Below are 57,671 nucleotides of genomic sequence, written 5' to 3'. Positions count from 1 at the left end.
ATTCCTTTCTCCTTCAAACCACGAATCAGTCGTTTTTCCGATTACACAGTCGTTTTTTTGATAGCTTCCAGATACTTCTCCAGTATCGGATCATCTGTACGTTCCATATATTGTTTCATCCGTTCTCTGTATGCCTGTTTCACACCTTCATACTCAGGGTCGTCAATCAGATTAACCAGCGCATCCGGATCGTGTTTCAGATCGTAAAGTTCCTCCACAACCCGATAATCATACAGCTGCACCCGTTTGGCGATCTCTTCGTCATGGGCCGCAGCCTCCTTCATCGCCTGATAAGTCCTTCCAGTCTTGGATTCATTCCAAAAAAGAGTTTCGCCGTCCGACCAGTCGTTGAACATATATCCGTAGTTTTCATCCTGAATCCCTCTCATGGGATAATAGTCATGGCGGGCCGTGGAGGTGATCTGTGTATACACATCCGTCCACCCGTCTTCCTCTTTTCCCTGAAGAATCCCTCTGTAGGATCTTCCATCCATCGGTTCCGATGTTTCAATTTCCAATAAATCCAGCATGGTCGGCATGAAATCAATGCCGGACACAAAATGTTTCCCGTCTCTGCTGCCCGCCTCAGTTTCTCCCGGCGCGTATACAATCATCGGCGTCCGGTTGCTGTTTAAATAGCAATTTGTTTTTGCAAACGGAAATGCCATCCCGTTATCGCTTAAAAATACGATCACCGTATTCTCTTCCATACCCGATTCCTGAAGCGCTTTCCACACCATTCCCATCGTCTCGTCACACCGGTGGACGCTGGTAAAATACTCCGCCGCTTCCTGTCTCACCTTTTCAATATCCGGCAGAAATCCCGGCACCGCCACTTCCTCAGGCTTATAATACCTGGAAGCATAGGTCTGGAAACCGTACTTTTTAAGCTCCTGCTCACTGCCTGCAAAGGGGCGGTGGGGATCATGGGAATTGGCCATATAGAAAAACGGCTTTCCCTGTTCCTTAGCCATGTCAAAAAATTCTTTTGCCTTCTTATAATAGATATAGGGCGCGCGTCCATACAGATGTTCCGCGTTAAAAACATCTCCCATATAATCCCATGCAAACTTTTCGGCAGGCGCGCAGTGCTTTTCCTTACCGCAGATTCCGTTCAGATACCCGTTTTCCCGCAGCACCTCCCCCAATGTTTTCACATCCGGCGAGATGGGATCAAATCCGGGAGCGCCGTTATTATGAGGATATCTTCCTGTCAGCAGGCATTCCCTGGACGGCATACAGATAGCCGCAGTCACGTGAGCCCGCTCCATACACATCCCTTTCGACGCCAGTCTGTCCAGATTGGGGGTAATATCATCCACCGGACATCCAAATGCGCCTACCGAGTTATAGTTTAAATCATCAGCAACCAAAAACAACAAATTCTTCTGCTCCATTTTATCTCTTCCTCTCTTATCTGATCTTTGGGATTCCTCTGGCAGATTCCGGATTCTCTTTCCATCGTTCCAGATCGTCGGCTTCTCCGGCCCGTTCCATAGCCATCATCCATCTCGTCATAAGAATCCGCTCCTTAACCGCCTTTTCTTCCTTCCCCGGATCAGCCATTTTATCGATGGCCGCCTTCAGCCGTCCTGCCTCCTCAGGGTAACGGCATCTTACATTATGGAGTTCCTCAGGATCTTCTTTCAGATCGAACATCATGTCAAAATTCTCATAACCGTGATAGGAGATATATTTAAACTTACCGAAACGGGCCATAGCTCCGTAATGGGGCAGTTTATTTTCATCCTGTTCCATAAACTGACTGTATACGATGCGGTTTTGATCCCCTTCTTCACTTCCGGTCAGGACTCCGGCCAGATCACGGCCATCCGCGTCCACGTCAAACCGGATACCGGCCAGGCCGCAGAGCGTGGGACCTAAATCCAAAATGCTGGTTGGCGTCCCGATCTTCTGCCCGGCCAGAATGCCGCTTCCTTCCATTATCATGGGGATTTTCGCAGATTTTTCAAAAAATGTCTGTTTTCCGAACATCTTATGAGCTCCCACCTGGTCGCCGTGGTCGGACAGATAGCCGAATACATAGTCTCCCTGCCGTTTCTTTACATAATTAAAAAATGCGTCCTTCACCATGCCGATCTGACTGTCCATCTGTTCGATCATCCCGCAGTATGCGGCCATGGCCTCTTTGGCCGTCCCGCCGTCCGTCCGGCGTTTTCTGGCTTCCAGCAAAGGATTCATAAGAAAACTCTCCGTGAAGCTGACAGGAAGTTCCACACGCTCTTTGTATTTTTGGTAAAGCTCTTTCGGAGCCACATATGGGAAATGGGGCGCATACGTTCCCACCACTATCAGCTGCGGTTTTTCATGAGGCTCTTCCAGATAACGGACCGCCGTATCCACCACCATCTGATCATAATGCTGAACCGGCGATTCCCCTCCTCCTATCACATCCAGGCACCACGGTTCTCCGAAGGTCTGGCAGAAAACGCCTCTTTCCTGCTTCAGTTTCTCCGTCGGCCTTGTGAAGCTGACCGGGGTAATGTCCCCGGCCAGCCGTTTGGTAAACCCGTGTCTCTGGTCATGTCCGATAAAATGCATCCTGCCGATCAGAACCGTCTCATATCCCGCTTCCACAAAGGGATGCAGAAACGTGGGCGTCATATCGGATAAGGTGTCGGAATTTGTATAAACTCCCGTTTTATCCGGCATTTTTGCAGCCAGCATGGACATTCTGGCAGGAACGCAGAGAGGGCAGGAAGTATAGCATTCCTCCAGGCTTGTGCCCGCCTCCCTCATCCTGTCCAGATTGGGCGTATCCACCTTTACCCTGCCCCATCCCGAGAAGACAGGGCTGTGCTGGTCGCTCATAAAAATGAGAATATCCGGCTGATTCATCATAACGTTCTCCTTTTCTTTTCCCGGCTTCATGCCTGTTTCTCCTGCCCTATGCCTGGGCCATCTGTCTCCTCATCTGCTTGGCCTCAGCGATTCTGGCCTTTTTCTTGGAGATTTTCTTAATCGCAGGTTCATTCATACGGTAAATCATCAATGCCAAAAACAGGAAATAAACGATAATCGTTTGGATGCTACTGTCCAACGCCAGCTTGGAAAGGCCCAGCGTAAGGATTTTAATGGACATAACCGACATCATAGTTCCAAGCACCGGATTGCTGAATCTGGCCAGCGTCATTCCCAGCATAACTGCAAACATGTTGCCCATAACCGTAGACCGGGAAGCCATTCCCAGAACCGGCTGCAGACTTCCTTTAAATACCGTATCAAACACTCCGGCTACGGCCACCAGGCCGCCCGCTAAGGTATAGCACCAAATACAATTTTTAAATATATTGATTCCTGAATTCATGGAAATTCTCTGGTTTCCCTGAATCGCCTTTCTGTCATAACCAAAAGGCGATAAAAGGAACAGATATCCGATAACCACAGTCACTCCCGCTACGGTTAAAACGATAAATCCAACATTGGAGAGGATTCCAAGTCCGGCAACGCCGAACATCTGAAGTCCCTTGGAATCAAAAGCGGAAAATGAGATGCATTCGTAGATTAATGCCATTCCCATACCTAAAACCATAGGAAGGATTCTGGTCTGAACGAATACCACGCCCACGATAAAACCGGCAACAATCCCGAATAAGATGCTGAAAAGCAGCACTCCCACGCCTCCCATTCCAAGATTTATCGCTATATTTCCTCCAAAAATAACCGCCAGAATCATCTGAGATCCCAACGAAAAGTCCATTCGTCCGGCAGGAAGGTTACAGCTGAGAGCCAGAGCGATACAAAACAGGGAGGCGAATGTGCGGGCCAGATTCTTTAAATCCGCCATGTTATTGATCACTCCCGCACCTGTGGCTATCCGGCAGATCACTTCCATAACCAGATAGACCAAAAGGGGCACTCCCAGGGAACAGACAACATTTTTTATTTTCAAATATTTCGTTTTTTTATCCATACGGCGCCTCCTACCACAGACAAATCTATTTGCTGAATCCGATATTTTCAAGACATTTTTCTAACGTAAGACTCTGTAAAGTTTCATGCATCTTCTCATTGGTCAGTTCCGGGTTGGTCTTTTTAATCATGCTGTCGATCATGTCATAGTTGAATACATAGGTTGACTCGTCCTGATCAATCTGTTCGATCACTGCCAGTTCTTCCGGACCGTCGCAGCCCCAGTTCAGCGCCTGGAATTTCTGTGCGGTTCCATCCGGTTTCAACACATCCATGTCGCCTAAAATTCCGTTCATCAGCACTGCGAATCCTTCGCCGGCAACAATCGTTGTGGATTTAACCACCACAAAATCAAGAGCTTTATGTCCGGTGCAGTCATCTGTATTCATTGCGGTATGTAAGGAATCGGATAATTCGCCAACGGAGGAAACCATGATGTTTTTGTTATGAGCACGCTCTGCCTCGTCGATAATCTGGGAAAGCTGGGTATAAGTATTACCTGCGCCCATGACGATATCATACTTTCCTGTTAAAAGTGCAGCAGAGATTCCCGTAATCACTTCTTCTTTGTTAATCTGGCCCGGATACAGGTAAACTTCGATTCCCTTATCATTTTCAGCTGTGGTCGGTTCGCCTGAAACCACCAGTTCTTCGATCGGTTTTGTAAATGTCAGTCCATAGGATTCCTGAATCGCTTCCATAATGGCTGTAGAATACAGGCGGTGGGCCACATTGTTTTTGCAGGCCAGAAGCGTTGGAATCAGGATTCCGTGTTCTTCTCCGTCAGAAAGGAATTTTTTAGCTGCAACTCCCATCTGCTCCGCGTTGGAAGACTGATTTGTTCCGAATCCGCCGCAGTAATATTCCAATTCGTCAATTCCTGACGTATCCGCCGTTCTCTGTACACAGTAATATAATCCCAGCTCTTCACACTTGTTGCCTGCCTGTTCAAAGTTGGTAGGAGAAAAGCTCAGAATGCCGGCAGCGCCTGAAATCGCCGCATTTTCAATGAAATTCAGCTCTGCTTCCGCCGAATCCAGGGCTTCGGAAATGATAAATTCCACGTTGTAATGAGGTGCGATATAATTCTTAAAATAGTCGATTCTCTCCAGGTTCTCATTGGACATATCGGAAAATGCCAGTCCGATTTTGATGGTATCGTGATCTTTCATGTGGTCATACGCTCCGCCTGCCTGGGAAGAACTTTCTTTTGATTCATCTCCTGCTGCCTTAGCCGTGCCTTCTGCAGCAGTGGTATTTCCCTGGCCGGAAGCCGGGGCATCCGCCTTATTTCCACATCCGGTCAGTGAAGCTGCGGCCAGCGCCGCCGTTAAAACCAACGCCAATACTCTTTTTTTCATTTTTTTACCCTCTCATTCTTTCATCATTTTATTCTAACTGTTCAAAGGTGTAGTTGCCATTTATATAAAATACGTTCTTTAAAACTGTTTTCTCGTCGGAAGCACATCCGGTCTTTCACTGTTCAGATAAACTAATATGAGAAACAGCACGCCTCGGATACCCTGTACCACGGAATTATCCACGCCCAGCATCAGCAGCCCCTTATTCAGAACCACCACGGTAATTGCTCCAAGCACGCCTGCATAACACTTGGACCTGTTTCCTCCGAATATGGACATGCCGCCCAGCACCGTCGCCAGCATAACATCCATTCCCATGCTGCCCGCCGTAGTGGTATTAATGGTGCCGACACGGATGATAGTATATACGGACGACAGCCCTACGCCGATTCCGGCGATTAAAAAGCTGAGACGAATGTATGTATTTTTCCGTATTCCGCTCTGTGCCGCACAGTTTTCATTGCCGCCGATAAAGCGGATGGCCCGTCCAAACGGCGTAAAGTTATAGATCACAATCGCAATCAGCAGATAAATGATTAACGTGGTAATTCGAAACGGTCCTTTCTCCAAAAAGGAGCAGGTTTTAAATGGTACCGTTATATCCACAGCTCCCACTAAAGATTCCTGAATTGCCTTATAGATCTGCGTCATTACAATCGCCGCCGTAGTCGTCTTGATATGAAGGCTGACCGACAGGGTGGAGTTCCATGCCATGAGCAGAAAGCAGACCAGCATGGTCACTGCGATCATAACCACGATATTTTCACTGGCCAGGTACAGCTTGGCCCCAATGGTAGCTCCCAGCGCGATAACCGCGCCAATGGAGATATCCAGATTGCCTGTGGTATAGATAAATGCGATTCCGATGGTAGCCGTTCCGGTTATCAGCGCCTGGTTGAAAATCCCCGTCATATTGGCCTTCGCAAAAAATCTTCCCCCTGTTCCGATTCCAAATATGATCAGCAAAAGGATCAGAATGATAAATGGAAACGCATCCAGGAAATGACGGCTGTTTTTTAAAGATTTCAATTTTTCTAACATATTCCCCTCCGTTTTCTATATCATATAGTTGATCAGCTCATGCTCGTTAAAGCCGTCCTGCCGCATAAATTCTCCGCTGATCCTGCCGTCCTTCATGATGATCAGCCTGTCGCTCATACCCATCAGCTCCGGCAGTTCTTCGCTGATCATGATGATGGATTTGCCGTTTTTCTTCATTTCATACATCAACTGGTACATGGCCGCTTTCACGCCCACGTCCACCCCTCTGGTGGGGCAGTCCAGGATCAGGATCTCCGCATCTCCGGCAATCCATTTGCCGAATACAACCTTTTGTTTATTGCCGCCTGAAAGGAAGCGCACCGGCTGGTGCATATCCGTACATTTGATGGAGAGGTTGTCGATCTGTTCCTGCACGTACCGTTTTTCTTTCTTAAAGTCGATAAACGGCTTTACCAGCAGGTTTTTCCAATATCCGGTGGACTGGATATTCTCTTTTACCGGAGCCATCAGTTCCAAAGATTCCGTATCACGGTTCTTGGACACATATCCCATCCCGCTTTTAAATGCTTCAATGCTGTCATGAATCACCGCATTTCTAGCAGGCAGAACCACTTCTCCGTCAATCACTTCCTCAAGACCGTACAGAGCCCGCCCCACGGTATGCATTCCGCAGTCGGACAGCCCTCCGATACCCAGAATCTCCCCTTTATGAAGTTCCAGGTTAAAGCACAGCAATTCTTCCAGCGTCGTGATGCAGTCTGCCTTTAAAACCACCTCTTCCTCATAAGGATCGTTATCAATTCTATAGTAATTTCCCTTGATCTCCCGTCCAACCATCAGCCGTTTGATCTTATTGTCCTCGAAATCCTCCTTGTTCAGATTATCAATGATCACCCCGTCTCTCAAAATCGTCAGGACGTCGCATTCGCTGGTCATCTCTTCCATATCATGAGAGATGATGATCACGGATTTCCCTTCATCCGCCATTTTGTGCATGATCCGGTAAAGCAGCTCCCGGCCCTTTTGCGACAAAGCAGTAGTCGTTTCATCCACAATCAGGATCTCAGGGTTCAGACACATAACCTTGGCCACCTCCACCAGCTTCCTCTCCTGCATATCCAGAAGCCTGGTGGGCAGCGCGGCATTAATCCAGGTAATCCCCACATCTTCCAGCGCTTTCTGAGCTTCTTTTACCATTGCCCGTTTATCCACAAAGGGCCCTTTCATAAATTTCTTCGCATTGCCAAGAAAAATGTTTTCCGCCACTGTAATGGATTCTATGGTGCCTGCCTCCTGAACGATCATACCGATTCCATGATCTGACGCTTCCAGCATGGTTTTCGGTTTCCAAGGCTTGCCTTTATAAAACATCTCTCCGTCGGTCGCCGGCTGCATGCCTGCGATAATTGATGAAACCGTGGATTTACCGCTTCCATTTTCCCCAATCAGCCCCCGGATCTCTCCTGTTTTCAGCTGAATGTCCACATGGTTCAGGGCTATCGTCGCACCGAAATTTTTACTCATGTCCTTGACTTCCAGCACCACTTCGCCTTTTTCCGCCATAAACGTTTCCCTCCTTCTGCTTCCGTCCCCGTCTGGTTCCGGCTCTGTTTCCTATGCTCTTTATTATAGAAGAAACTCATTCGCCGTTCTTTCAAAAAACCGTGAAAAGATGTCGATAATATGAGCAAAAAAAGAAGAACCGAAAAAAGCTTTCGCTTTTTCGATCCTTCTTTCGATTTTCCGTTTTCATTTCAATCCGGATGATAAATATGCGCCGTCCGGTTACGCATTGACACCGTACCGTTCATAGATCTCAGCCGGAGCGTCATTCTCATCAAATAATTCCTTCATCGCCTTTAAAAGCTCCGCCTTTTTCTCCGCGTCTTCAATCGGCGTCTGCTCCATTGGATCTGAGATCAGATCAAACATCAAATCCGCATTCTCCGACTGTTTTTTGGCGAACCTGCCTCCTGCGCTGCTCTCGATCCTTAGAACCGGCACCCCTTTGGTAAAGGAAAAACCGGAACAAAGGCTGGTGTTTTTCAATTCTTCAGCAGTAAACATGCTGTTCATATGGGTCGGCATCAGCGTGTATTCATAGCTCTTCACATTCAGATCCGCAGCAGCTCTCAAAAGCACATGAGAACCGTCTGTAATTCCCACAGGTCCGGCATGGTAGCCGAAGATCAGATGGCTGCGCACCGGCGCATCCTCCTTAATCACATCAGCTAACGGCTTTCCTAACATATCCCCGGGGCGTTCCAAACCGAAAAATTCCAGAATGGTGGGAGCCAGATCGATGCTCTGCACCAGAGCATTTCTCCGCTCATCTTTCACGCCGCTTCTGGGATCCCAGATGAAGAGAGGGGTATGAACCAGCTCTTCATAATCCGGCATGGAGCCTTTTCCCCACCAGTCATGCTCTCCTAAGAAAAAGCCGTGATCCGTATTGACCACCAGCATGGTATCTTTCCATAAATCCAGCTCATCCATCTTATCCAGAACCCGTCCCAGCTGGTAGTCGCAGTATGACATCAGGGCATAGTATTTGTTTCTCAGCGTGTCGATCTCTTTTTGGCTTTCATTGACCGGAGCGTACTGCGGCCAGTCGGGGCTGTCATAATCGTCCGGGCTTAAAAATCCTGCCATAAAGCTTTCCGGAGAAGTAAACGGCTCATGGGGGTCAAAGGTTTCCAGCTGTAAAAACCAGTTATCATATCCGCTGTTCTTTTCAATAAATTCCAACCCGTCGTCAAAGGTCTTATGCATCGGAAAATCTTCTTCCCCATGAATGCGCTGACGGTTATTCATATTCTGCCATCCGCCTCTCATGCGATTTACCCTCATAAATCCTTGGGCGCTGTCCGGGCTGTACTGGTTAGGGGCTAGTTCGTCCCCATGGGGTGTCAAATCCCCAATCCATGCGTCGCTTTCCTGGCCTCTGAAACATTCCCAAGTGGAATAGCGCCCGTGATAGGTGGCGCCTCCGTCCTGTATGTAGTGGTAATGGTCTGTGGCCAGGCGGGAATGAATGCCGTTCTTTTTTAGGATCTCCGGCATGGAATCGTCAAACGGCTCTACAGGCCCCCAGCTTCTGTGCAGGAAATTCAACCGGCCTGTATGCAGCTCCCTTCTGGCTGGCATGCAGGGCAAACTGCCCACATAGCATTTGTCAAACTGGACGGAATGAGCCGCCAGCCGTTCAAAGTTTGGCGTAGGAACCGGCCCGCCGTTTACCGACATCAGATCCCGTCTAAGGGAATCATACATCACCATAATCGCTTTCATCCTTATACCTCCTCTATTACAGCAGCACATGTGTAGGAACGTTTTCCCATCACATCTTTCTTTTCCCCGGTCAATGCAATTTCTTCCGTATAGTCAATCCGGTGAGCGCTGGTGCCCACCATAAGATCCATGGTTGTGGGCTCCACCACAAATTCCATATCTTCATTATAATACCCCAGCTGGCTTGTTTTCAACCGGAAGGTAACCTTTTTCTTTTCTCCCGGCTCCAGGCTCACCCTCTTAAATCCTGCAAGCTGCTTCACCGGGCGCACTACGTGTGCCTTCTTGGTGCGGTAATAGAGCTGAACCACTTCGTCGCCCTGGCGTTCTCCGGTATTCGCAACCGCACAGGAAACCACAATCGTTCCGTCGGTGGATACTTCCTTCGCCTCCACGGCAAAATCAGATAATTCAAACGTGGTATAGCTCAATCCATGGCCGAAGCAGAACAGGGGCTGGCTGGACTGATCCACATATCCTCCGGTAAAGATCTGGCTTCCCATCGGATTCTTTTCGGAAGCATATCCGCTTCCCATGCGGTGATTGTATGTGACAGGCGTCTGCCCCACGCTTCTTGGCACGGTTGTGGTCAGCTTTCCTCCAAAGTTTCCGGTTCCGTCCAGTACGTCTGCCATAACCTTGGCCGCATACTGTCCCGGCATCCAGGCCTGGATCATGGCGGCCGTATTCTCACATGCCCATGGAAGGGCAAAGATTCCGGGGCCGTAGAGAATCAGCACAATCGGTTTCCCCACAGCGCTGACCGCTTCTAAAAGCTTTTGCTGGACGCCGGGAAGTTCCAGGCTGCACCGGTCCTTTCCTTCGCCTCCGGTAACATTAACCCAGCCGCAGTTTCCGCCGCAGGCCATGACCACCACATCACTCTCTTCGGCCGCCTTTACGGCATCTGCAATTCCTGTCGTATCTTCGTCCGTGATGCCGCATCCCCGGGCATAGGAGACCTGGAAACGGTCTGCCAAAGTTTCTTTTAACGTTCTCGCCCCCATATCCCTGAGGACTTCATTCATATCGCCAATAGACTGTTTTTCTTCTTCTGTCAGCCCTCTTGAAAATGCCGTAAACGGAGTTTCCGTGGACTGTGGATTACCGATCTGTGCCTCATCCGCCATTCCTCCGATGCTGACCTGGTTTCCTGAGCTTCCGGCCGAAAGCATTTCCACATAAGCGGGATAAGTATAACCGCTGACCGGATATCTGAGGTTATCCGCATGTGGCCCCACCACTGCCAGCTTGGTTCCTTTTTTAAGAGGCAGCACGCCGTCATTTTTAAGCAGAACCAGAGATTTTGCTGCGATTTCTTCCGATAAGGCGTTCTTTTTCTCATTGTTCAGCGATTCTTCCACTTTATCCAGGTCTATGTAAGGATGATCGAAGAGGCCATATTCGAATTTCACCTTCAGGACGCGCCTTACCGATTCATCCAGCACCGATTCATCCAATTTTCCGGCCCGAACATAGTCAGGCAGCTTTCTGAACGCATTTCCCACCGGAATTTCCGTGTCTGTGCCCGCTTTCTTAGCCAGATATCCGGCTTCTTCATAGGATTCGGCCATCTTAAAATCTTTAAATATTTTCAAAACTCCCGCTCCGTCGGAAGTCAGGATTCCATCGAATTTCATGGTGTCTCTGAGCAGGTCGTGGGCGATCTTTTTATTGGCCGCCACGCACATTCCGTCGATCTCCGCATAGTTGGCCATCACGGAACTGACGTCTGCCTCCCGCATTGCCGCCTCAAAAGGAGTTGCAAACACTTCGTAAAGTTCCCGGTCCGGAATCCGGCAGACCGCCGTATTGAGCCCGCCCTGTGAATCGGAATATCCCAGAAAATGCTTCGCAATGCAGGCTACGCCGTTTTTCTTGTCCTTCTGCATTCCCTTTACATAGTGAATTCCCATCTGGCTGGTCAGGTAGGGATCTTCCCCGTAAGTCTCATAAACGCGTCCCCATCTGTGGTCACGGACCACGTCGATCACCGGGCTCATGGCTGAATTGATTCCCACCGCCTTGGATTCTTCCGAAATGATGCCGCTCATGGCCTCTGCCAGTTCCGGCTCCCATGTGCAGGATACATTGATCTGGGCGGGAAACAGGGTTCCTCCCTTGGCCGGATATCCGCAGAGATTTTCCGTCTGAAGGGCCACCGGAATTCCCAGCCTTGTCTCCTCCACAAAGTACTTCTGGAGCGTATTGGAAAGAACTGCGATCTTCATGGGATCGGCTACCCCCATTGTGGAATACTGAGTGATGCGGCCATGGCCATGAGGGAATTTCTTCTTTAGCAATTCTGTGGAAGGCATTCCGTTCTGCACCAGATCCATGGGAAGATCGCCGCAAAGCTGGGCCGCCTTTTCTTCCAAGGTCATTCTGCCAAGCAGATCCTCCACCCGCTCTTTTACTGATTTCGTACTGTCCTTATAAATTTCCATCTTATCCATCTCCTATTCTTTTATTTCTTTTTCCCTGACGCTTTCACGCAGTTTTGCAAGATACATATATAACATTCCCTGTTTCATTCCGCCCCGGATCTTTTCTTTTACATCGTCCTCAAATCCCGGCGGACAGTCATTTTTCACCTTAGCCCACAGCATCTCGTCCGTAAAACGTTTGTCATACCGATATGGAACCACATCAGACGTGCGCTGCAGCCAGCGCATCAGTTCCACCTGCATGGCTGCTGTTTGATTCCCATAGACCGGATTGCCGATCTGATTGGCTGTCTCGTAAGGATCTTCCCGTAAATCGTAAAATTCATCCTCACCCGTGATCCGGCTCACATATTTAAAATCCCGGCTCCTGATCATCACAGCTTTTGCGTGGGCGTCTCCATCGGTCTGCGCCATCATCTTAGGCCAATACACAAAATTCACATCCGGGCCTTCAGGGCCTGAGGAATGGTACTCGTCGCAGTGGCTTTCCTCCGGAAGCCTTCCGCCTTCACAGCATACAAACGAACGGTTTTCTTTTGTCCGGTCCGCCGCCACATCCTTTAAGCTCTTTCCGAAATGGGTTCTTCCCGGAACCACACCCGCATAATCCATGGCCGTGGCATAAAAGTCCACCAGTTCCGCCATGGAATCGGTAACTCCGGCATCTATCCCTTCCCCTTTCGGCGGTTTGATTAAAAGGGGTACCCTGGTTAAACAGTCCTCAAAGCTGGACTGAGCCTTTTCGGTGATCCCGTAATCCCCGGCAAAATCCCCGTGGTCGCTGAAGAAGAAGATGGCGCAGTCGTCATAGATCCCCGCTTCCCGAAGGCCGTCGCAAAGGCGCTTAAACTGGTCGTCTATCTTTGCGCACATGCCCAGATAGACCGCCCGCAGCTCATCCCAGTCTTCTTCCGTATAATCGTCCAGTTTCTGATAGTTTCTCAGAAGGGAAAGCATTTTTGATTTATCCCTGCACTCCTCCTCCCGGATTCTGGGCGGAAGTTTTTTTCTGTCGATCATGGAGTAATATGGTTCTTCCACCCCGTACGGCACATGCGGAAATAAAAGGCCTAAAAACAGACATATAGGCTGGTCCTTATCATAGTTTTTGATGAAATTGACTGCCCCGTCCACCGCTTCGTCATCCGCGTTATAATTTTTACCGTTCTCATCCAGGCCAAGCTTTCCGTCAAAATGGGAGTATTTATATTTTTCCTCTTCCTTTAAAGCCGCTTTATCCACAGGTCCCGGAGCTTTCGGCACGTCTCCGCCGTAAAAGATCTGATCCGCATTGGACTCGGCCCAGCCCTCCATCTGCCCGGCAAACAAATCATTTCTGGCATTCATCCAGACGTAATAGCCCGCATCCTTCAGTTCAGAAAACAAATTCTCTTCTCCGGGATGCAGCAGATAGCTCATCGTCCGGTGTCCGTGTACATGGGGATAAAGCCCTGTAAAAAAGCTGCACCGGCTCGGCACGCAAACCGGATTCTGGCAGTATGCATTGCGAAAGGACACCGCCTCCTTCTCTGCAAACTCATCTAAAAAAGGGGTATGAGCCGCAGGATTTCCCATATGTCCCATGGTATCCCACCGCATCTCATCCGGATTAAATATAATAATATGTGGTTTCTTTGTTCTTTGATTTCCCATCCTTCCATTCCTTTCTGTTCTCTTATCGCTTGTTGTCGGAAGCCTGATATCTTATCGCTACGGTTCAGCCTTCCGATGTATGTGCCCTCCGGAAGGCTGAACTGGAACTCCCGGCCGGCGCAGGTCTCAGGGTATGCTTGACTTTGGATATCCTGTTTGCTATACTTTATTTATTAAATTAATTTAATAAATAATTTTTGTACAATTTTCACTATTTATATGGGGGTATGTTATGGAAATTACACCAGGAAATAATCTTCTCAGAGTTAAAGTTTCCAATCAGGCGGCAATCCGCCGGATAATTTATGAATACGGTCCCATTACCCGTGCAGAAATAGCGGAAAAGCTCTCTCTGACGATTCCGACTATTGCCACCAATATTACCAGCATGATCGCATCCGGTTTTCTTGAAGAAGTTCCAGTACCCGAAGGCTCATCCATGAGCCTTGGACGGCGGGCCAATGCAGTCAATATTGTCAGCAGCTCCGGTTATTTCTTAGGCGTCGAATTCCGCAGACAGCTGCGCCATCTCTGCCTCACCGACTATCGTGGTGAAGTGATCTATTCAGAGGTTGATTCCACCGATTATCCCGATTATAATGACTGTATGGGCAATGCCTGCCGGATGATTAATAAGGTTCTCCGCTCAGATATCGTTCCTCCGGATATGATAGCAGGTATCGGAATCTGTCTGGCCGGAATTATCGATCCGGTGAACGGCACCTTGGGAGTGCACCGTCAAACCAATTGGTGCAATAAAAATATTCTGGAGGACGTAAAACGCCTGACTGACTATAAAGGTCCCGTCAGCGTTGAAAATAACGCGCTGGCACGCGCTTACGGAGCACAGCTGTTCCGAAAAGATCTGCTCCGCGATATCCCGTCCTTCATCTATCTGTATATCTTCAACGGAATTGCAAGCCCGCTGATCCTCAACCACTCCGCGATGTTAAGCAATCCGGTGGGGCCCGGTGAAGTGGGCTACATGATCATCGATCCGGGAAGACCGCGGAACGAACTGGGCAGCATGGGCACGTTACAAAGCCTGGCCGGCGAAATAGGCATTGCCAACCAGTGTTTTGAAGCCCTGAAACAAGGAAAGGCGCCGATTCTTAAATCCATCTGCGGCGGTGTTGTAAGGCCCACATTCTTGCAGATTCTAAAAGCCCAGGAAGCCGGAGATCCATTTTCCGATGAAATCCTTTTGAGCGCCGCATTTTATCTTGGAATTGCAGTCGCCAATGTGGACAACCTGATACGTCCCCATTCCATGCTGATTGAGGGGCGGATCTTTTCAAATGAGAAAAACAGAAATCATTTTCTCAATACCATCCGGGAAAACCAGTTCCGTTTAACCGATACAAAAACGCGGCTTATTTTCCTGGATTATGACGACTACAGCGGCGCCAAAGGAGCTGCGGCCGTAGCCATCCGGAATAACCTGGAACTCTATATCAAATAATCGATTATAATATGAAACAGCGAGGAGCCATTGCCATGCAAAAAAAATATTTCGTCAACCCTTTAGAATTTACCGCAGCCTTAACTACAGTCGTCGTATCCGCCGTGCTGGCCTGCAGCCTGATCTTCATCGGCCGCCCCGGGTCCGCCCTGTTATTCATCGTCATCGCCCTGTTATTTTTAAAAGTTTCCCTTACGGCCGGAGCCAAAGTCGCCATCGGCCCCGACGGCATAACCCGGTCGGTTTTAGGAAAGACGGTTCTCTCCTTTACCTGGGATGAGATCGCCGAAGTCGGCGTCGCCGGTTCACGAATCTTTAATAAAGGCAATAAAGAAAAAAGCGGCACTCTCTACATATATTTTTCCAAAACGCCCATGGACGATCAGGAACGGTTTCAAATGATGTTAAAATGGCCGCCAAAAGATAAAATCTATCTGGAACACGATAAATACCGCATGGATTTTATACAAGTTCTGTACGGCAAAACAATCCAAAAATACAATGCCGGCCGTTTAAAATAATGATTGAACGCCCGATTATAAAGGAAGCCCTCACTCTTATGTGAGGGCTTTTCCTATAGCCGCACCTCTCCCTGGATTCTCGCCGATTCATAGATTCCCTGTACAATAGCCAGGGTCTGCTTCGCATCCTCAGGCGTCCACGGCATCTGCCGCCCTTCCCTGAGAGCCTGATAGCACCGGCATATCTGGGTATAATGACAACTGCCCCAATAACTTTCTCCACTCCCGCTTCCATCCGCATCCGGCAATATCTCTTCCTTCTTCCCGTCGTTCCAGCGGATTTCCATCCGGTCATGCGTTAAAACAGCCGTCCCGTTTTCGCAGCTGATGCTCACGTTTATGGGGCTGTTGGTTGTGAAATAGTTACAGGCGTAAAAGGAATAGACCGCTCCGTTATCCAGCCAAATAGCCGCGTCCGCCTCATCTTCCACCTCGATCTCCGTCAGCACCCGCTTTGCAGTATGCCCCATGACCTTAACCGCCTCACAGCCAGTCATATAGCGCACCAGATCGATGGAATGGATGGCCTGGTCTATGATAACGCCTCCGCCCTCTGTCTCCCATCTGCCCTTCCAGTCGCATTCATAGTAACTGGGAGGCCGAAACCAGTTCAGGGTAGAAAAAGCGCCTTTCACCTTTCCAAGTTCCCCGTTTTGTATCAATTCCCGCGCTCTCTGAACGCCGTTTATGTAACGGTTCTGAAAAATAACTCCCAGCTGCATTCCGGTCTTTTTTTGAACCGCAATCAGCTCATCCGCTTCCGTCAGTGTGATGGTAATCGGCTTTTCCGTCAAAACGTTTACGCCGCATTCCATGGCCGCCATCCCATATCTGCCGTGAAGATGATGCGGGAGTAAAATGTGGATCAGATCCGGTTTGATCCGGTTTAAAATCTCTTTAAATTCCGGTATTCCCACCTGGTCTGAAACAGTACAGCCCGGGTGGCCCTCAGCCGCAGCCCGGGCGCGGGCCGGATCTTTATCCATGGCCAGAACCAATTCCATCTCCTGTGAAAGCTTTTTAAATGCGCCTTCATACACTGAGAAAATCCTGCCGCAGCCAATAACCGCAATTCTAAGCTTCTCCACCTGTCTGTTCCCCTTTTCTATAAAGATCTGCCATATCCTGAAGCCCTCTCAAATAATTAATGGCTCCCAGATAGCTGTTCTGGTCGAAATTACCGATTTCATATTCCACAATGGCCCATGCGTCATCCTTTAACTCATTTTTCAGTTCACGGATGAATTCCGGATACCCCATCTTGCCCGTACCAAGATCGATAAATCCTTTGTGAACCTGGTTAAATGTATCTTTTACCGGATCAGCAGCCGCCTTATAATCCCTCAAATGAATATAATCAAACCGGCCCGGATATGTTTTAATCAGCTCCAGCGGCTGATAGCCTGAAACTGCCGCCCAGCCGGTGTCCAGCGCGAACTTCAGATCCGGCGCATAGTCGGCCAGAGCAAACCAGATCAGCCCGTTGTCTGCAAACTCCCAGCTGTGGTTATGGTAATGAACCTGCACTCCATAAGTGTTCTTAATATCTTTAACGATGTCATTTAAAACAAAGGCCATCTGCTTAACCGTCTCCTTGTCATGAAGCTGCGGCATTGGCGCACCGGCTGCAATCGGCAGATCCCGTATCTCCTCCATGGGCACCATGCCGGTAGCAATGACATTTTTATTTTTAAGCGGTGCTACGAATTCCGCCACCGCTTCCAGCGCTTTCTTAGCGGCCTGAGGATTTTCCAGTAAATCCGTCAGTTTAAACTGATTGCAGTGCAGCCCGGCCAATTCCATCTGATTCTCTCTAAGAACCGTTTCCAGCTCTTCCCTGCGCTCCAAGCCGAAGAATCTCTGTCCCAGTTCGCATCCCTCTGCGCCTGTTTTAGCCAGTGTACCGATTATCTTCTGAGGATCACTGCCAACCTCTGCTCCATATAAAACGCAATGTGCTCCAAATCTCATGATATTCTCCTTTTCGTCCGATTAAAAATCCGAAATTCTGCTTCCTGTTAAAACAACTTTACGGTTTCTCCTGTATCTGCCGATCTTTGGGCCGCCTCCAGCACTTCCTGAATATAACGTCCCCGCTCAAAGGTCAGCTGTGTACTCCTCTTTTTCTGGATGGTATCCAGAAATTGACGGATTTCATAATAGAAATTAATGGCCATATGCTCTCTTGGAGCCGCCGCATCCGGTCCAAAACATTCTTCCGGTACCGGAACCACTTCAGGAGCCGACTTATATCCGCCGTCCTGATCCTTTAACTGCAGGGTCAGTTCGAATGGTCTGGCGCCGTTGAATATCATTTTTCCGCCTGCGCCGATGATTTCCAGCATGAAGACAGCGCCGATCCGGCTGGCGGTAAAGTTATAAAGAGTCCCCTTTTCCGTCCGGCAGGTCCAGCAGGCCACATCGTCATTGGTAACCTTACCCATAACTCCCGGATTTCTGATCTCTTCCCGCTCTTCAATCAGAATATCCTGCATACATTGAACTTCCCTGATCTTTCCGCAGGAATCGCGAAGCAGATAATCGCAGATATCTATCATATGGCTTCCAAAATCAGCCAAAGCGCCCGGGCCGGACAAATCCTTCTGCATCCTCCACTCCAGTTTGACATCAGGATTTGCAATGCGGTCCCCTCCCTGCTCTTCTCTTACAAAGAACACCTTGCCGATCTTTCCTTCCTCAATCAGCTGCTTCATATAGACAAATCCCGGGATATCCCGGTAGCAAAGTCCGATCATCGCCACCTTATCCGTCAGCTTTGCATATTTAACTGCCTCTTTGCATTCCTCTTCCGTAGGTGCAAATGGTTTCTCGCAAAGCACATGGCAGCCTGCCTTTAAAGCCGCAACCGCTAATTCCACATGGGTAGCATTGGGGGTACAGATGCTGACCGCATCGCAGTTTTCAAAAACTTCCTGCTCACTCTGACAGACTTTCGCATCCTTTAATTCAAACTTATCAATATAATTCTGAGCGCGCTCAGGAAGAATATCATAAACCGCGGTGATCACCGCATCTTCACAAAGCTTATAAGACCTGATGTGAAATCCTGCAATACCTATTGTGTTTCCTACTCCGATAATACCTATACGAATCATACTTATTCTCCTTTATTCTTTATACTTTATTCTTTATACTTTATTCTTCATTCTTTCAGGCGGCCCGCCGTGTATATGGCAGCTATTATTTATAAGTATTCGTAACGATTCAAAGGGGGCATCTTCTTGCATGCCCTACGGCCATACAAAAGCTGGGAGGTTCCTCCGATGTGAATATTGATACAAAAATCCGCTTACAAGCAAGCTTGACACTGATTTTTGTATCAACATTCCCGCCCTTTGAACAATTACAAATACTGGTTTAAAAACTCTCTGGATTTTAAAATCCCCTCTGCAACCGCTTCCAGGCTTCCTTCGTAATCTTTATCCTCATGTTCAATGCTGATGGTTCCGTTATAATTAATTTTCTTCAATTCCCCAAACATCCGGTTCCAGTCAATTTCTCCGCGTCCCGGTATCCGGTAATTCCACCAGCTGAAATCCGTCAGAATCCCAGTACGGCTCAGCTGTTTGCGGTCGATCGCGGTGTCCTTGGCATGGAAATGGAAGATGCGGTCTGCAAACTCCTGAACCGGTTCGTACGGATCCATCATTTCCCACACAAGATGGCTGGGATCATAGGCCAGGCCCACCATGCCACTGTCCAGCTTTTCGAAAATCCGATGCCACATCACCGGAGAGATGGCTATATTTCCCATCAGCGGACAATTCTCAAAACAGATCTTCACGTTCTTTTTTTCCGCCAGCTCCAAAACCGGATTAAATGTCTCCAAAAATTTTTCCATACTCCTAACAGGGATTCTCCGTATCATATTTCCCCTGTCCTTCACCGCCGGATCGCGGTCGTAGATTCCCTCTTCTATGGTCTTGTCAATGCCGGTGGATGTAATAACCTTTTCGATTCCCAGCTTCCCTGCAAATTCGATCCTTCTCTTCAGCTGAGCGATATGCTCTCCCGCCTCCGCCTCATCGCTGCTCAGATAATTTCTACAGTAAATCAATGCCGTAATATTGATCTTTCCTTCTGAAAGCACCTTCTCATAAACCGCTTCATCCAGCACCAGCGACGGCCCGCACTCCAAATCCGAAAACCCATGTTCCACAGCCCAGTCCGCAACCTGGTCAAGGCTTTGGAATTCTTCGCTCGTCTGCCGCCTGGCCTCTTCCACAAGACTATTCGTTAAAAAGCCCAGTCTCATACCTTTTCTCCTCCTCAATCCCGTTCTATATAATTAATTTATTTAATTAATTATATGTTAGCACTGTCGTCCAGTGTAGTCAAGCCTAAAACAACTTTATTTGTACAAAAAGGTGAGTGTGGCAAATCTTTATTTAACTGGCTAAGGTACGCCGGAAAGAAGGGGGAACCTGGGCGGGCGGCGGAACTAATAAGGAATAGGGGATCGTTTGCAGACCCTAAGAGGTACTAAGGCCGCCAGAAACGGAAAAAGGCAGAGCGGCGCCCATTCGCTGTGAACTCCTGATGACTTCACTGCTCAAGGGGCGCCTCAAATACTGATTCGGTATTCAGTATTTGTCTGCCTTTTTCCGTTTCTGCCGGCCAAGTACCTCTAAGGGTCTGCAAACGATCCCCTATTCCTTATTAGTTCCGCCGCCCGCCCAGGTTCCCCCTTCTTTCCGGCTGTTGCTTGGCTAGCTAAGGAAAAAAAGATTTGGGAGATAGAGTAGTTTTTTACATCAACCGTGAAGGAATTTTCAGAAATGCCTTGAAGATTTAATGTAAAGGGTGAGGTCTTTACGCTAAATGCCTTGACGTTTAAAGTAAAACATGAAAGCATTTCTGAAAATCCCTTAACGATCTGTGTAAATGTGATTCTACATAAATACCTACGCACCAATATTGTTTTTAACCAGGCCAGCGAAAACCAGCCCGGAATCGGGATTCGGAGCCGGGAGACGAAGGGCGGAGGGGCCGTCCGGGCCGGGGAAGGAAGATGCAGTCAGATCGGATCGTATGGAACCCCTTTAAAACATCTTAGGCCCGTAAGGGCAGAACGAGGCAGGTAGAAACTGATTTCCGTGTCAGTTTCTAAGGCGCCCTTGAGCAGCGAAGTCATAAAGAGTTCACTGCGAATGGCGCCGGCCTGCCTTGTTCTGTCCTTACGGGCCTTAGTTGTTCTTAGGGGCGAATCCCGAATCCGATCTGGCTGCATCTTTCTTCCCCGGCCCGGACGGCCCCTCCGCCCTTCGTCTTCCGGTTCCGAATCCCGATTCCGGGCGTACCTTTCCGCCAAATCCGTTAAATAACAATTTATTATACTTTAAAGATGGCCGGCCAGCAGTTCCTGAACTACAAGGGCACAGCATCCGCGGGCTCCCGTATAACGGTTTGCATCCATATATTGCACTTCTACGTCCAAATGATTGCGGAAATAATTATGTTCATAGATAACCTGATCGAGATACTTTTTCAGCACCCGTCCGTTAAACAGGGCGCAGTCTACAATTACAAGCTGAGGGTTCAGCAGGTTGATAATGTTGGCAATGGAAATCCCCATGTAGCGGATGGCCGGAAGAAGCGCTTTTTTCAGCTCATCGTCTCCCATATCGACCGCATTCACAATCTCCTCCATCTCCGGATGCTGAGGATCTTCACAGATATCTTTCAGCTGTTTTGCCTTTCCCAGCGAAAGCTGCTCCCTTGCAATATCCTGAATCGCAATTTCACCGCTGAAGGTCTGAAGACACCCCCTCTTTCCGCAGGCACAGAGCGGCCCGTCGATATCCATGATCGTATGTCCGATATCTCCGGTTCCAAAGTGTTCGCGTCCAAACGGCTCTCCATCCGACATCACACAGCAGGAAATTCCCATCTGGGCAAAATAATACAGATATACATCCGGCCTGTTTTTCCTTTCGAACATGTCCTGTCCGATGGCGCGCGCCCTCACATGATTCTCCACAAAAACCGGATGATTTAACAGCTCCTCCAGATCCTTTTTAACCGGCAGGTTCTGCCAGTCGGTGCCCGACATGGAGCCACAGACCAACATACCGTTTTGAGAGTTAACCATACCCGGAGTAGCCCATCCGATTCCGATGATGGACTCCTCATCGATCTCATTTTCCCTTATGATTTCATCCACGCAGGCCTTTGTTTCCGACAGCATGTCTTCGTAACTCATACCTATGGTCTTCAGCCTGTGTTTTTTTGTGGCAATCTGCTTACCTCGCAGATCAGAAATGCACAGGATAACACCGATAGGGTTCCATTCAATCCCCAATGCATATCCTGCCGTCTCCTCAATATCAATGGCAGACGCTCTTCTTCCCAGCGCATTTCCCTGTTCCTTTAGCGGCACTTCCTTTAAAATTCCTGTATCCAGCAAAGATTTTATAGTGGTCGTCACCGTCGGCAGCGCTACCTCCAACTGTTTGGCAATCTCGCTGCGCGCGATTGGCCCCTCTTTATAAATCGTCCCCAAAATGGCGGCGTAATTATCCGCTTTCATTCTCGTCTGATTCAGCCCTGATTTTACGTTCAAATGTCTACCTCCTCGACCTTACTTCCTTTAAAGCTATTATAAACACATTTTTCTCTCTTTGCCAGCCTAACCTTCTATTCGCTTCTAATTTTCCAAGCTCCGATCTGAAAAGAATCCTGCACGGAGGTTTTTTATACCATCAGAATACGTTCCTATCATACAAAAAGGCCGGACAGCGCACAAATTTGCACCGCCCGGCCGTCTTCTATATAATAGGTATTGATTAATTTACCTCATGCACCCTGCAGCAGGTTACAAAATGTCCCTTTGATACCTCTTCCTGTTTCTGCGGTTCATGGCAGGCATCTGCCGCATACGGGCAGCGGGCTGCAAACCGGCAGCCGGGTTTCGGATTAATCGGGGATGTGATCTCCCCTTTTAATAACTCCCGTTTTGTCGGATGATGGATATCCACAGACGGAATGGCCGAAAGCAAAGCCTTGGTATATGGATGAAGCGGAGTTTTAAAAAGCTCTTTGGAAGAACATTTTTCCACCACCTGTCCCAGATACATCACGCAGATATCATCGGAAATATGGCGCACCACAGACATATCGTGGGTTACAAACATATAGGTGAGGCCGTGATCCATCTGAAGCTTCTTTAACAGGTTTAAAACCTGGGCCTGGATGGAAACGTCCAAAGCGGATACCGGCTCGTCGCACACGATAAACTTGGGATCAAGTGCCAAAGCCCTGGCGATTCCCACACGCTGTCTGCGGCCGCCGTCCAATTCATGAGGATATGCCTTTTGAAGGCGCTCATCAATTCCGACCAGTTCCATCAGTTCCCTTGTCCTGTCCTCGGTTTCTTTTTTGGAAAACCGTTTGGAAACCATAAGCGGTTCCCTGACCGTGCTGTCAATGGATTTTCTCGGGTCCAGGGAAGAATACGGGTCCTGGAAAATGATCTGCATCTTCTCACGGGCCAATTTCAACTCTTTTCCGGTGACTTTGGTCACATCCTGGCCTTCCAGTAAGATCTTACCGGACGTGCTTTCGTGAAGGTGGATGATGGTTCTTCCCAATGTAGATTTTCCGCATCCTGACTCGCCTACAACGCCCAGGGTCTTTCCCGCTTCAATCGTAAAGGTAACGTCGTCGACTGCGTGGAGAAGCCCTCTTGGAGTCTGGAAATATTTTTTTAAATTCTGAACTTCTATTACCGGTGCCATATCAACCCTCCTGCTCTTTGATCTCACCTAAACGGCAGCAGCGGCAATCATGGCCGTCTTCTGTCTTACAGATGGAAATCGGTTCCTTACGGCATTCATCCGTGGCATATTTGCACCGCGGGCTGAACGCACATCCTTTGGGAAGATCTGTGGGATCGGGCGGAAGCCCCTCGATGGGGTGCAGCCAGATCTCATCCTCATTCATATCCGGAATTGCGCCAAACAGGCCGATGGTGTACGGATGGGACGGATGGTCAAAAATCTGCTCTTTTGTGCCGTATTCCACAATATTTCCGGCATAGATAACCGCCACATCGTTGCAGACCTGGGCGACAACGCCCATATCATGAGTGATCAGCAGCATAGCCGTATTATATTTTTTCTGTAAATCCCCAATCAGGTCCATAACCTGAGCCTGAATGGTCACATCGAGAGCCGTTGTGGGCTCATCCGCCAAAAGCAGATCCGGGTTGCAGGCCAATGCGATGGCGATCACCACACGCTGCTTCATGCCGCCGGAAAACTGGTGGGGATATTCATAATAACGTTCTGCCGGGATTCCTACGATTTCCAGCATTTCTTTCGCCCTGGCTTCACAGTCGGTTTTTCCGTCATTATGGAGGCGGATTACCTCTGCAATCTGCTCTCCCACCCGCTGAACCGGGTTTAATGCGGTCATGGGGTCCTGGAATATCATGGACACTTTATTACCGCGGATTTTTCTCAGATCGTGTTCCGGCATAGCCAGCACGTCTTCACCGTCCAGCCAGATCTTTCCGCCTGCAATCTTACATCCGATATCCGGTAAAATCTGAAGGATTGATTTTGCGATCGTTGTCTTGCCTGCGCCGGTTTCCCCGACAAGACCCAACGTCCTGCCCCTTTCCAAATTAATGGAAACGCCGTTAACGGCATGGACAATCTGGTCATCCGATTTATATTCCACCACAAGATCCTTTACGGAAAGGAACGGCATATTGTTTTTTGTATTTTCAGACATCATTTTCCCCTCCTTAATTCTTTAATTTCGGATCCAGCGCATCTCTGAGCCCGTCGCCCAGCAGATTCAATGCGAGAACGGTAACTGCAATTGCCAGACCTGGGAATATAACAAGATGGGGAGCCTGGCGGATAAACTGGCGGGACGCGGACAGCATAGCTCCCCATTCCGGTGTGGGCGGCTGTACGCCAAGGCCGATAAAACTCAGACCGGCTGCCATTGTGATGGTCTGCGCCACTCCCATGGTTGCCTGTACGATAATTGGAGAAATACAGTTGGGAAGCAGATGGTTGATAATGATGCGGCATTTGCTGCAGTTGATGGACTGTGCGGCTTCGATGTATTCATTGTCCCGCTCCTTCATCATCTGAGCGCGGAGCATACGGGCCATACCGGGAATGCTTCCCACGGACATGGCGATAATCGTATTAAAGAAACCGGGCCCCAAAACAGCAGATATAACAATCATAAGAAGCATGCCTGGAATCGCCTGTACAATATCCAGCAGACGCATAATAATGTTGTCTACCTGTCCGCCGAAATAACCGGCCACCGCCCCAATGCAGATACCAAAGGTTGCGGAAATCGCCACGGCAATAATTCCGATGGAGATGGAAAACCTTCCTCCATAAAGGACGCGGCTGAAAATATCACGCCCCATATCGTCACATCCGAAGAAATGAGCTGCAGAAGGCCCCGAAAAACAGTTCATCATATCCATGGCCGTATAGTCGTAAGGAATAATCCATGGGGAAAGCAGCGCCAGAACCAGCTCTACCACCAGAACGGCCAATCCAAACATTGCCACCTTATTCTTTTTTAACTGTTTCATCACACGGGCAAATTCGGTCTGCCTTTTTCTCGGTTTTTCAGAAGTCATTTCTTCACCTTCTTTCCTTTTTTTGCAGATGAGTACTGCGCCTTGATACGCGGGTCCACAGCTGCATAAAGCAGATCGATTAACAGCATCATAAGGCTGAATGAAATAGCAAGAATGATCGTTCCGCCCTGAACAATCGGATAATCACGGTTGTTAACCGCACCGATGATATAAGTTCCCATGCCGGGAATGGTGAAAATCGTTTCAATGATCATGGCTCCGCCTAAAAGACGTCCGAATGAGGTGCCCATCATGGTAATAATGGGGATCAGTGCATTTTTCAGCGCATGCTTTACGATTACCGCATTTTCCGGAACTCCTTTGGAGCGGGCTGTGGTAATGTAATCCGCCCGGATCACGTCCAGCATGGAAGAACGGGTCTGCCGGGCACAGTTGGCAAGAGCACCTGCGCAGTTGGCAATTGCGGGAAGAACGTAGTATTTCAGCCCTGCAATTCCGGTTCCGATACCCATGGCCGGAAGCCACCCCAGCTTGACGGAAAACAAAAGCACCAAAAGAAGGGCCAGCCAGAAGTTTGGAATCGCAACGCCGATCAAAGCTAACACCATGGATACGTGATCCTGCCACCGGTTCTGGTGGGTTGCCGCCATGATACCAAGAGGAATGCCAAGGCCAAATGCAACCACTAAGGTTACGATGGTAAGGGTCAGAGTCCTCGGCATACGGTCCATAATCGTGGAGATAATATCCACATTCGTAATCCAGGATTTTCCAAAATCAAAGTGAATAAATACATCACTCATGTATGTAGCAAGACGCACAACAAAAGGCTTATCAAGGCCCAGTTCAACTCTCTTTGCCACCAGGTCCGCCTCTGTGGCAGTCGTGCCGAGAATAATCTCCGCCGGGTCGCCCGGGCAAAATGTCATCATGGTAAATACCAGGATGGTAACGCCGAGGACAATGGGAATCATCCATAATAATCGTTTTCCTATATATCTGAGCATAAGTCCCCTCCAAGTTGATTTCCAGAAAGAAACCATTTTTAAGAGATCGGTGAGAAGGCTGGCTCCTCACCGATTATTTCCTAGTTTCTTATTCAGTAAACTGGCAGGCTGCCGGGTTTACAAAGTTTGTCAGTCCGCCTCTCACCTCTTTAACAAGGCCGGCGTCACCGCGCCAGATCGTAAAGGACTGTGGGTTTACAAGGCCGTATGCAATGGCGGATTCTTTGATATAGTTATGAACTTCGTCAATATTTTCATCCGTAAATCCGTCTACGGTCCAGGTTTTGTACAGCAGTTCAGCTAATTCATTGTCATGACGGCTTGTTGCATCTCCGGTTTCATAAGCGGCCGGGTCATAACGGATGCTCCAGTGATCCGGAAGGTAAGTTCCACCGATGGTATTTAAGAACATGTCATATTTGGTTCCATCCAGACGGATTGAGGTCAGAAGAGCCATATCCACGCTGTAAAGTTCTGCTTTGATGCCTACCGCCTGTAAATAGTTCTGAATCATCTGAGCCAGTCTTGATACAAATGTGCTGGATGAGCAGAGAATTGTTAAAGTCTCTCCGTTATAGCTGGATGCTGCCAGCAGTTCTTTGGCTTTATCCGCATCATATTCATAGTAAGGTTCATTTTTCCATTTCTCAAGGAATCCGATTCGGTCAGGAGGGCATACATCCCACATCTGGGTGCCGTAACCGGAGCAGAGGCCTGTGATCAGTCCCTGTGCATCGATGGCATAGCAGATTGCCTGACGCAGATTCTGGTCTTCTGCAACCACACGGCTGTCGGCGCCGGAGAAGAACATCTCCCATCCCTGCTGTCCGTCTGTCAGATTAACCACAAACTGATCATTTCCTACGAACTGTGCTCCTGTGGAAGAATCCACATCAATACCTAACTGAATCGTGCCTGTCTCAAGCGCAATACCAAGCTGGGAAGCTTCTGTGATAATGCTGTAATTTAACTCTTTTACCAGAGGTCGCACACATTCAGGAAGAGCTTCGATATCGGTCTGCCAGTAGTCGTCACGCCTTGTAAAACCGATGCTGTTTCCCGGTGTGAACTCAGTGCATTCATAAGCGGAGGTTGTAACCGCTTTTGTGGCAAATTCATCGGAACTGGCTTTATAGGCTTCTTCAGAAATAATCTTCGTATCAAATAAAAGTGCTTCAAACGCGCCGACGATATTGGTCGTAAGCTTTACGTCAAATGTATAATCGCCTGTTTTAGTAACGCTCTCCACCTTGCCGAAGTTAGGCATCAAAGCCTTCTCTACAGCGGTGTTGATATACCAAACGACATCGGAAGCCGTGATCTTATGGCCTTCGCTGTCCGTAATGTTGTCCCAGATTTCCACGCTGTATGTATATCCTCCGTCCTTTGTCTCCCAGGACTTAGCCGCCCATGGTTCCATCTCTCCGCTGGCCGGTGAAAGGATGGCAAGGGATTCAAACAGATTTATAAGATAAGGTGCGTTACGTCCTGTGTTGGACCGGAAGCAGGTAAGGGAGTCGATGGAGACGCTGTATCCAACGCTCAAAGCCTTGTTTCCAAGCGTGCTGCTGGCCGCAACCGGTTCTGTCTCCGGAGCTGCAGAAGCGGATTCCGCCGCCGAAGATGCTGCCGCCGTACTGCCGTTACTGCTGGCCGCCCCTTTAGAGCCGCCGCATCCGGCTACGGAAGCTGCCATAATAGTTGCCGCTAACACAAGAGAAGTCAGCCTGCCGATATTTCTTTTCATATAATTTCCTCCTTTTGCCAATCCCCCGTCTTGTCGCCTGCCAACTGCCGGCTGAAACATACAACGGATTCATTAAGCTATTTAATTTTTTAATTTAATTAAATAATAGCATAGGTTTTTTTTGCTTACAACGTCAATTATCACAATAATTTTTTAATATTTTTATCACATTTTACCAATTTTTCATGCCTTATATTTTTTCATTTCCCTGACCGCCCTTTCTGCCATTCCGGCTCTTTCTATCATCTATTCGGATTTTTTAATCCGGTTTGTTACGATCCCCGGGGCCGTGAATCGTAACCCCGGTTTAAATAAAACAAGGCGGGCAGACTGAGACCGGGCAGCAAAGAATCCTTTTACTCGATTCCCTGCTGTCCGGTCTCAGTCTGCCCGTCCTGCTCTCTTTTTCTAAATATACAATTATCTCATCATTTCATTCAATCTAAGCTGCTGCCCCGGGTAAATATAGTCTGGATTTTTAATCTGATCCATATTCAGACTATAAATCGCAGTCCAGAGCCGTCCATCTCCCAACTGTTTTTTGGCGATCCGGTAAAGCGAATCCCCTTTTTGAACTGTATAATATGGATTTTTATTCCGGACTTCTTCCAGATTCTGATTCACTTCCACAATTCTTCCTTCAACCCGGATATTCACCACGCCGGCATTTTTAATATAGTTAATAAGAATCTCCTCTAATGAACCATATTCGCCTTCAACCGGCAGGTTCGAAAGCATTGTATAAGAATCCCCGCCCGACATAATATAATCATTTGCAGCAAATAAATAAGTTTGATTTTCGTCCAGCGCCTTTCCCTGAACCGTTACCGATTGAACACGGCTTCCGGCCGGCTTTGAACTGTCAAAGGAAACCGTTACACCCGACAGCTGAGGAAATCCACCCTTTTTCTCCGGATATGTATCAAATCCCGCTTCTAAAAACTCCTTTAAGACTTTTCCGCTAATCTTCTTCGTCACCACATAATTTCCAAAAGGAAATACCGATACCAAATCCTTCTTGGTTATTTCTCCCGCCTGCACCGTCGCGCGGATTCCGCCGCCATTAATCATGGCGATGTCAGCTCCGGTTTCTTCTCTTATAGCATCTGCAGCCAAGTTTCCCAGATTGGTTTCTTCCCGCCTCACATGCATGTATTCACCATCTAAAACCACATCCGTATGCCCAATCACTTCGGCTAACATTGCGTCCTGTTCCTCTTGTATCTCTTTAGCAGCCTGGCTGATTAAGTCATCCTGTTCTGTGAACTCTTCCTGCGTTACAAGAACCGCTGTTTTACTTCCATCCGCTTTAATTGTTACCACTCCAACTGCCTGCAGATAATTACCGGTGCTGGCAATAAGCGTATCTCCTGCCCATAAACCGTCTTTTAAATAGGTGTGGCTGTGGCCATCTATGATAACATCAATGCCTTCCACCTGTTTCGCAACCATTTCAGTCGTATACTCGCTGTTTTCAAGCAAACCTACATGGGCCAGCGCGATTATATAATCCACTCCTGCCACTTTCAGTTCCGTTACCTGCCGCTTTGCAGCTTCAACCGGACTGTCAAACCGAATTCCCGCCACATTATCGGGCTTGGTTTTTGTGGATGTTTCAGGCGTCGTCAGGCCAAATATACCATATTTTATACCGTTTTTTTCAATAATCGTGTTGGCCGGAAGCAGCGTTTTTCCAGTATCCTTTATCATTGCATTGGCAGAAATCAAAGGATAATCCATCTGTTCTGAAATCTCCGCCAGATAATCGCTTCCATAGTTAAAGTCATGATTTCCCGGTGTCATGGCATCGTATCCGGCCATATTCATCAGTTTTACCACGCTCCCGCCTTTCGACAGCGTAGCAAACGGAAGGCCATGCAGGGTATCGCCGGCATCCAGCAAAAGTACATTTGCCCCTGCTGCTTCATATCTCTTTTTCAATGCGCTGACAGCAGCAAATCCCATCACCTTGTTCCCGCCATCTGCCACACCGCGCCCATGGCTGTCGTTGGTATGAATAATTACCGTCTGGCCGGACATGCTTCCTTCTATCGGTATTGTCCATTCTGACGCATATCCTGTAAATACAGTCATTAAGATTAAAAATGCTGCAATCACACAGCTTAAAGCTCTCTTCCTACTCATCATACCACCCCTTCTTTTTCTGCTTTGTATTAATAAGAACGATGGCCCCGATTACCAGAACCACGCCGATCCCTCCGGACAATTGAAGACATTCCTCATAAAGAATCACTCCCACAAAGGTTGCCACCACCGGTTCAATAGAGGAAATCACAGACGCCATCCCCGTTTCCATATGAGAAAGCCCCAGCGTATATAAAATATAAGGCGCCACCGTCGTCACAAAGATCCAGAACAACGCATTCCCGATCTCCCCCGGATTTCCTTTAAAACAGCCCATAATCCCAGGCACGCTGATAAACGGCAGAACCCCAATGCTGGCCGAACCAAATGTCCACAGCGTAATCGTAAGAGACGAATATCCCCTCATAATCGCATATCTTCCAAAAATGCTGTATAATGCATATCCCACACCAGCTCCTAATCCGGTCAAAATGCCGGCTGCACTCATCCCTTCAGCACCGCCCGTTCCTCCTGTCACAAGCACGCATCCCACAAACGTAATCACCAGCGCCGCCGCTTTCTTCCCGGTAAACCGTTCTTTAAACAGCACCGCGGACAACACCATTACAATCGAAGGCGCCGTATACAGCAAAATCGCCGCCGTAGATAGCGACGTCAAAGAAATGGTTTTAAAATAACAATAATTAAAAAATACGATACTGCAAATCCCCGTCCCAAGAAAACACCAAATATCTTTCAAATGAACCCGAAAAGCCTTACGGTCAATCACCATTAGTCCCGCCGCCATGCAGAGAAACGTCACAAATGCCCGAACCGCCACCACTTCCATGGACTCCAGACCAATCTTATTCAAACTTCTAACCAGAATCCCCATACACCCCCATAGGCTTCCGGCAATCAAAATAAACAAAGGAGCCGCCTTCTTCATACAAATTCCACCTCACCACTTATCATCTGCAACCTACGTATTATACCACCCCTCCTCCCCCCTTACAACTATCCTGATGGGGTAAATCTTTATTTAACTGAATAAGAAACGCCGGAAAGAAGGGGGAACCTGGGCGGGCGGCGGACATAGAGAACGACAGGGGATTCGGGTTACGACCCTAAGTGATACTAGGCCGCCAAGAGCGGAAAAAGGCAGCGCGGCGCCATTCACGATGAACTCTTTATGACTTCATCGTTCAAGGGCGCCTCAAACACTGATTCGGAATTCAGTATTTGTCTGCCTTTTTCCGTTCTTGCCGCCCAAGTATCACTAAGGGTCTGCACACGATCCCCTGTCGTTCTCTATGTCCGCCGCCCGCCCAGGTTCCCCCTTCTTTCCGGCTGTTGCTTGGCTAGCTGAGGAAAAAAAGATTTGCCGGATGGGAGAGTAAATTTTTATATCAACCGTTAAGGCTTTTTCAGAAATGCCTTCACCATTTAATGTAAAGGGTGAGGTCATTTTGCTAAATGCCTTGACGTTTAAAGTAAAACCCCAAGTCATTTCTGAAAATCCCTTAACGATCTATGTAAATGTGATTCTACGTAAATACCTACGCACCAAAATTGTTTTTAACCAGGCCAGCGAAAACCAGCCCGGAATCGGGAGGCGGAGCCGGAAGCCAAAGGTCGGAGGGGGCCGTCCGGGCCGGGGAAGGAAGATGCAGTCAGATCGGATCGTATGGAACCCCTTTAGAACAACTTAGGCCCGTAAGGGCAGAACGAGGCAGGTAGAAACTGATTTCCGTGTCAGTTTCTAAGGCGCCCTTGAGCAGCGAAGTCATAAAGAGTTCACTGCGAATGGCGCTGGCCTGCCTTGTTCTGCCCTTACGGGCCTTAGTTGTTCTTAGGGGCGAATCCCGAATCCGATCTGGCTGCATCTTCCTTCCCCGGCCCGGACGGCCCCTCCGACCTTTGGCTTCCGGCTCCGCCTCCCGATTCCGGGCGTACCATTCCGCCACCTCCGTTAAATAACAATTTATTGACCTATGCTTTTTCTTTTAGGAGGTCTCGGATTTCGCTTAAAAGTTCCTCTGTGGTTGGTCCTGCCGGCGCGGCCGGCTCCTCTGCTTTTTCTTCTTCATGGCGGAGCTTGGCGCTGACCATTGCAACCGCTTTGATCATAAAGAACATACAGATTCCAATGATCAGAAAATCGAAAATATTCTGCAGAAAGCTTCCGTACTTGATGGCCGCAGCAGCCTTAATCTCAGCGCCGCTGGCATCATAAACAGCCGGATTGATCACCCATTCTAAGGTGCTGAAATCGGCTCCTCCGGTCACGGCTCCCAATGCGGGCATCAGGATATCGTTAACAAGAGAAGATACTATTTTGCTGAACGCACCGCCGATAATAACACCGACTGCCATGTCGATAATGTTTCCCTTCAGAATAAATGCCTTGAATTCTTTCATAACGTCGCTCATTTTACTCATAAATATTCCCTCTTCTTCCGTATTTTCCTTTCTGTCAAAAGAGATTAAGCCCTTTTGCTACAATTGAAATAAAGTCCTGCACATTTGTGACCATGGTTGTCGCGCTCAGGCTTCCGCGGTCAATCAGCTTATTCACCACGAATTCATCCGCGTCCACGGTATACAGATAGAGCGGTCTGATCTCCCCATCGGGCATCACCCGGAAAGACGGAGTCATATTGCCTGTGGCGATTGTATGAAGCATGGTGGCAAGGCAGATCACGCAGGTCGCCTTTTTCACCAGACCGCGCATGGCATTCTGGCCCTCGTAGGCGCCGGCAATCACTTCCGGCATCGGACCGTCGTCGCGGATGGAGCCGGTCAACACAAATGGAACGTGATTCTTCACACAGCTGTAAATGATTCCGTTATCGATCTTATATTCCTCAATAAACTGTGGAATCGATCCGCTGCGGCGCACTTTGTTCAGCACATCCAGATGATTGTAATGTCCGTTGGGCTGGGAAACCTGTGTATAGATGTCCTGGCCCAAAGCAGTATGTAAATAAGCGCCCTCCAAGTCGTGTGTCGCCAATGCATTGCCCGCCATCAGTCCATGGGCATAACCGTTGTCAATCAATGCCTGCATGGCGGCTCTGGCATCCGCATCAAAGGAAAATGCCGGCCCCATAACCCAGAGAATATTGCCGAATTCCTTTTCATGCTTTAAAAGTTCGAACAGATTGTCGTAATCTCTGGAATAGGAAGTTTCCCGGCTGCGCCCCTGGCGGAACACAAACTGGTCCCTATTTCCGTCTAAACTGATGTCGCCGAATCCGTTGCAGTGCATATAGATGCCTTCTTCTCCGTCTTCCGATCTTCCCAGTATAACCTTGTCGCCCTTTTTCAGATTCCGGTTCTCCACCACTTCCAGATGTCCGTCGTCACACAATACCACGCTGGAATCCATCCGGCTTTCCTCTGCTAAAACCCAGGTTCCATTGATTTTAAAATATTCCGGGTACATGGATGTGCTGTGGAAATAATCCGGTGCCACCCCATCCTTTTCTACCACTTCATATTTGACATCCGGTGCGGACGCCAGTTCCGGACGGTTAAAATCCGGGTGATGATACTTGGGCATTTGAAACGCCATTACAATTACCTCCTTATATTATGTACTTTCAAATAATGACCTGCTGGTTTCATAATAGATCTTTGTCAGGTCATCTAAAACCTTGGTGTGTTCAAAATCTTTGTGATAGACCATATTGATCTCTCTGCTCATACTCAGGTTTTCAATCGGAAGACCTTTTAACTTCCCTTTTTTCAATTCATCCATAAATGCGCTCTTTGCCAGAATCGAAACTCCGAAATTCCGCCTAACCAGATCTTTAATCGTGGCGATGTTGTCTACCTCCAAAGTTACGTTGAACTCATCTATGCTCATATTATTGCTTTCCAGATGAGAAACGAACAGGTTTCTGGTGGCCGAATTGGGAAGGCGCAGGATCAGGTTTTCTTTTTTCAGCTCATTCAGGGTCACCATGCTCTTTTTAGACAGCGGATTGGAGTTGGGAACCGCTAAAATCAGGCAGTCCGTATCCAAAAGTACGGAATTAAAGTCCGGATCGGGTATCTTTCCCTCCACAATTGCTAAGTCAACCTCGTAAGTTTTCAGCTTCATATAAAGATTATTTATGGTGTCAGAAATCATTGTTATGCGAAGACCGTGATTTTGAGAACTGTATTTGGCTAAAACTTCAGCCATCAAATTGCTCTCTGCGGTGTGGGTAATCCCCACTGAAATCCTTGTGATCTGCCTCTTTTCGTCCTTTAAACTCTGGTTTAAATTCTGGTACAAAATCTTGATTCTACGGGCGTATTTCAGCACTATTTCCCCTTCTGACGTCAGTTTTATGGTGCCTTCACTTCGGTTAAACAGCTTGATATTGAATTCTTTTTCCAGCTGTTTAATGTGCTGGCTGACCGCCGGCTGAGTGAGGGAAAGCTGCTCTGCCGCCTTTGTAAAACTATGGGTTTCGCATACCGTTAACAGTGTTTCCAGCCTTGCATCAATCATGTCCCACCTCCAAAATAACAAATTATTATATATGTAATACATTTCATAATTTGTATTTATATTGCAACCTGCTATAATTATAGCATGAACAAGGAGAAATACAAGGGGGTCTTACAATGCAACCGATTTATAGTACGTTTAATGAATCGACAATCGTTTTATATTCCATTTCCGTTATTCTGTTCGCAGGATTTCTTATGACACGAATTACGAAAAAACTTCATCTTCCCAATGTCAGCGGTTACATTTTAGCTGGAGTTTTGATCGGACCGTCAGTCTGTAATGTCATACCGGAATCAGTAATTGAACACATGGGATTTATGAGTGATATAGCGCTTGCCTTCATCGCATTTGGGGTAGGAAAATTTTTCAAAAAAGAAGTTCTGAAAAAAGCAGGGATCAGAGTTATCCTGGTCACTTTATCAGAAGCTTTAACCGCAGGGGTTATCGTTACTTTAGCTATGCATTATCTGTTCCATCTGGATTGGAATTTCTCACTGATCCTGGGAGCAATCGCTACTGCTACTGCACCGGCCAGCACCATGATGACCATTCATCAGTATCACGCCAAAGGAGATTTTGTAAACACGCTTCTCCAGGTAGTCGCATTGGATGATGTTGTCTGCCTGCTGACATTCAGCATGGTCGTAGCCGTAGTAAATGCCCGCACAACGGGTTCTGTTTCCGTTTCCGATATCGTCATTCCGATTCTCTATAATATAGGAGGATTGGCAGTCGGTTTCCTTTGCGGAATCGTGCTGGGAAAACTGATCACACCTTCCAGGAGCCATGACAACCGTCTGATCCTGGTTATCGCTATGCTGATGGGTATTTCAGGTTTATGCGCAAGCTTTGATTTGTCACCGCTTCTGTCCTGCATGGTATTCGGCGCAACCTACATCAATACCACAAAAGACAAAGCTCTGTTCCATCAGATCAATGATTTCACTCCGCCGGTTATGTCTATCTTCTTTATTGTATCAGGCATGAATCTGGATTTGGGAGCAATTACTACGGCCGGAGTCATCGGCGCCGCATATTTTATTATCCGTATTGCAGGAAAATACGCAGGTACGTATCTCTCCTGTAAAGCCACAAAGATGAGCCCGGAAATCACCAAATATATGGGATTGGCATTGATACCGCAGGCCGGAGTTGCCATCGGTCTGGCATTCCTCGGACAGCGCCTGCTGCCGCCTGATATCGGCAACCTGCTGCTCACCATCATCTTGTCTTCATCCGTTCTCTATGAACTGATCGGACCGGCATGTGCGAAGATGTCATTCTTCCTGTCCGGTACCATTAAGCGTGAAGATAAAGAGCGTTTTGTCGGTCAAAGCGTATCGCCAAGCCTTCACACCAGCACACATTGAAACAACCCTTAACCGGATCAGCCGATTTTTAAATGGCTGGTCCGGTTATTTATTATCCGATTCCTTTGCACGCTCTATATTTTCCATAAATTCTTCTTTTTCGACAGGAACAAGTCCCTCCATTCTTAAAATGCGGCTGGACAGCCGAAGACTTCTCCCCCATCGCTTTTTTCTATTATAATTCTTTTGTATTCATATGGCCAGCTAAAGGCATCAATATGTCAGGGAATGTTAATGTAATTTTCATACATCATGCTATTTTTTATGCTATAATAAGGATAATTAAGGAAAGGATTCTAAAACAAGGAGGGGTTTTATGAAAAAACCTGTAAATTATCTGTTTACAGCCGTTCTTGTCACCGCTTTATCCGGTCTCACTCTGGTTCCTGCTTTCGGCAAGAGCCGGACGGAAATCGACTATGTCAGCCTGGATTTCAGCTCTGATATCGAGGTGGGCGAAAGCGGCGGCACTGTGGATGTAACCGCCAACGGCGGCGACTATTATGTGGATGATGTTGAGATTCTCAACGATGTGGATGAATGGGATGATAATGACAGGCCCAAAGTCAAGGTTTATCTGTCGGCCGAAAGCGACTGCTATTTTTCCGCTGACCGGAAAAGCGATTTTGATCTGAATGGAGAGGGCGCTACTTATGTAAGCTCCTCGACGCAGGATTCCAAGACGGTTCTCATTTTGACCGTTAAACTGGATAAGCTGGAGGGCAGCGGTGATCTCTATGTGGATGGGCTGGAATTAAACGACAGTTCCGGAGAAGCCAGCTGGGAAGAAAATTCTTACGCCAAGTATTATCAGGTTCGCTTATACCGCAACGGCAATTCCTGTTCCTCCATCTATAAGGTCGAGGATACGTTTTTTGATTTCTCATCCGATATCACCAGAAAAGGGGATTACAGCTTTCAGGTGCGCGGTGTCCGCAATTCTTCCGAACGGGGCGACTGGAATGAGTCGGACAGCGTTTATATCGATGCCGAAACAGCGGATGAATTGAGCTACGGCAATTCGTCTAAACCTGGTTCCTCCTCTTCTTCCTTCTCCTCCAACGGGCCCGGACAGAGCAGCTCCGGTGCCTGGCTGAAGGACACGGTTGGCTGGTGGTACTGCAATGCAGACCGGACTTACACGAGAAACAATTGGCAGTATATCAATAACAAATGGTATTTCTTCAATGAAAATGGTTATATGGTAACCGGATGGGTCCTTTGGAAAGATAAGTATTACTATTTGGGCGAAGACGGAGCCATGTATACCAACAGGATGACGCCTGATCATTACTATGTGAACGGAGACGGGGTATGGATTCCTTAGAGATTGGATGCAACGAAAAAAGGACCACATATGTGGTCCTTTTTTATATCATGGAAAGTACTCCTATGATATAAAAAATCCCTCCGGGCAGCTTATCCTGTCTTCTGATTTCATGTACCCTATATGTACACTGCCGCCAATTAAGGATTTACCACATTGACCGGATTACCGGATAAAAACTGTTTCAAATTATCAACCGCTATATCCATCAGCCTCTGCCTGCTCTCTTTAGGCGCCCATGCAATATGAGGTGTCAAAATGCAGTTGCTGCATTTCAGAAGCGGGTTGTCTTCCTTAATCGGCTCTGTGGATACAACATCCAAAGCGGCAAAGGACAGCTTTCCGTTGTTGAGCGCCTCCGTCAGGTCATCTTCCACCACAAGGGGCCCGCGGCTTGTATTGATGAGAACTGCGCCTGTTTTCATCCTGCCGATCGTATCCTTATTTATAATTCCCTGGGTGGAGGGGAACAGAGGACAATGCAGGGAGATAACGTCTGACTGGGACAATAACACGTCCAAAGACACATACTCTCCGATTTCCCTGCCCGCGTCATTTGGATATTCATCATAAGCTAAGATCCGCATTCCAAATGCTTTGGCAAGTTTGGCGGACGCCTGGCCGATGCGGCCGAAACCGATGACTCCGAAGGTTTTTCCTGCCAATTCCACCAATGGATAATTCCAGAAGCACCAATCCGGATTATTGGTCCATTCTCCGGATTTTACCGCCTCTGAATGGGCTCCTACATGGTGGCAGACTTCCAAGAGCATGGCCATCGTCATCTGGGCAACTGCGGTGGTTCCATAAGTGGGGATATTGGAAACGATAATTCCCTTTTCCTTTGCATATTCCACATCGATCACATTATATCCGGTGGCCAGAACGCCGATGTATCTGATATTCGGGCATTGGTCCATAGTCTCTTTTGTAATTGGCGTCTTGTTTGTAATAACCGCTTCGGCGTCTCCGATGCGGGATATTATATTTTCTGCAGGCGTCCGGTCATAAACCGTTAATTCGCCCAGATCTTCCATTCCCTTCCAGCTTAAATCGCCGGGATTTTCCGTATAACCATCTAAGATTACTAGTTTCATCATCAATCCTCCAATAATGCCCATGCCCGGTTCATCACCCGTTTTGTATTGGTTACAATCACGTCCGCGTCTTCATCTCCGTAAGGAGTTACTTCAAAGGAAAGGTTAAACGGCTGTTCTGCATCAAAAAATCCTTCCTGCTTCAGCACGCGGAAAAAATCGAGAAGCTGTTCCGTATCATTGGCGCTGTCCGGGAATCCGAATCTGGGGTGCTTATCTCCATATGCCGGTTTGCCGGGAATTACGACCGCATTTCCAATATGAAAATGGGTGATGTAGGGGCGCAGCGTCTGAATCACAAATTTTGAAGTTTCATAAGTTGTCGGAAAATGGGACAGATCGACTAACAGCCCGAAATTGCTGCAGCATGACCGCACCTTTGCCGCAAATTCCGCCGCATAAGGCGCGGGGCCGATCAGCGCGGCTTTGTCCATGTCGAAATCAAATACTTCCAGATTGACGCTCATGCCTTTTGCCCGGGCGTAACGGCACACATTGACCGTGGTTTTTACCAGCTGGGAAAAGGCCAGATCTTTTGTCTCTTCCTCCCATTTTCCCGCCAGAAATGCAATTGCCTTTGCGCCGAGGTATTGGGCCTCGTCCACCGCATCCCTGAGAATCTTTTCCGCCTCCTCACGCTTTGCCTCTTCAATATGGTTGGGATTCGCACCGGTTCCCAGCAGACAGGGCTGTGCGCCGAAGCAGACAGACAGATGAGCTTCCTGAATCAGATTTCTCAATTTTTCCCGTTCCCCGTCGTCGGCTACGTGGGTCACTTCAATGGCGTCGAAGAAATCGTCGGACGCTATCTTTTTTACGCTCTCCATTAACCCCCATTTTGCAGGCGGATAGGACATCCACTGGATCGTTCCTATTTTAAAATATTTATGAATTGAATCTCTCATTTTTTCCTCCATTCTGAAGTGCGGCAGTTTAAAAAAGGCGCTGTAAAGCTGCCGGAGAATCCGCCGCACTTCTGCGCGGATCTCCGGGCGGACCGGAGGTTAAAAGACTGTGGTCCGGTATCCAGGCCTATTCTGTCTGTTAATTTTCTCCGGCTAAAAGAACGTCTAAATCTGCCAGACGGTCAAATTCCTGCACATCTACTCTGCCGCAGAGCCGGGTCAGAACCTGTGGTTCGTACATGGCGCCGATCATGGCAGAATACCGTTTCCAGGTTCCGGCCGCTTTTTTCAAATGGTCGATTGCAGCCTGCTGCTCTTTCTTATCCCCTGTCTTCTGATAGACCGCCAGGTTTATGGCAGCTTTTTCTTTCTCCGAATAATACATGCCGAGCAGGCTCATGGTCTGAATATCGTATTTTGTTCTCTCCAATTCCTGATCGGTTCCCGATTTCAGTTCCCTTAGATTTTTCAATGCTTTTTCTGCATGAATGTTTATGGATTCCGCAACGGCGGCCGGAGATATTTTCCCTGATTCGGTGCCATTTACAACGGATTCCGCATATTCTCCGGCGGAGGCATACCCGGAACCTGGCATTGCAGGGCAGTCCATAAATTCATGGATATCGGCGAAGCAGATTTTATCCATGGGCTCTTTCTCATACATACAGCAGCCTTCCGGCCACCATTGGAAATCAAAATCATGCCAGTGAATGCAGTTTAACTCCGGTATGATCTGAGAAGCTTCTTTCCATGCAGTATAGAGAATTTTGCTCTGTTCTCCGTCGATTCCAAATCTGGCCCTTAATTCATGTTGGAAATATTCCTCTTCCAAATGGATATTGTAGCTTAACTGTCCCCAAATTCGGAACATATACCACATCTTATCTACTACCAGCGGATGATTTTTGTCGCCTTTTGTCATATAGTCACGTCCCCAGGTGAAACCGTCCGGTCCCATATAGAATCCGGACATGCATTCCTTTGGCATGTTGGCAAGATATTCCTTTGCGAACTCCGGATTTCCCCAGCGCGTCATATAATAATCGTCATTGCGCACAGTCAGCCATACCTTTACGTCCGGTGCCTTTTCTTTTAAAAAGCCCTGAATAAATTTCGGTTTTGGGCTGGAATACATGTGGGCCTGGGAATATTTAAAGCTGATCTCAAAATCACATGGAAAATCTTTAAACTGATTGATAATATGGTCATATTTTGCCATCTGCATCCTGTGGATCAATGTAAACTTCCGTTTTGGATGGTCTGCCAGATAATCTCTGATCCCGCGTCCATAGGTATCTGCTATGAATTCGATATCCGACTGGAAGAAAACGCTGTTTTCGTCTGTGGAACCTCCGATGAAGTCCATATTTTCTCCTGCCGTCACGCCGATGCCTGCAAGCAGCGGATACGTTTCCATCAGGGATTTTACCCCGCAGTACACATAATCCCTGGTAACCGGATTGTCCAGTTTGTCCGTAATTTTGTAAGGGGAATCTTCCGTACCGTAGACAAACAGATTCCATGTAAAAATATAGATCTGTATGCAGCGGTTTTTGGCATATTCCATAACCTGACGCCAGAAGTCTATCTTTTCTTCGATTGTAATTTTCTTTACCGTATAGAGACTGCGGCGGTGATCTTCTCCGTAAATTCCCACGCCGGACAGCTTTGCGTGGAACGGCCTTGTGGTGATCTTCACATCATCCACACAGGCTTTGGGGTATTCGGGAATTTTAACTAGTGAGGGAAATGGAGACAAGCTCCAAAGGGACAGCACGTTATATTTATTTTCCGCCATCCGGTCCAAAAACTCTTCCCAAAATGACAGTTCCCACATGTGAGCAATATTCACAGATGCGCTGGTGGATGCATCGGAATAGCTGGGCGTTCTGGAATCCAAAGGGATATTGAATTTAATACCGCGCTTTGGCATGTATGGGGTGACGGCTGCATCACCGATCTCTTCATTCCTGCGCATCGCATCCGCCAGATCCAGTACAGCATACATCATGCCTGCTTCGTCTCCGGCTTTTATGGTGATTTCATCTCCAACACAGACGCGCTTATAAGACTGCGCTTCCATGGAAGGATCATATTCCAAAACCAGAATTCCTTCTCCGGTTAATTTTCCTAATGCAAATTCAACCGGAGGTGTTAACTGATACTGAACGGTTCTAACTTCCATAAGTTTTCCTCCTCAACGATAATTCTATCGGTTCCTCAACCTTTCACAGCGCCTGCGGCGACGCCTTTTACGATGTTTTTCTGGAATGCAAAATAGAAAATAATGATAGGGACAATGGACAGGATAAATGCCGCAAACGCAAGCCCCCATTGGTTGCTGTTTTCAGACCGGAAATAATACTGGGCCATGGTAATGGTTCTGAGCTTATTGCTGGTCAGCATGATGCGCGGGAACAGGAAATCATTCCACAGCTGCAGCGCATCCAGCACCAGAATCGTGGAAGTGATGGGTTTCATGATCGGAAACAGGACTTTCCAGTACAGCTGCATCAGATTCGCCCCGTCCACGCGCCCGGCTTCCAGAATTTCCCTGGGAATCCCTCTTACAAATCCGGTGTAGAGGAAAACCGCCATAGGCATATTTCTACCGCAGTAATAGATGACCATTCCTGTCAGGGAATTATTTAAGTGAAAATCTGTCATCAGTTTTACTAACGGCACCAATGCGGTATAAAACGGAATCATAATGCCGCATAAGAAAAACAAGTAGATAAAGTTATAGAATTTCTGGTGTTTCGACCATGCGATAATATAGGCCGCCAAACCGGAAAGCACAATGATGCCGAACAGGCTCAGCACGGTAATAAAAACCGTATTCGCAAAAACCGTAGGGAATTTCATCTTCTCCCATGCAATTCTGAAATTTTCCCAGTGGAGCTCTTTTGGAAATGTATTAGGGCTAATAAGGGCTTCTTTGGTGGATTTCAGCGAAATCATGAGCATCATAAAAAACGGATACAGGATAATCGCAGCGCATGCCAGCATGAGAACCATAATGATACTTTCTTTTACAAACCTGCTTCTTTTTTTACTATTCTCTCGCATTATCTTCCCTCCTTCTCAATACCTTCATCTGGAACAGGGTGATAACTACAATGATGACAAAGAGCACGACTCCTAGCGCTGCTCCATATCCGGCCCGTTTGTTTGTAAAGGATTCATTATATATGGTCATGGAAATCACTTCGCTGGACCGGCCCGGGCCTCCGCCTGTCAGCGCGAAGATCATATCGTATTCCTTAAAAGCGCGTTCCACGGCTAAAACCATATTGATTGTAAAGGACGGAGCCAATAAAGGAAATGTCACATACCGGAACCGCTTCCAGCTGGTCGCCCCATCAATATCCGCCGCATCGTACAGAGACTGGTCGATGTTCTGCAGTCCTGCTATGTAAATAACCATATACCAGCCGGCCATTTTCCATGAGGAAACTAAAATCCCCATCCAAAGCGAATGTTTAGTGCTTCCCAATATGTTGTTAGCCAGCAAAGGCAGATTCCATGCCTTACCGATGTCGGCCAATACATTTGCAAAAAAGAAGTTAAAGACAAATCCGACCAGAATTGAACTCACTACAGCAGGAACAAATAATAATGCGCGGAATACATTTTTCCCATGGCTGACATTTTCCGTTCCCACCGCCATGGCAAGGCCCAGAATATTCAGGATAATCGTGGTGAAAAATGCATAGATAAACGTATTTTTTAATGGTTCCAGCACATATTTGTCCTGGAACAGCTTAATATAATTTTCTATATTAATAAACTTAAATGAGGCGGATACCCCATTCCAATCCGTCAAACTGTAAAATATGCCGCCCAACAGCGGATAAATGACAAATATCAGATAAAATGATAATGCCGGAATTACGATCAAAAACTCCAAAATCGTACTTTTTCTCTTCATATTGCTCTCCTTGGATCACGGCTCTCAAAAAAGATACAGGGCGCCGGATGATACTGGCACCCTGTAACAATCGATGGTTACAATGATCACTTCCACTCGTAAGTCTCGAGGAAGTTGGATACCCACTCAGGATCCGCATCCATTAACCGTTTGTGTTCTTCCGCTATCGTATCAGCTACAGACTGAGGATCTTCTCCTGCAAGCCAGTTCTGGCATCCGCTCTTTAACAGCTCCTTAAATCCGGCAATCCACTGTCTTGAAAGGATTGGACTGTTTGGAAGGGTTCCTTTTTGAAGCACTTCATAAACAATGCTGTAGGAAGGATCGATTTCCGCTTCACAGCCCACAACTGTGGATACAACTCCCGTCGTGTTGGCATAGATGGTAGAACCTTCCGGTGATGTAACATAGTTCAGGAAATCAAGGCACAAATCTGGATTTTTCGCATTTGCAGTAATGCTGATTCCATCGTCAAAGCTGGAGATCAAAGTCTGGTCAGCCGGGTCTTCCGTAAAACTGGATGGAAGTAAAATGATGTCACATTCCGGATCAAGCGCTTTAATATTTTTGATTGTTGTCGCCACCTGACTGAGAAACAGTGTATTTCCGCTGATAAAGTCCGCATATAAACCGTCCATATTCTTTCCAAGTGAGTCAGGAGAAACATATTCCCTTATCTTATTATACGCGTCAAACATTGCCACGAATTCCGGGTCAGACCAATCCTTTTTTCCGGAAAGGACATCGGCATACCAGTTTGGATCGTCTCCGTAAAGAACTTGATACATATACTGGAAAGGCCATGCCGTACAGGAGGACAGGTCAGCCCCTGCAAGACCGTATGGGTATTCCACGCCGGCGTCGCGGCATTTCTGCATTAATTCCAAGAATTCACCCATACTCTTAGGATAATTATCAACCGTCAGTTCAATTCCCAGCTCTTTTAATGCCGTATTATTACACATAGTAACCGACATATTCGTTGCCATAGGAAATGCATAGAGTTTTCCGTCATAGGTAACCAGACTGGTATCCCCTTCTGCCAGATGATCTTCGATGCCGGTACCTGTTAAAGGCATTAAATACCCCTCTGCCGCATACTGCTGCTGAACGGTGCTGGTCTGCGAAAGATACATATCGGGCAGAGAATTAGAAGAAATCCAGCTGGTCATCATCGTTTCAAATTCTGTCACGTTTTCATATATGGTAAAGTCGATATCCACATCCGGATGCGTCTTTTTGTACTCATCCAATACCGCCCGCAGACCTTCCGCTCCTGAACTGTGGGTACACATGGTAATCGTACCCGACAACTCAGACTTCGCTACCTCAGAACTGGCATTCTCTTCTTTGACTGCCGAAGTTTCTTTTCCGCTTTCGGTAGAAGCAGGTGTGGATGAGCCTCCTCCACAGCCAGACAAAAGTGTTGCCGCTGTCGCAAATGACAGTAAACAGCCGACCAATTTTTTTGATGTTTTTTTCATTTTCCTTCCCCTTTCCATCTCTTATATAATTTTAATAATTGAAATCTAATTTCAATATTTTGTAATATCAGTATATATTTAACAATCCTTATTGTCAATCGTTTTTTAGTATTTTCATCAAATAAAGGAGCATATTTTTCGTTTTTTTAGTATTTTTCACTATTTTGGATCAAAAAAACAGGCCTGTGATTTTTTTATCACAGCCTGTTTCTATCGTCTTCCTATTATTTTAAGATTTAATTTTAATAATTGAAAGCATTGTAGCCCAATTTTTTAGAAATCTCCATGGAAATTCTGCGGAAATCATCCAGTCTCGGAGCGATCAGCTCATCTGTCAGACGGTTTTTAGGCCCTGTTACGCTCAGCCCTGCCACCACTTTTCCCGTATAGTTATAAATCGGAAATGCAACGCAGCGGGCTCCCAGTTCCCGTTCTTCCTGGTCATAGGCAAACCCTCTTTCGCGGATTTTCTTCAGTTCCTCCATCAGCTGCCACTTGCTCGTAAGGGTATTTTCCGTATAGCGGGCCAATCCTTCCACCCGTATCAGTTTATCCAGATCTTCTTCCGAGTAATTTAAAAGCATCACCTTTCCGTTGCCCGTACAATGCATGGGAACTGCATTTCCTACGCTCTGCACCATCATTAAAGACTGGTTGGACTCCCGGATCACCTCGATGTAAACGGATCTCATATTTTCTTCTACCGCCATGCATACGGATTCTCCGAAAATTTTTGCCAGCTGCTCCATATATGGTCTGGCGATGGTCCGCATATCCACATAATTATTTACATTGCTTGCCAAAGCGCATATCTTATAGGTGGGAAAATATTTAAGCGTTTCTTCGTTCTGATCCACATATCCTTCATTTACAAGCGTTGTCAGAAAACGCAGCGCTGTGCTGCTGTTCATACCCAAGTCCCGGGCTATATCCAAAAGCCTCTGCGGCTCCCGTTTTAAAATCAAATGCTCAAAAACTTTTAAAAGCTTTACACTGGACTGGTTGCCCTGAGCTTTTACTTTTTCGTCTTTTCCCTCTTTTTTCACGATTTTCGCTCCTTTTCTCCACTAATATAGTTAATATACATGAACCCATGCAAAAAATCAACATTTTATAAAATCTAATTTCAGTTTTTAAAATCATTTTTCAGTTTTTAGTCTTTTAAATAATCGGTTTGCCGTCTGTCTGCAACATAAAAAAGAAACAGCAAAATTCTCAGGCAAACCTGGCAATTCTACTGTTTCCTTCTATTCATCGAAACTTTTTTGATAGGGCGGCAGCTGACATTCCGCTCTATTCTCCTAACATTTTTTTCAAATAAGCCAACTGGCCTCCGCTTAAAATCACTTCTAATTCATTATCCGACACATCCAGGCGGGCCTTAAAGGTAAAATCTTTCGTTTTATCCCGAATCACAATCTCTCTCGTCGGAATCTGGTCCAGCAGATTCTCGATTTCCAGTTCGTCCAGCAAATCCAGTTTATCGTAATCTTCCTGACACTGGAACAGCATTGGAATAATGCCGTGATTGATCAGATTTCCCTTATGAATTCTGGCAATGCTTTTGGCAATCACGATCTTAACGCCAAGATACATAGGATTTATGGCCGCATGCTCTCTGGAGGAGCCCTGTCCGTAATTTTCGCCGCCGATGATGATGCTCTTTCCCAGTTCTTTTGCCCGGGCGGCAAATTCCGGATCATAGCGGTGATAGCAGTATTGTGACATCAGCGGTATATTGGAACGCATGCTGCTGAATTCGGCGCTGGCGGGCGTTATGTCGTCTGTTGATATATTATCTCTGCCCTTTAAGCTGATTTTGGCCGATAAATACTGCTGGGGCGCATCCGGCACCGGCAAAGGTTTAATATCGGGGCCGCGTAAGATTTCGGTCTGCAGCGCTTCTTCCTCGGGAAGCGGTTTAATGAGCATGGAATCGTCCACAAAATACTGCTCCGGTTCGTGTACCAGAGAAAGCGTTTTAACCTCTTCTCCCATAATGTCTTCAGCTGTGGCAAAGGTTCCTGCTATGGCAGTTGCTGCGGCACTTTCCGGGCTCACCAGATAGATCTCTGCGGTTGGATTACCGGCGCGTCCCTTGAAATTGCGGTTGGTGGTTCTGACGGCGACTCCCTCGGTGGCAGGTGACTGTCCGATGGCGCAGCATGGTCCGCAGGCCAGTTCCAACAGCCGGACGCCTGCATCCACCAGCATATCCAGATAGCCGTCGTGCAGCAGCGCTTTATAGATCTGTTTGGAGGCGATGGCACAGGTACAGCTCACATTTTCATTGACATGTCTTCCCCGGAATACTAAGGCGGCTTTTGCGATATCCGCATAACTGGCATTGGTACAGCTTCCGATAAATACCTGCTGTACCGGTTTCTTGGGAACTTCTTTTAACGGCATCACGTTATCCGGCTGATGAGGACAAGCCATCAGGGGGTCCAGATCGTCTAAGTTGATTTCGATCACATCATCGTATTCCGCGTCTTCGTCGGGAAGCAGTTCCACAAATTCGTCTTCCCGTCCCTGGGCCTTCATGAACGTTCGCACCTGTTCATCTGCCGGGAATATGGATGAAGTCGCCCCCATCTCGGCTCCCATATTGCTTATGGTCGATCTGGCCGGGCATTCCAGCGCGGCTGCTCCGGGCCCTGTGTACTCATAAACTTTGCCAAGGCCGCCTTTTATGCTGACACGGCGCAGCATTTCCAGAATAACTTCTTTGGAATTGCAGCCCGGCTTTAACGATCCGGTCAGATTTACTTTGATTACAGAGGGCATCTGAAGGCGCATGGGCACTCCGGTCATGGCTGTGGCTACATCCATGCCGCCGACGCCGATGCACAGCATGCCGATGGCTCCTCCGTGAGGCGTATGGCTGTCTCCGCCCATGCTGATCTTGCCGGGCGCACCGAACCTGGAGACGTGAACCGTATGGCAGATGCCGTTGCCCGGTCTGGATGCGTACAGACCGTAGCGTTTTGCTATGGACTGTAAGTAGATGTGGTCATCCGGGGTTTTATTATCCACATATAAAAGATTGTGGTCCAGATAGCTGACGCTGCACTCAGTCCTAACCCGATCCAGGCCGACGGCCTCAAAGGCCAGATATGTCATTACCGCATTGATATCGTGCGTCAGCGTCTGATCAACCCTGATAAATACTTCTTCTCCTGCTTTCATGCTTCCTGATACATAATGTGACTCAATAATTTTTCTTGTTAGTGATTTTCCCACGACAGACCCTCCAATGTTTTTACTGAATTAATACTCTATCTATAGTTTAAATCACTTTTCACATAAAATAAAATACATATATTGAATAATCTTTATGCATAAAAACCTATAATTATTGAGTGCGGCGTGGAACGCTGAATGTCTGTTTTGCAATTTCGATGAAGCGCTGTTCCGCATTGTCCAGATAGCTGTCCCTGCGGTAAAATACTTTCACATCCCAGGTATAGGGCTCGCTTCCGATCTGATAACAGCGGTAGCCATTCAGGGCTTTTGACATCTCGACGGTTCTCAACGGCACGATGGTGGCGCCTACACCTGACATTGCCAGATTAAAGGCGGTGATTGTGCTTCCGGTTTCCAGAATACAGTCGGGAGCGATATGATGCTGTTTAAACAGAGCTTCGGCGGCATTTCTGATGGCATGTCCTTTTCTCACCATGACATGAGGAATGTCGGCCACTTTTGACATGTCGATCTGGTCCGGATGACCCGGCATGCATCTGGATTCGTCCACCAGATTATCTCCTGCCACATAGACCAGTTCTTCCTGGTAGATCAGCTGGGATTCCACCTCCTGATTGTGAACCGTGCTTGGAAGTATGATGAAATTGCTCTGGCCCTTGATAACAGAATCGATGAGTACATCTGATTTTCCTTCCAAGGTCATGATCTCGATCCTGGGGTATTCTTTCTTAAAGGCGGGCAGAATCCTGGGAAGCATGTAACCCACCCGTTCTGTGGGCATGCCGATTGTAATTCTGCCTGCGGTTCCCTCGCTGATATCGCTGAACTCTCTTCTCATATTGTCGTTCAGACGGAGTATCTGCCTGGCCGTATCCACGTAGCGCTCGCCTGCATAAGTCTGGGTGATGGGATAGGCCGTCCGGTCAAATAATTTCACACCTAGCTCCGCTTCCACTTTTGAGACGAGGTGGCTGAGAGACGGCTGTGATATATATAGTTTCTGTGCAGCTTTTGTAATGCTTTGGCAGTCTGCTATCATGGTGATATAGTACAGTTCGCGAAAATCCATGGAAGTTTCCTCCTGTTATGCCTCTCAATTCCCCCCGGCTGTCAGGCGGTAAATGTTTTACAGGCATCTATGTTTACTAATATATTTATCACAATTTCCGGGTAAATACAACAATGCCGTCTGACTGATCCGTCTGATGAAACAGTAACAGAGCCGGTTTATAAATGATACGCAAAGAAGGATAGGAAGCCGGAGCGGATATAAAAGCCAGCGGAAGGAGAAAAAAGATGTTGGTTTCGATTATCCCTCTTAGATATTAAGGAGACATTATGATCCCATTTTCCTTTTCTTCTGCCGCTGGCTCTGCTGTCCGCTCCGGCTTCTTATCCCATCGTCAGCCGTTCTGCCAACACTGTTTTGCCGCCGCAAATATCAGCTGTTCCGCCACATCATAGCCAGGGCTTCTGCGCACCAGGAATCCGTGTTTTGCTCCCGGTACGCGTTTAAATGTTACCGTAACATTGGCTTCCATCAGCATTTTTGCAAACTCCATGGCCTCTTTATTCAACGGGTCCTCTTCTCCACATATAATCAAAAAATGCGGAAGCCCTTTTAGCTGGCTGAGGTCTGCGTAGACCGGAGATGCATAGAGTTCTTTTCTTCGCTCTTTTTCTATATACCAGTCATTATACAGCCTGCCTGTTTCAAAACTTTTTCTGGCCTCTTCACTGCCCTCCTTCCACTTATCAGCCGGATCTTTAAACAGATCGTATGGCGGGTAAGAGGCGCTCACAAACTTGGGCAGCATTTTTTGGTTCTCCTTCAGCAGGAAGGTGATGGCGGTCACTATATTGGCACCTGCGCTCTGGCCTGAAAGCGCGATCAGGTCACAATTCACGTTCCATTCCGCCCCATGGCCGTATACATAACAAATCAGATCGTAACCCTCTTCAATGGCATATGGATACTTGTATTCCGGCGCCGTTTTATAATCCACATCCAAAACCATGCATTCACAACCGGTTGCGAGAATTCTGGAAAAGGCAAAATCTCTTCCCCGGTATCCTTTTACAAAACCGCCTCCATGGAAGTTAACCATGAGCGGGAGCTTTTCATTGTCTGAATATGGCCGGTACAGATAAGCTTTCACAAATCCATGCCGTGTCGGAATCTCAAGTTCTTTCTGTTCTTTGATTGGATACTGTTTCATCAGCGCTTCATCCACTTCCTGCCCCACCGCTTCATTTCTGATCCGTTCTAAATCATTCATACTGTCAATGCCCTGCTTTCATAAAATTATAACACTAAACTGAATACAATACCGGCTATGAGGAGTACCAATCCTCCCCCGATTCTGGATGAAATAGCCGCATAAGACATGAGATCCAGCCGGTCTGCCGCTCCCAAAACCACAACATCTCCGCCGCCGCCCCTGTTTGCCATACAAAGACCTGCCGTGATCGCCGCGTCGATGGGATAAAAACCGAGAAGGTAACCTGCGCCTGCGCTTCCGATCACTGCACCGGCCACAACTCCAAGGCACACAATCAAGGTTTGAATATTGATCGCACTTACAAATTCGCTGAAATTCAGCAGGGAAATCCCCACTGCCGCGAACGCCGCAACAGAAAACCGTCCCACTAAAAATGCCTGAATCCGTTTAATTCCGGCACAATATTCTTTTGGAAGAATGCCGCTTACATTAATCAGGATAAAAAATAACACAAAATAAACATACTGATGAATCTGTACGGAGCCAATCTTCGGAAGCGCCACCTTCGCCATAAATACGGACAGTATGTAAACGATGCCGATAATCAGAAATCCAACTGCCGTATGCTCCAGGGAAGGTTCCGGCAGCTTCGTCATTCTGTCTTTTTCCGCCTTGCGGCCATTCCTCATAATTTCTTTTTTATCCCCTGTCAAGGATGGAATTTTATTGCCGATTCCATTTAAAATGGCTCCCATGATGATGCACAGGATATTTGCGATGGTCAATATGGCAACGGCGGCCGCATAATATGCATCCTTGTCTTTTCCCGTGGCCGCTTCATAGATCTGGCTCATGGGAATGGCTCCGGCTCCATTGCCGCCTCCCATAATCGGAAGCACATAGTATGTAAGCAATTCCGGTATGGAATATCCGAGCGCCATGCCCACAAGGCATCCTGCTATGGCAGCTCCCAACACGCCTGCAAGAATGGTGGGAATATATCTTACGATGGACTGAAGCAGGGTTTCCCTGTCAATCACCACAAATGCACAGGCCATCAGGATACAGATAAACATGGTCTGATATCCTGCCGTATCAAAAAATAAAGTAACGCCTTCCACATATTTCTCCGTGATAATTCCCCGGTATACCAGAAATGACGGAAGCATCATTGCCATCATGCTGCCTCCTCCAATCCATGTATTAAAGATTGGAATCCGTTCCCCAACAAAATAACAGATGCCGCCAATCACAAAAAGCATGGCCATGATGGATATCATGTCTGTCCCAAGCCCTCCCGTTGCCATAGCTGCCAGCACAATCGCTGCAAACAGCAGAAACATCTTCCATGGAACCCCTTCAATCTTCATGTTTGGGCCAAACTTCTCCTTTTCCCGTCCCATAACAAATACCTCCTTTAATTTCCCCTAAATATGTTTTTCTGATAACTTTATCTTACGGGACAGGGCTCATTTTGTAAAATTAATCAAATTTTAGAATCATAAATTTATTTTATGGTTTTTTCACTATTCACCGTTCCGGCGGTCGCTGCCGTCCGTTCCAATTTTGGCAGAGACCGCCGGGGCTGTGGATCGTAACGGTTTTCATCAAAAAAAAGAATTTCTGCATTCTCATATTTCCTGTGAAATATGGATGAATACAGAAATTCTTTTCTATTCGGATTCGGCATAAAATTCCCGGATACTCTTTATAAATTTTCTGACTTCCTGTTTCTTCTTTGCCTCTTTATTCCATACCAGAAGCACCTCGATCTCAGGCTCTTCTTCCAGCGGAATTCCCACAATCCCATTGTAGCGCATCACCCCTTCTTCCGGAAAGAAACCGGTGGCCACATTATTTAGGATCATATTGACCGCCAGATTCAGCTGGTCATAGCGTTCAATAATATTGGGAACTGCGCCGTATTCTGCAAACAGGCGGTTCAGAACCTTCGTTTTGTTGGTATCGTTGATGGTGGACACCATCTTCTCATTTAATATCATCGGTACGGTAAGGCTGGTGCAGCCGGCCAGAGGATGTTTTCTGGACATGCAAAAAAGCATCCTTGTCTTTTTCAGCTCAATGAATTCCAGGTTTTCAAAATCCTCTTCCTCCTGCCTTGGAACAATAATAAGATCCAAATGCTGCTTTCTCAATTCGTCAAACAGCACTACCGAAGCTCCCGGTCTTGTGACAATATTCATCTCCGGGTATTGGAACACGCATTGGGCAAAAAATTCGGCATAAACATTTGACCCGACGGAACGTGTGAGCCCCAGCTTCACATACCTTGTCTGGTCGGCGGCCTCATGCATCTGCCTTGAAAAATCTTCCGCATAGTTTAAAAGGAGGGACGCCTGCTGATAAAACAGCTTTCCCATCTCACTGAGAACCATTCCCTTTCCATTTCTCTCCAGAAGAAGGCAGTCGTATTCTTTTTCCAGCTCACGTATGGCGGACGATATGGTCGGCTGTGTGACAAACAGCTCCTGGGCAGCTTTTGTAACGCTGCCCGATTCATATGCTTTGCAAAAATAATGCAGCTGCAGCAGTGTCATAACTTCTCCTTTTTCCACGGCGGACATCAGGTTTTCATGAATCCCGGTTTTGGCCGTAATAATTGATCAGGCTTCCTGACAGAAGAATCCGCTTTTCATCCTCCGTCATTTCTCCAAACGTGCATTTTAAACTGCTTTTATCCTCTCCGGTAACAGCATCCAGCAGTTCCGCAAAAACAGGGGCCGGGGAAAATGTTACCGCACTGTCCACGTCTTTTATAAGCAGCCAGTCTCCGTTTTGGAGCGCAGTCCTGTCCCCGGTTAAAATCGGCAGAATGCCCCAGTTTATCAGATTCGAGCGGTATCTTTTCGTAGCAAATCCATTGGCAATATTAGCATAGCCGCCCAGAACCTTTTGGCAGCTTGCAGCCTGTTCACGGGAGGAACCGTCGCCAATCTGATCGCCGGCAATCGCACTTCCGATGGTAATTTCCGACTGACTGCAGTTTAATCGCTTACAAAGCGCCGTAAGAAGTCTTTCGCAGTCAGTGTTTTCCCCGATTTCTCCGGACCTTCTGCGTCGGTCCAGTTCCCGTACCTCTTTTGCCCGTTTTACATAGCCGCTGTCACGGCTCATCATCATATACTCCGATATTTTATCCGGATTGGAGCGGTAAGAAGATACCTCTCCGGAAGGAATCAGCTCATCGGTCGTGACCGATCCTTCATAAGCTCCGGCCACACGCAGCAGCAAATGCCTGGTGAGCGGATACATCTTGGGCCAGTCGGCTATATTGGGCCCCATCTTCAGGTTTTCATCCGGATTACCTGATCCAAAATTGTTAAACACCTGATTTTTATAGATTTCAGCATGAAAATGATATTGTGGGTTCCTGTACACAACATCCAGTTCGGTCGCTGCAGTAAGCACACCTCCGTTTCGGACTGTGGCCGCAATGGAGCGGGCATCCATCAGAATAACCGCTGCCATCTGGTTTTCTCCCGGCTTTGAGCCTTCCCGGTTGGGATAGTTTCTGGTGGTATGGCGTATGCTCAGCTGATTATCAGCCGGCACATCGGTCACTCCAAAACAGGGGCCGCAGATGGCCGGGCGCATCACGGCTCCGGCTATGGTAAGCTCGCTTACAATTCCCTTTTCCACAAGATCCATATAGACCGGCTGGCTGGCAGGATTAATTCCCAACCCCGGGCGGCTGCCATTGATCGCGCAGCCTCTTAGTATATCCGCCATAGCTGCTATATTTTCAAACATTCCGCCGCTGCAGCCGCTTACAAGGGCCTGGTCTATGTGAAGCTCACCATTTATCAGTTTGTCCATGAGCACAAATTTTTTCCCTGTATCCCCTTTGATCCTCTGCCCCTCTTCTTCTGCCTTTCTAAGGTATTTTTCAGGATTTTCCTTAAATTCGCGGATGCTGCATACATTGCCCGGATGAAACGGCAAGGCCATCATGCACTCTACAGAAGACAGATCGATCTCGATCATACCGTCGTAGTACGCAATGCCGGAGGGCTTCATCTCCCTGTAATCTTCTTCTCTTTCATGTATGGCTAAATACTCCTGAACCAGTTGATCCGTACACCAGATGCTACTGAGCGCAGCGCTTTCGGTGGTCATAACGTCAATTCCCATTCTGCATTCCGGGCTGAGTCCGCCAATGCCGTCTCCCAGGAACTCTAAAATCTTGTTTTTTACAAAGCCATTTTTAAATGTGGCTCCAACCAGTGCAAGGGCAACGTCCTGAGGGCCAACACCCGGCTTTAAGGAGCCGGTCAGCTTCACCGCCAGCACCGGCGGCATCTCTATATCGTAGGTTTTGGAAAGCAGCTGTTTTACCACTTCTCCTCCGCCCTCTCCTATCCCCATGGTTCCCAGCGCACCATAGCGGGTATGGCTGTCTGATCCCAGTATCATCCGGCCTCCGCCCGCCATCATTTCCCGCATGTACTGGTGAAGCACAGCCCTATAGGGAGGCACAAAAATCCCTCCGTACTTTTTTGCGTTTCCCAGTCCGAAAACATGGTCGTCTTCATTGATCGTACCGCCCACCGCACATAGGGTGTGGTGGCAGTTGGACAGCACATAAGGTACCGGAAATTGCTTCAGCCCGCCTGCTCTGGCCGTTTGAAGGATATTCACATAGTTATTATCCGGTGAAACCAGCGCATCAAATTTCAGCCGCAGATGTTCCATATCGCCGCCCTGATTGTGGGCTTTTAATATGGAATAGGCCATGGTATTTTTGACTGCTTCCGTCTTAGGTATGACACCCTGTTTCACCGCTTCGCCTTGGGGCGTTAAAAATACTCCGCTGTCTGTTAATTTTATCATTTCTCTTCCCATCTGCTTTACCCGCCTTCTATACGATCCGGTTAACCGGATAAAGTGAAGGGGATGCGAAGCCTATATCGGCTTTTATGTACCCGATTCTGCCATATTCTGATTGTATCAACTCTTCAAATCTTTTCTGCGCCGTTTTTCTGCTTTCCATATGTAAATCCTCCTTTAATCCTTTAGACTATAATGATTCTAAAATTATTGTACTATTCTTTATACATAAATAAAAATACATATTTCAGCATACTATATATGTCTATATCTGCATATAAGGAAAGCTGTCTAAACGGTCAAATTCCCAGCTTCTTTTTTGTATTTTCTATGATCTCCAATGCGTATTCTTTTGGAATGACGCATACACCATTTACATCTCCAACAATAATATCGCCCGGGTTTACCACCACTCCGCCGCAGCTGACCGGTACGTTGACCTCTCCCAACCCTGATTTTACTGCTGATCCGCTGGTTAAACCTTTTGCATAGACGGGCAGGCCGATTTCTTCACAGCCTTCAAAATCCCTGAAAGCCCCGTCGATTACAACTCCGGACACGCCGGCTTCCATAGCCTTTTTGCTTCGGTTATCTCCCCAATAGGAACTGGCACAATTTCCATGGCCTGCGATAACGATGATATCGCCTTTTTGGGCCAGTTTGATCGCCTTTACTACAATATCTCCTTCCCCGGAAGGTACTTTTACCGTAATTGCCGGGCCGATGATTTTCTTTTTTGTAATGTATGGCTTGATCTGATGATCCATAGAGTCAAAAACAACGCATCCGTCACATAGATCTGCGGTTGTAAATGGTTCTAATTGTTCTAATAGCTCTTTTGGGGGCCTTTCTATATTTTCATTAATTCTAAAACCGTACATTGGTCAATATCCTCCATTTATTTTGTATGCAATCGTAAGGCTGATCTGTAATGCTTTTATCTTTATATTTTTACTATAGCTGAATTCGAGGGGGAGGTCAAAGACATTCTATCTATATTTGTTATAACCTTTTCATACTTTATCACTTAATGAATAATGATACATGAATTTTGTAATGGAGAATTCCGCTTGCGGGATTCTCCGCCTAAGGGATTATCGCTTCAGAGGTATTTTACCTCATTGCCACAATGCGAATCAGCACTTCAACTGTTACTGTTCACGGCTCCTGGGGCCTCTGCCGTCTGGTCCGGCTTCGCGCGGTATATTACAGCCTTTCCTGTGACTTTGCAGGGTATTAGCAATTCTTAACGAGCAGAATTTTTCGTTCAAGGGAAATGTCCACCTGTTTGAGTGTCAGCGAGTTTGGGCATTTCCCTTGGGTTTTAGAAAAATCCGGCACGTTTAAAGTGCTTATGCTCGAAACCGGAACTGGAAAGGCTGTATATACCGCACGGAGCCGGAACAGACGGCAGAGGCCCTAAGAGCCGTGAACAGTAACCTTCAACTCCCATACATCTCAATCTTGAAGGAATTGGGGGTTGTTTTTTCTTCTTATTTATTCCATAATAAGCTTATGAACATTCTGCGAACTATTTTTAATAATTGTTACGAAATAATTCAATATGTTCTTCATCTGAAAGCTCTTGAAATAGAAAGTATCTATAAGATGATTCATTGCAGTGATCCTTTTTTGGGTGCATCATGTGTTTCTGCTCTCATTGCGGCTGCGTGAAATTCGCGGAACTTTACTACAATCATCATTGTGTTCATTTATAAGACTTCTGCATTTTCTAATTCACTATCTGTCTGATTTTCCTACATTTTGAGTTCTTTATCAGTAGTCCGTCAATCGGTGAGAATTCACCTAATCTACAGGGACTATTGAATCCGTCTGCTATCCGTCATTTGATCTCCATATTTTCAATCGTAGTATTATAATAATGCAATTTCATGTAGTTTCTTATTATTTCCCAGCTAATCAAAAACATTTAATGGTTGATCTGCTGCTCTTTCCTGGTTTATGTGTTCAAATTAAAATCAGTTCTAAAATGGGAGTTTTTCTTTTTGGTTCGCTGTTTTTTTAATTACTGAAATTGATGGTAAAACAACACATTTTTAGAAATATATCTTCTGCCAGCATCCCATTCAATCCCTTGTGAACCTTGAAAACTCAATAGACTTTACACTTTGTATATGGTATGATATTTATGTATCCAGATTAAGGGGGTAAGCTATTATGACTGTTGAACAACAATTACAATATATTATTGAAAATATGGTGACCAAGGTCGATCTCGATGATATGGCTATGAAAAATGATATCAAGAACATGGCCACCAAAGATGATATCAAAAACATGGCTACCAAAGATGACATCATGAACATGGCTACCAAAGATGATATCAAAAACATGGCCACCAAAGATGATATCAAGAACATGGCTACCAAAGATGATATTAAGAACATGGCTACCAAAGATGATATCATGAACATGGCTACCAAAGATGATATTATGAACATGGCTACCAAAGATGATATCAAAAACATGGCTACCAAAGATGATATTAAGAACATGGCTACCAAAGATGACCTCATGAACATGGCCACCAAAGATGATATCAAAAACATGGCTACCAAAGATGATATCATGAACATGGCTACTAAAGATGACATCAAGGACATGGCTACCAAAGATGACCTCATGAACATGGCTACCAAAGATGA

45 protein-coding genes are annotated in these 57,671 nt (G+C 47.1%); 5 read left to right on the top strand and 40 right to left on the bottom strand.

All coding sequences use genetic code 11. The features are described 5' to 3' along the window. Positions 1-41 precede the first annotated feature (41 nt). The 9 genes from C0033_RS13885 to C0033_RS13845 form a co-directional block, all read right to left on the bottom strand. On the bottom strand, positions 42-1,397 hold the full coding sequence (locus C0033_RS13885) for a sulfatase (RefSeq protein WP_103228478.1): 1,356 nt from the start codon (positions 1,395-1,397) through the stop codon (positions 42-44). 16 nt (positions 1,398-1,413) lie between these two features. Beyond that, positions 1,414-2,892 carry a sulfatase-like hydrolase/transferase gene (locus tag C0033_RS13880; RefSeq protein ID WP_103228477.1) on the bottom strand — a complete coding sequence of 493 codons (1,479 nt, stop codon included), beginning with the start codon at positions 2,890-2,892 and terminating at the stop codon, positions 1,414-1,416. 16 nt (positions 2,893-2,908) lie between these two features. Next, positions 2,909-3,934 (bottom strand): ABC transporter permease, encoded by a 1,026-nt coding sequence (locus tag C0033_RS13875; RefSeq protein ID WP_103228476.1) that lies wholly within the window; start codon positions 3,932-3,934, stop codon positions 2,909-2,911. A gap of 25 nt (positions 3,935-3,959) precedes the next feature. Continuing rightward, positions 3,960-5,294: a hypothetical protein gene (locus tag C0033_RS13870; RefSeq protein WP_103228475.1), complete on the bottom strand. Its 1,335-nt coding sequence runs from the start codon at positions 5,292-5,294 to the stop codon at positions 3,960-3,962. 78 nt (positions 5,295-5,372) lie between these two features. Then, positions 5,373-6,335: an ABC transporter permease gene (locus tag C0033_RS13865; protein ID WP_103228474.1), complete on the bottom strand. Its 963-nt coding sequence runs from the start codon at positions 6,333-6,335 to the stop codon at positions 5,373-5,375. A 15-nt stretch (positions 6,336-6,350) separates the two neighbouring features. After that, entirely contained in the window at positions 6,351-7,859 is a 1,509-nt protein-coding gene (locus C0033_RS13860) for a sugar ABC transporter ATP-binding protein (RefSeq protein ID WP_103228473.1), read from the bottom strand. A 222-nt stretch (positions 7,860-8,081) separates the two neighbouring features. Beyond that, positions 8,082-9,587 (bottom strand): sulfatase, encoded by a 1,506-nt coding sequence (locus tag C0033_RS13855; protein ID WP_103228472.1) that lies wholly within the window; start codon positions 9,585-9,587, stop codon positions 8,082-8,084. A gap of 2 nt (positions 9,588-9,589) precedes the next feature. Then, on the bottom strand, positions 9,590-12,034 hold the full coding sequence (locus C0033_RS13850; RefSeq protein ID WP_180994735.1) for a glycoside hydrolase family 3 N-terminal domain-containing protein: 2,445 nt from the start codon (positions 12,032-12,034) through the stop codon (positions 9,590-9,592). Between the two features lie 12 nt (positions 12,035-12,046). Beyond that, entirely contained in the window at positions 12,047-13,687 is a 1,641-nt protein-coding gene (locus C0033_RS13845; RefSeq protein ID WP_103228470.1) for a sulfatase-like hydrolase/transferase, read from the bottom strand. Between the two features lie 232 nt (positions 13,688-13,919). On the opposite strand from C0033_RS13845, the gene C0033_RS13840 reads away from it, so the two are divergent. Next, positions 13,920-15,149, top strand: coding sequence for an ROK family transcriptional regulator (locus tag C0033_RS13840; protein WP_103228469.1), 1,230 nt, complete (start codon positions 13,920-13,922; stop codon positions 15,147-15,149). Between the two features lie 35 nt (positions 15,150-15,184). Then, entirely contained in the window at positions 15,185-15,670 is a 486-nt protein-coding gene (locus C0033_RS13835) for a hypothetical protein (protein ID WP_103228468.1), read from the top strand. A gap of 53 nt (positions 15,671-15,723) precedes the next feature. Here the strand turns inward: C0033_RS13835 and C0033_RS13830 are convergent, their stop codons facing one another. The 16 genes from C0033_RS13830 to C0033_RS13750 all read right to left on the bottom strand — a co-directional run bounded on the left by C0033_RS13830 (position 15,724) and on the right by C0033_RS13750 (position 34,611). After that, complete coding sequence (locus C0033_RS13830; protein ID WP_103228467.1) at positions 15,724-16,758, bottom strand: Gfo/Idh/MocA family oxidoreductase; 1,035 nt, start codon at positions 16,756-16,758, stop codon at positions 15,724-15,726. Continuing rightward, positions 16,745-17,641, bottom strand: a complete 897-nt coding sequence (locus C0033_RS13825; protein ID WP_103228466.1) for a sugar phosphate isomerase/epimerase — start codon at positions 17,639-17,641, stop codon at positions 16,745-16,747. The genes C0033_RS13830 and C0033_RS13825 overlap by 14 nt, the downstream gene beginning before the upstream one ends. A 47-nt stretch (positions 17,642-17,688) precedes the next feature. Next, positions 17,689-18,786 (bottom strand): Gfo/Idh/MocA family oxidoreductase, encoded by a 1,098-nt coding sequence (locus C0033_RS13820; RefSeq protein ID WP_103228465.1) that lies wholly within the window; start codon positions 18,784-18,786, stop codon positions 17,689-17,691. A 248-nt stretch (positions 18,787-19,034) separates the two neighbouring features. Beyond that, positions 19,035-19,946 (bottom strand): sugar phosphate isomerase/epimerase, encoded by a 912-nt coding sequence (locus C0033_RS13815; protein ID WP_103228464.1) that lies wholly within the window; start codon positions 19,944-19,946, stop codon positions 19,035-19,037. Positions 19,947-20,877: 931 nt separating this feature from the next. Further along, positions 20,878-21,018, bottom strand: a complete 141-nt coding sequence (locus tag C0033_RS27065) for a hypothetical protein (protein WP_180994734.1) — start codon at positions 21,016-21,018, stop codon at positions 20,878-20,880. Positions 21,019-21,029: 11 nt separating this feature from the next. Continuing rightward, a complete protein-coding gene (locus C0033_RS13805; protein ID WP_103228462.1) occupies positions 21,030-22,253 on the bottom strand; it encodes an ROK family transcriptional regulator in 1,224 nt (407 codons plus the stop codon). Positions 22,254-22,476: 223 nt separating this feature from the next. Further along, positions 22,477-23,427: an oligopeptide/dipeptide ABC transporter ATP-binding protein gene (locus C0033_RS13800; RefSeq protein ID WP_103228461.1), complete on the bottom strand. Its 951-nt coding sequence runs from the start codon at positions 23,425-23,427 to the stop codon at positions 22,477-22,479. Position 23,428: 1 nt separating this feature from the next. Further along, positions 23,429-24,427, bottom strand: a complete 999-nt coding sequence (locus C0033_RS13795; protein WP_103228460.1) for an ABC transporter ATP-binding protein — start codon at positions 24,425-24,427, stop codon at positions 23,429-23,431. A gap of 13 nt (positions 24,428-24,440) precedes the next feature. Beyond that, complete coding sequence (locus C0033_RS13790) at positions 24,441-25,259, bottom strand: ABC transporter permease (RefSeq protein ID WP_242984499.1); 819 nt, start codon at positions 25,257-25,259, stop codon at positions 24,441-24,443. 44 nt (positions 25,260-25,303) lie between these two features. Further along, on the bottom strand, positions 25,304-26,275 hold the full coding sequence (locus tag C0033_RS13785; protein ID WP_103228458.1) for an ABC transporter permease: 972 nt from the start codon (positions 26,273-26,275) through the stop codon (positions 25,304-25,306). A gap of 88 nt (positions 26,276-26,363) precedes the next feature. Continuing rightward, entirely contained in the window at positions 26,364-28,022 is a 1,659-nt protein-coding gene (locus tag C0033_RS13780) for an ABC transporter substrate-binding protein (protein ID WP_180994733.1), read from the bottom strand. 420 nt (positions 28,023-28,442) lie between these two features. Further along, positions 28,443-30,167 (bottom strand): 5'-nucleotidase C-terminal domain-containing protein, encoded by a 1,725-nt coding sequence (locus C0033_RS13775; protein ID WP_180994732.1) that lies wholly within the window; start codon positions 30,165-30,167, stop codon positions 28,443-28,445. Next, positions 30,160-31,056 carry an EamA family transporter gene (locus C0033_RS13770; RefSeq protein ID WP_103228455.1) on the bottom strand — a complete coding sequence of 299 codons (897 nt, stop codon included), beginning with the start codon at positions 31,054-31,056 and terminating at the stop codon, positions 30,160-30,162. Before C0033_RS13770 ends, C0033_RS13775 begins: the two co-directional genes overlap by 8 nt. 1,043 nt (positions 31,057-32,099) lie before the next feature. Beyond that, positions 32,100-32,549: a large-conductance mechanosensitive channel protein MscL gene (mscL, locus tag C0033_RS13760; RefSeq protein ID WP_180994731.1), complete on the bottom strand. Its 450-nt coding sequence runs from the start codon at positions 32,547-32,549 to the stop codon at positions 32,100-32,102. A 34-nt stretch (positions 32,550-32,583) separates the two neighbouring features. Continuing rightward, on the bottom strand, positions 32,584-33,684 hold the full coding sequence (locus tag C0033_RS13755) for a hypothetical protein (protein WP_103228453.1): 1,101 nt from the start codon (positions 33,682-33,684) through the stop codon (positions 32,584-32,586). Positions 33,685-33,702: 18 nt separating this feature from the next. Further along, positions 33,703-34,611: a LysR family transcriptional regulator gene (locus C0033_RS13750; RefSeq protein ID WP_103228452.1), complete on the bottom strand. Its 909-nt coding sequence runs from the start codon at positions 34,609-34,611 to the stop codon at positions 33,703-33,705. A 116-nt stretch (positions 34,612-34,727) separates the two neighbouring features. Here C0033_RS13750 and C0033_RS13745 point away from each other — a divergent pair, with 116 nt between their 5' ends. Then, positions 34,728-35,984 (top strand): cation:proton antiporter, encoded by a 1,257-nt coding sequence (locus tag C0033_RS13745; RefSeq protein ID WP_103228451.1) that lies wholly within the window; start codon positions 34,728-34,730, stop codon positions 35,982-35,984. 316 nt (positions 35,985-36,300) lie between these two features. Continuing rightward, the gene (locus tag C0033_RS13740) at positions 36,301-37,311 is read left to right on the top strand and encodes a hypothetical protein (RefSeq protein ID WP_103228450.1); all 1,011 of its coding nucleotides are present in this window, start codon (positions 36,301-36,303) and stop codon (positions 37,309-37,311) included. Between the two features lie 140 nt (positions 37,312-37,451). Here the strand turns inward: C0033_RS13740 and C0033_RS13735 are convergent, their stop codons facing one another. The 15 genes from C0033_RS13735 to C0033_RS13665 all read right to left on the bottom strand — a co-directional run bounded on the left by C0033_RS13735 (position 37,452) and on the right by C0033_RS13665 (position 55,886). Beyond that, positions 37,452-38,408, bottom strand: a complete 957-nt coding sequence (locus C0033_RS13735; protein WP_103228449.1) for a D-2-hydroxyacid dehydrogenase — start codon at positions 38,406-38,408, stop codon at positions 37,452-37,454. A 2-nt stretch (positions 38,409-38,410) separates the two neighbouring features. Continuing rightward, a complete protein-coding gene (locus C0033_RS13730) occupies positions 38,411-39,313 on the bottom strand; it encodes a TIM barrel protein (RefSeq protein ID WP_103228567.1) in 903 nt (300 codons plus the stop codon). A 139-nt stretch (positions 39,314-39,452) separates the two neighbouring features. Continuing rightward, positions 39,453-41,498 (bottom strand): hypothetical protein, encoded by a 2,046-nt coding sequence (locus C0033_RS13725; protein ID WP_103228448.1) that lies wholly within the window; start codon positions 41,496-41,498, stop codon positions 39,453-39,455. A gap of 35 nt (positions 41,499-41,533) precedes the next feature. Beyond that, positions 41,534-42,382 carry a carbohydrate ABC transporter permease gene (locus C0033_RS13720; protein WP_103228447.1) on the bottom strand — a complete coding sequence of 283 codons (849 nt, stop codon included), beginning with the start codon at positions 42,380-42,382 and terminating at the stop codon, positions 41,534-41,536. Next, on the bottom strand, positions 42,369-43,244 hold the full coding sequence (locus C0033_RS13715) for a sugar ABC transporter permease (protein ID WP_103228446.1): 876 nt from the start codon (positions 43,242-43,244) through the stop codon (positions 42,369-42,371). Before C0033_RS13715 ends, C0033_RS13720 begins: the two co-directional genes overlap by 14 nt. An 86-nt stretch (positions 43,245-43,330) precedes the next feature. Next, entirely contained in the window at positions 43,331-44,728 is a 1,398-nt protein-coding gene (locus C0033_RS13710) for an extracellular solute-binding protein (RefSeq protein WP_180994730.1), read from the bottom strand. A gap of 242 nt (positions 44,729-44,970) precedes the next feature. Next, positions 44,971-45,774, bottom strand: coding sequence for an IclR family transcriptional regulator (locus C0033_RS13705; RefSeq protein ID WP_103228444.1), 804 nt, complete (start codon positions 45,772-45,774; stop codon positions 44,971-44,973). Between the two features lie 247 nt (positions 45,775-46,021). Further along, positions 46,022-47,971: an aconitate hydratase gene (locus tag C0033_RS13700; protein WP_103228443.1), complete on the bottom strand. Its 1,950-nt coding sequence runs from the start codon at positions 47,969-47,971 to the stop codon at positions 46,022-46,024. Between the two features lie 112 nt (positions 47,972-48,083). Next, positions 48,084-49,004 (bottom strand): LysR family transcriptional regulator, encoded by a 921-nt coding sequence (locus C0033_RS13695; RefSeq protein WP_103228442.1) that lies wholly within the window; start codon positions 49,002-49,004, stop codon positions 48,084-48,086. Between the two features lie 334 nt (positions 49,005-49,338). Next, positions 49,339-50,214 carry an alpha/beta hydrolase gene (locus C0033_RS13690; RefSeq protein ID WP_103228441.1) on the bottom strand — a complete coding sequence of 292 codons (876 nt, stop codon included), beginning with the start codon at positions 50,212-50,214 and terminating at the stop codon, positions 49,339-49,341. Positions 50,215-50,240: 26 nt separating this feature from the next. Continuing rightward, positions 50,241-51,560 carry a 2-hydroxycarboxylate transporter family protein gene (locus C0033_RS13685; RefSeq protein WP_103228440.1) on the bottom strand — a complete coding sequence of 440 codons (1,320 nt, stop codon included), beginning with the start codon at positions 51,558-51,560 and terminating at the stop codon, positions 50,241-50,243. A 270-nt stretch (positions 51,561-51,830) separates the two neighbouring features. Further along, positions 51,831-52,715, bottom strand: coding sequence for a LysR family transcriptional regulator (locus C0033_RS13675; RefSeq protein ID WP_180994729.1), 885 nt, complete (start codon positions 52,713-52,715; stop codon positions 51,831-51,833). A gap of 34 nt (positions 52,716-52,749) precedes the next feature. Further along, positions 52,750-55,008, bottom strand: coding sequence for a hydratase (locus C0033_RS13670; RefSeq protein ID WP_103228566.1), 2,259 nt, complete (start codon positions 55,006-55,008; stop codon positions 52,750-52,752). 28 nt (positions 55,009-55,036) lie between these two features. Then, entirely contained in the window at positions 55,037-55,168 is a 132-nt protein-coding gene (locus C0033_RS27640) for a hypothetical protein (protein WP_278320751.1), read from the bottom strand. Between the two features lie 136 nt (positions 55,169-55,304). Further along, positions 55,305-55,886, bottom strand: a complete 582-nt coding sequence (locus C0033_RS13665; RefSeq protein WP_103228437.1) for an RraA family protein — start codon at positions 55,884-55,886, stop codon at positions 55,305-55,307. A gap of 1,336 nt (positions 55,887-57,222) precedes the next feature. Here C0033_RS13665 and C0033_RS13660 point away from each other — a divergent pair. Then, a partial coding sequence (locus tag C0033_RS13660) for a hypothetical protein (RefSeq protein ID WP_207656874.1) occupies positions 57,223-57,671 on the top strand: 449 nt, incomplete at its 3' end.

Origin of the sequence: Clostridium sp. chh4-2, assembly GCF_002899675.1 — a bacterium.
GTDB lineage: Bacteria > Bacillota > Clostridia > Lachnospirales > Lachnospiraceae > CHH4-2.
The sequence above is the reverse complement of the archived record's forward strand: the minus strand, read 5'-3'. Positions and strand labels throughout refer to the sequence as shown.

What these genes read in the sequence shown, in the direction of transcription:
- C0033_RS13885 (WP_103228478.1), bottom strand. Translation starts at nt 1,397, where the DNA reads ATGGAGCAGAAGAATTTGTTGTTTTTGGTTGCTGATGATTTAAACTAT.
- C0033_RS13880 (WP_103228477.1), bottom strand. Translation starts at nt 2,892, where the DNA reads ATGAAGCCGGGAAAAGAAAAGGAGAACGTTATGATGAATCAGCCGGAT.
- C0033_RS13875 (WP_103228476.1), bottom strand. Translation starts at nt 3,934, where the DNA reads ATGGATAAAAAAACGAAATATTTGAAAATAAAAAATGTTGTCTGTTCC.
- C0033_RS13870 (WP_103228475.1), bottom strand. Translation starts at nt 5,294, where the DNA reads ATGAAAAAAAGAGTATTGGCGTTGGTTTTAACGGCGGCGCTGGCCGCA.
- C0033_RS13865 (WP_103228474.1), bottom strand. Translation starts at nt 6,335, where the DNA reads ATGTTAGAAAAATTGAAATCTTTAAAAAACAGCCGTCATTTCCTGGAT.
- C0033_RS13860 (WP_103228473.1), bottom strand. Translation starts at nt 7,859, where the DNA reads ATGGCGGAAAAAGGCGAAGTGGTGCTGGAAGTCAAGGACATGAGTAAA.
- C0033_RS13855 (WP_103228472.1), bottom strand. Translation starts at nt 9,587, where the DNA reads ATGAAAGCGATTATGGTGATGTATGATTCCCTTAGACGGGATCTGATG.
- C0033_RS13850 (WP_180994735.1), bottom strand. Translation starts at nt 12,034, where the DNA reads ATGGAAATTTATAAGGACAGTACGAAATCAGTAAAAGAGCGGGTGGAG.
- C0033_RS13845 (WP_103228470.1), bottom strand. Translation starts at nt 13,687, where the DNA reads ATGGGAAATCAAAGAACAAAGAAACCACATATTATTATATTTAATCCG.
- C0033_RS13840 (WP_103228469.1), top strand. Translation starts at nt 13,920, where the DNA reads ATGGAAATTACACCAGGAAATAATCTTCTCAGAGTTAAAGTTTCCAAT.
- C0033_RS13835 (WP_103228468.1), top strand. Translation starts at nt 15,185, where the DNA reads ATGCAAAAAAAATATTTCGTCAACCCTTTAGAATTTACCGCAGCCTTA.
- C0033_RS13825 (WP_103228466.1), bottom strand. Translation starts at nt 17,641, where the DNA reads ATGAGATTTGGAGCACATTGCGTTTTATATGGAGCAGAGGTTGGCAGT.
- C0033_RS13820 (WP_103228465.1), bottom strand. Translation starts at nt 18,786, where the DNA reads ATGATTCGTATAGGTATTATCGGAGTAGGAAACACAATAGGTATTGCA.
- C0033_RS13815 (WP_103228464.1), bottom strand. Translation starts at nt 19,946, where the DNA reads ATGAGACTGGGCTTTTTAACGAATAGTCTTGTGGAAGAGGCCAGGCGG.
- C0033_RS13800 (WP_103228461.1), bottom strand. Translation starts at nt 23,427, where the DNA reads ATGGCACCGGTAATAGAAGTTCAGAATTTAAAAAAATATTTCCAGACT.
- C0033_RS13795 (WP_103228460.1), bottom strand. Translation starts at nt 24,427, where the DNA reads ATGTCTGAAAATACAAAAAACAATATGCCGTTCCTTTCCGTAAAGGAT.
- C0033_RS13790 (WP_242984499.1), bottom strand. Translation starts at nt 25,259, where the DNA reads ATGAAACAGTTAAAAAAGAATAAGGTGGCAATGTTTGGATTGGCCGTT.
- C0033_RS13785 (WP_103228458.1), bottom strand. Translation starts at nt 26,275, where the DNA reads ATGCTCAGATATATAGGAAAACGATTATTATGGATGATTCCCATTGTC.
- C0033_RS13780 (WP_180994733.1), bottom strand. Translation starts at nt 28,022, where the DNA reads ATGAAAAGAAATATCGGCAGGCTGACTTCTCTTGTGTTAGCGGCAACT.
- C0033_RS13775 (WP_180994732.1), bottom strand. Translation starts at nt 30,167, where the DNA reads ATGAGTAGGAAGAGAGCTTTAAGCTGTGTGATTGCAGCATTTTTAATC.
- C0033_RS13770 (WP_103228455.1), bottom strand. Translation starts at nt 31,056, where the DNA reads ATGAAGAAGGCGGCTCCTTTGTTTATTTTGATTGCCGGAAGCCTATGG.
- mscL (WP_180994731.1), bottom strand. Translation starts at nt 32,549, where the DNA reads ATGAGTAAAATGAGCGACGTTATGAAAGAATTCAAGGCATTTATTCTG.
- C0033_RS13755 (WP_103228453.1), bottom strand. Translation starts at nt 33,684, where the DNA reads ATGGCGTTTCAAATGCCCAAGTATCATCACCCGGATTTTAACCGTCCG.
- C0033_RS13750 (WP_103228452.1), bottom strand. Translation starts at nt 34,611, where the DNA reads ATGATTGATGCAAGGCTGGAAACACTGTTAACGGTATGCGAAACCCAT.
- C0033_RS13745 (WP_103228451.1), top strand. Translation starts at nt 34,728, where the DNA reads ATGCAACCGATTTATAGTACGTTTAATGAATCGACAATCGTTTTATAT.
- C0033_RS13740 (WP_103228450.1), top strand. Translation starts at nt 36,301, where the DNA reads ATGAAAAAACCTGTAAATTATCTGTTTACAGCCGTTCTTGTCACCGCT.
- C0033_RS13735 (WP_103228449.1), bottom strand. Translation starts at nt 38,408, where the DNA reads ATGAAACTAGTAATCTTAGATGGTTATACGGAAAATCCCGGCGATTTA.
- C0033_RS13730 (WP_103228567.1), bottom strand. Translation starts at nt 39,313, where the DNA reads ATGAGAGATTCAATTCATAAATATTTTAAAATAGGAACGATCCAGTGG.
- C0033_RS13725 (WP_103228448.1), bottom strand. Translation starts at nt 41,498, where the DNA reads ATGGAAGTTAGAACCGTTCAGTATCAGTTAACACCTCCGGTTGAATTT.
- C0033_RS13720 (WP_103228447.1), bottom strand. Translation starts at nt 42,382, where the DNA reads ATGCGAGAGAATAGTAAAAAAAGAAGCAGGTTTGTAAAAGAAAGTATC.
- C0033_RS13715 (WP_103228446.1), bottom strand. Translation starts at nt 43,244, where the DNA reads ATGAAGAGAAAAAGTACGATTTTGGAGTTTTTGATCGTAATTCCGGCA.
- C0033_RS13710 (WP_180994730.1), bottom strand. Translation starts at nt 44,728, where the DNA reads ATGAAAAAAACATCAAAAAAATTGGTCGGCTGTTTACTGTCATTTGCG.
- C0033_RS13695 (WP_103228442.1), bottom strand. Translation starts at nt 49,004, where the DNA reads ATGGATTTTCGCGAACTGTACTATATCACCATGATAGCAGACTGCCAA.
- C0033_RS13690 (WP_103228441.1), bottom strand. Translation starts at nt 50,214, where the DNA reads ATGAATGATTTAGAACGGATCAGAAATGAAGCGGTGGGGCAGGAAGTG.
- C0033_RS13685 (WP_103228440.1), bottom strand. Translation starts at nt 51,560, where the DNA reads ATGGGACGGGAAAAGGAGAAGTTTGGCCCAAACATGAAGATTGAAGGG.
- C0033_RS13675 (WP_180994729.1), bottom strand. Translation starts at nt 52,715, where the DNA reads ATGACACTGCTGCAGCTGCATTATTTTTGCAAAGCATATGAATCGGGC.
- C0033_RS13670 (WP_103228566.1), bottom strand. Translation starts at nt 55,008, where the DNA reads ATGATAAAATTAACAGACAGCGGAGTATTTTTAACGCCCCAAGGCGAA.
- C0033_RS27640 (WP_278320751.1), bottom strand. Translation starts at nt 55,168, where the DNA reads ATGGAAAGCAGAAAAACGGCGCAGAAAAGATTTGAAGAGTTGATACAA.
- C0033_RS13665 (WP_103228437.1), bottom strand. Translation starts at nt 55,886, where the DNA reads ATGTACGGTTTTAGAATTAATGAAAATATAGAAAGGCCCCCAAAAGAG.